Genomic DNA, 57,671 nt, shown 5'->3' with positions numbered 1-57,671 from the left:
ATTATTCAAAATCTAAATCATTAAAATTGGAGGGATGATTATGCAGAGTAAAAGACTTTGGACGAAGGACTTCCTTGGAACTTGTTTCAGTAGTCTATTTATCTTTTTAACATTTTACATGCTTATGACCACTTTACCGGTCTATGTCATTGATGGTCTGAAAGGAAAACCAGAAGAAATCGGTTTAGTCGCAACCGTTTTCCTGATTTCTTCTGTACTATGTCGCCCCTTTACAGGAAAATGGCTTGATGATTTAGGAAGAAAGAAAATATTATTTATTTCTCTTTCTCTATTTTTAGCCGCTACCGTTATGTACTTTGGTGTACAAAGTTTCTTTTTATTGCTTGCCCTTCGCTTTCTACATGGAATTGGATTCGGGATGGCAACGACAGCAACAGGTACGATCGTAACAGATGTTGCACCACCGCATCGTCGTGGTGAAGCACTTGCCTATTTCGGTGTATTTATGAGCCTGCCGATGGTAATCGGTCCTTTTTTAGGTTTAACAATTATTGCGCACTTCTCATTTACTGTTTTATTTATGATTAGCTCTATATTTTCATTATTTGCATTTTTACTTGGTTTACTCGTAAAGATTCCACATGAACAACCAGTAAAGAAACAAGATCACGAAAAAATGAAATGGAAAGATCTCATCGAACCATCATCGATTCCGATTGCTCTAACAGGTTTTATTCTAGCATTTTCATATAGTGGTATTTTATCCTTTATTCCCATTTACGCCAAAGAGCTTGGTTTAGAAGAAATGGCAAGTTACTTCTTTATTTTATACGCACTTGTTGTTGTACTATCTCGTCCATTTACTGGAAAGATGTTTGACCGTTTTGGTGAGAATATGCTTGTGTATCCTTCTATTATTATTTTCACAGTTGGAATGTTTATCTTAAGTCAAGCACAAACATCATTTTGGTTCCTTGGTGCAGGCATATTAATCGGTTTAGGGTACGGAACACTGATTCCAAGTTTCCAAACCATCGCCGTTTCATCTGCTCCAAATCATCGCCGCGGTTCTGCAACAGCTACGTATTTTTCATTCTTTGACAGCGGTATTGGGATTGGTTCTTCCGTTTTAGGTATTATAGCTGCAAGATCAAGTTATCATAATATGTATTTCATCGCTGCGATTGTCGTTGCCTTTACATTGCTTATTTATTACGTTTTACATGGTAGAAAACAGAAATTCAAAAGACAACGTACAGACGGACAAATGTCTGCTTAACATTCATAAGGAAAGTAAACTTCTCTGTTTACTTTCCTTATTTTGTATTTCACAAATAACAAGCGTATACTTATAATAGAAATGATAAGGAGGTACATCCATGAATGTAAAAAAATCTCCCCTCTTATTGCTTATTCTCACACTGTTATTTATCATAACAGGACTTGGATTTGCTTTTTTTAAACACAACAAAATAACGCCTTCTAAAGATACGGTAACAAAAGAAAATTGGTTACAAGACCCATACTTACGTTGGTCCTATACAAATATGAAAGAATTGGCCCTTATTCATGAAGTACATAATGACCCAAACAACGTTACGCACTTCCCTATCGCACTACAAAATTTAGATCGTTTCTCTATAAAACAAGAAATTGGGCGAGATATTCCTTTAAAAAAATTATTAGATGAAAATAAAACCGATGCATTTGTCGTTGTACATAATGGAAAGCTTGTTTACGAACGCTATTTCAATGGATACAATCCAAATACCCCACACGGAATGGCATCTTTAGCGAAAGTATTTACCGGTGCACTCATCCAATCTTTTATTGAAGAAAAGCGCATCGATGCAAACCAGACTGCCGAAACATATGTGAAAGAATTGCAAGGCACCCCATTTGGAAAAGCGACAATTCAGCAGTTAATGGACATGCAAGTGTCTGTTGAATATCCTACGCATGGATTCAGACAGCCCGGGCTAGAAAACCAAGATGCACAATTGTATTTAGCTAGCAATATGCTGCCGCGCCACTCAAATTATGATGGTCCGATGAATATTTATGATATGTTACGCGAGGCAAAAGAGACTGCCCCGCCCGGAACTACTTTTTCTTATAATAATGGATCTACTGAAACACTCGCATGGATTATACGAACAATCACTGGCAAGACTTTAGCTGAAAATGTAAGTGAACGTATTTGGTCAAAAATTGGTATGGAGCAAAATGCTTATTATGTTACCGATGAAACTGGAATTGAACAAGCAAGTGCTGGTTTAAATGCAACGGCAAGAGATATGGCAAAGTTTGGGGAATTGTTGTTACATAATGGACAATATCATGGTATGCAAGTTCTCTCCTCTTCTATTTCAGAAAATATCAAAAGCGTACGTAAAGGTGAATTAGCAATTGAGCAAGGGACATCCATTTCGTATCATAATCAATGGTGGATTCCTCATAACGAACATGGTGCCTTCGAGGTGCTTGGAAGCTATGGGCAACGCCTTTATATCGATCCAAAAACAAATATGGTCATTGTCCATTTTTCATCTAATGCTGCCCCAAGCAGTGATGTACATACAACATATTCCGATATGTATGTAGATATCGCTAAACATTTAGAAAAGCTTTCACATGAGTGAGAGCTTTTCTTTTTAAATATCTGAATTTTCAGTTTAATAAAGGTTATTGTACTCCATGTAGCGAATAGTTACAAAAAATATGAAGGAGGTTGATGAACTTGTTTCGCTCTTTTACAAATGGCTGCGTCGCTCTTGTGCAACGCTTTTTACCAGAACCGTTTATTTTATCCTGTTTGTTAACTGTTTTTGTCATTTTCTTTGGCATGTTTGCTACAGAGCAATCCCTCATTCAAATGATTGCTCATTGGGGTGATGGCATTTGGGGGCTATTATCCTTCGCGATGCAAATGGCCCTTGTACTTGTTACCGGCTCCGCTTTAGCAAATGCCCCGCTAATTCGAAAAGGTTTGATGAAAGCGGCTCAGTTACCAAGAACAAGCGGGCAAGGTATTATCGCTATCTCTATCGTTAGTTTGTTAGGAGCCTACATAAATTGGGGGTTTGGCATTGTTGTCTCCGTTTTATATGCTAAAGAAGTTGCCAAGCATATAAAAGAATTAGACTATCGTCTTGCAATCGCTTCCTCTTACTCTGGATTTCTCATCTGGCATGCTGGACTTTCTGCCTCTATTCCACTAACATTAGCGTCCGGAGGGGAGACGTTAATAAAAACAACGGCTGGTAGCCTAAAAGAAGCAATTCCCATTACCGAAACATTATTTTCACCATATGCTCTTGTTCCTATCATTGTCTTTTTTATTACAATGCCACTTATCAATAGAGCAATGCATCCAGATGCGAATCATACTGTTACTGTTGATCCAAATGTATTTCATGAAGAAGCAGCCGCTCAAGAAACAGAAGTTCGTACTTTTGCTGAGAAAATGGAAAACAGTATTTGGATTACGATTTGTATCGGTCTTTTAGGAATCATTTATATGATCCATTACTTTAGTACAAAAGGCTTTAATCTCACGCTCGATATCGTGATTTTTATATTATTAATCGCCGGCCTTATTTTTCATCGTACACCTATTCAATATATTCGTGCCTTTTCCGAATCAACAAAAAGCGCTTCCGGCATTTTATTACAGTTCCCGTTTTATGCTGGCATTATGGGAATGATGATGGGTGCAAATAGCGAAGGACTTTCACTTGGCGGAGCTATTTCAAATTTCTTTATTCAAATCTCTAACGAAACAACCTTCCCATTATTCACATTTTTAAGTGCAGGAATTGTCAATATCTTCGTTCCATCCGGAGGGGGGCAGTGGGCCGTACAAGCTCCGATTATGATTCCAGCTGGTGCAGAGCTCGGTGTTCCCGCTGCGAAAACGGCGATGGCCATCGCTTGGGGAGACGCTTGGACAAATTTAATCCAGCCATTTTGGGCATTACCAGCTTTAGCAATTGCAGGATTAGGTGCTCGCGATATGATGGGATTTTGTGTGATTCATTTACTCTACGCAGGAGCCATCATCGGTTTATGCTTACTTTTCATTTAAATGATCATACCAAAAAGCTAGTTTTTATACTAGCTTTTCTTCTTTCATTTCTATTTTTCTTAATACACGAGCTAGATAAAAAGTTGAAATTGTTAAGATAAACCATATCCAAAATACATTATATGGTGAAGTGCAATAGACATTAATCACTCATATGATACTTCATTTTCTACACAAGCAATCACTCTTCTCCATTGCACAATAGATAGTTGTAACGGTTCATATTTCAACACATTGGTTAAAGCACTTTCTATATATGCCGGATTTTCACTTAAAAAATCCCAACAGAGTACTTTTGGGAGATAATACGCTCGAAATGTTTCACTTTCTTTTATAAGCTGATCAACCTCCCGCTCACAAATTCCTCTTGCTAAATAATCGGTCCTTAATTCCTGATATACGTTTTGAGAATGCTCGCGATACTGTTTCAGTTGGAGCAAACACATTATATATGTGCGAAATACATCATCTTGCCGCTCACAACATTCCATAATTCTTTCCACTTCACTCATCGTTACTCACTTCCCTTACATCCCCAAAGTAAAATTAAAAATTCTCTTTCTGTAATATATTTTCTACAATCTTTACATTTTTAGAGTTCTTTAATAGTCTTTGTATAACTTTTATCAATTCTTCTTTCTCTAATGTTTGTAGCTTTTCTCTCATCACCTCTTCTCCAATACTTTGAATTTCATATACAACTGCTGCCATATGCTTACAATAGTTTTCATAAGGACACTCACAACTACTGCTTATAAAGTCTTCAAGATGAATCACTACCTCATAATCTCCGTAGTTCCCTCTTACAAGTGCAAATACTTTATCATTATGTACTTCTACATCTTCTACATATCCCTCTTCATAATATTCACACCCTCTATTAATAATGTGCTTAGGAATCCATTTTTTCATCTCGTTTATTAAAAAAGCGTACATAGAACTGTCCTTCCTTCCTTAAATTCCCTTTTGACTTCATTTTATATCATGTGGTATTCTATTACATGTCAAGTAGCAAGCCTATAAGACAACACAACTGACACCTAATCGGCAAAGGTGTCTCTTTTCATGTTTAGCCGAATGAATGGCCTCTTTCAAGGCATATTCAACTTTTAATACTACACACTCAACACCATTCCCTTGTATCAGGCTGCTTTCGCAGTCTTTTACTCTACATATCGTCATAATTTTTGAATAATTAATAGCATAAAGTGAAATTTTAATCAGTGGGGGTTCCTTCATCCCCACTGATTATGAGCCCTCAAATAGCAGGATAAAAAAGAGAGGCTAGCTCCCTTTTCGCGCCTTATAATAAACACCTTTTTCACTATGATGGCATTCATCATTGGCTAAAGTAATTTTCCCATCTAGTTTTAACTCATCTAATAGTCTTGATAAATAAAATTGGTGTAACATTTTTTTTGTAAATTTCCCCTCATGATTCGATTCGATATAGTCTTGAATATCTGCCAATGATATCGCTTTATCCTGTTCCATCATATATTCATATACTGCATTACGCAGTTTTACGTACTTTTCAAGTTTCACCGTATATTTGCAGCCCCTTTCTTCTTATTCTCTTATGATTGAATGGTTTTTTATAATAAAAAAACCTCTTCGATAAGAAGAAGTTACGTTTCATCTCTTCATCTTATCTTTCAGAACAAATATGTTCTGCTGGAATTAGCACCTGCATCGCGGTTGCTGGGTTTCTTTGGGCCAGTCCCTCCACCTCTCTGGATAAGAAAATATTCACTTTATCTCCAATGATACCCACTTCTCTTATAAATGTCAAATCATAAACATGCTTATGTTTTTTATAAATATCCCATACTACAAGTATACGCAAAAAGCAGGACTTGATAATGGCGAAACATGCGCGCAGATATGTTCTAGATTCCTTTTATTCTTTGCAAAGATGTGATGATACTGTTTACCTTTTAGAACAAAAATAGAAATAAACCGTAATCGGTGCTGGATTTTACGTATAATCTTGTCCAACTCTCTTAGTTCTCACGAATTTTCAAAGTAGAAGTGTTACTGCTCATCCATATCAAAAATCGAACCCTTCTTTACATTGTATACGGTAACACTAGTAGCGCTACTATGAAAAAATAGACTGAATTGAAAATCTCTAAAATCCCTACTTTTAAAATAGAAATTTTCTTACCATATAATAAAATGGCTCGAATTAAACTCGGAAGGAATAGAAGAGAAAAAAGCGGACTCCAAATACATAATAGAATTGGTAACATAATATGATATCCCCAAGATAGATTGCGATATAACAAATTATGTTTTTCCCGTATCATTGTCTTCACATAAAACGTACTTCCTAAAAAATAAAGAAAGGATACAGCCGCTATCCATAATGCAATCGTGTCAACAGTTTTCATTGAAAAATAATAACCAATTAGACTACCGATACAAAAAATGATTATAGCACAAATATCATTCGTTAATGCACGTTCCTTTTTTTGATGAGCAAAATATATATTCACTATAAAAAGAGGAATAAGGATACCAATAAACATAACAATTTTCCATTCATATAATAATGATATTATCCCAAATATGCCCGCAATCATAAAATATAATAAAGCGGCATATAGAAACTCCTTTTTTCGTCTCTGCTTCATATACATAAGAAATGGATAGGTTGCCAAATATATAAATAACCAAGCAAGAAATAAGGGAATATGATATATAGTAGGATTACCAAGTAATATGCTAAGTAAAAATGGAATAAGCAGCATTCCCCATGCACCATGCTGCTTTGGAATTACAAGCTTCATATGTTTTTTCATCTCCTCTTTGAAAACTTTTCTCATTCACTATTATATAAAAATCCCATACAAAAATTAGAATATATTCAATCAATTTCTTGACACTTTTGTGGATAAAAAAAATACTTCTTACCTTCGTAAGAAGTATGAAAGAGGCAAACGAATATGTAAGTCGCGACCCTACTCTATATGAGTATGCTGTAATGGTTTCACATATTCACTAACTATTCGTATTCAAAATGCCATATTTCTTTTTAAATCTCATTAAAATCTTAATCCATGCAGAGCTAAATAACATAAGAAAGATCACATTTGAAATGGCATGACTTATATCAAAATAAAAACTTGTCGCATAATATGAAAGAAGCGATTTCCACGTCACATCTTGTATAAAACCAAGAAGTCCCCAGGCATTCATAATCCAGCCAAAGAAAAAGCCTGCTAAAAAGCCGAAAATCACTCTTCCAAGCAACTTTTTCATCATCCATGTGTTACGAAAACAGCCAGCTATAAACCCGATCATTCCCCACGAAAACATTTGCCATGGTGTCCAAGGACCTTGTCCTAAAAAAATATTAGATACAATCGCTGCTGTTGCACCAATCATAAATCCTGCTTCGCTTCCAAACACAACCGCCGATACAATGATAACAAATGAAGTTGGTTGCACACTCGGTATAATAGAAAATGGGACACGACTAACAGCCGCTATAGCCGCTAAAACAGCTACCATCACAATTTCACGTGAAACAAACGCGCGCTTTTCAAAACGTATATAAAATGGCAACATCGCCAAAAAGAGCAATAAAAAGCTAGACAATATATAATGTTTGCTCATGATAAGCGATGTAAAAAGAAGTGTACTGACAATGACTAGAAAAAAACAGACTATAAAAGTAAAGTATCGTTTGGACACGCTTCGTACACATCCTCCCACGTTAATGCATAAGGCAACCTTTTCCGAATAAAACGGTTAATCGCTGTTGTATAAAAGAAGTTACCGCTAAAAAATTCTTTTGGTGCATCATTTATCATTACCTTTCCATCAAATAACATCATACACTGATCCACATATTTTGCAGCAAATTCAATATCGTGTGTTGCCATGACGATCGTTGTTCCTTCTCTTTGTAAAGCTTGAAACAACCGGCCTAATTTTTCTTTTTTTGCTGGATCTAACCCTTTTGTCGGCTCATCTAATAATAATAAACTAGGCTTTGATAATAGCGCGATACATAATGCAAGGAGTTGTTGTTCTCCACCGCTACAATCATGTGGATAACGTTCACAAATAGAACGAAGCCAAAACCGATCTAGCATATTTTCTGTCACTACATTTGCTTCTGCTCCATACAATTCACGGGCTCGCTCAAATATTTCTTCCCTCACTGTATCACAGGAAAAATGATAGTATGGATGTTGCGATACATATCCAATTTGTTGAAACCTTTCCTTCGAATGAAGTTTATGAATCGCTTCTCCATTCCAGCGTACTTTTCCTCTTCTTACTTTTTGTAAGCCTGCTAAAACAGTTAACAATGTCGATTTTCCCGTACCATTTTTTCCGACAAGTGCGATCCATTTTCCTCTTTCAATACATAGCGTTAAATCTTGTAAAACAAACGGACTATGTTTTTCATATTGAAACGATATATGATCTGCTTCTAATATAATATCTTCTTGTTTCGCTTGCTTTTTACTCTGCTTTTCTATCACCATTCCAGAGCGAAGATGCGACTGAGCCTCACGCACTGTAAAAGGAATACTCCCTACATTCCATTCTAAAAATAATCTTGGAATTTGCGGAATAAAGGGATGCATCTTTTCATGTTGCCACATATTCGCTACAACAGCTGCTGGTTTCCCGTCATACTTAATACGCCCATTTTCCATACATATAAGTCTTGATGCAAGAGGAATGACTTCATCTAAACGATGTTCACTCATCACAATCGTAATCCCAAGTTCTTCGTTAATCCGCTTTAAAAGACTTAAGAAATCTTTTGCGGCAATGGGATCTAACTGTGCTGTCGGCTCATCCAACAATAATAATTTAGGTTGCAAAACTAGAACAGCTGCTAAATTTACAAGTTGCTTTTGCCCTCCAGATAAAGTATGAACAGATTGATGTAGCAAGTCTTGAAAGCCTAAAAAGCTAATGAGCTCTGCAATTCTTTTTTGAATCATATGAGATGGAAGTCCAATATTTTCTAAAGAAAAAGCCATTTCTTGTATAACTGTATCCATAACAAGTTGATTTTCAGGATTTTGGAATACCATGCCAACCTCTTGTGCCGATAATATATCTGGTATTTCCTGCAAATGAACTCCCTCATAAAAAATATCGCCTCTTCGTTTTCCAATCGGGAGTAATTCTTTTTTGAAATGTTTTAAAAGCGTTGTCTTTCCGCATCCTGATTCGCCTGCTAATACAATAAATTCACCATGTGTAACAGATAAAGAAACGTCTGCTAAAGCTTCTACGTCTTCATCAGCATATATAAACGATACATTCTTCATTTCTGCATGCGCCACCATATCCATTCCCTCCCCTCCATCATAATAGGTAAACTAATAAACAAAATAAATAAAACAAATTGTATACCATCATATTGCTGAAACAGAATCGTTTCTACTCTCGGATAAATAAGCAGTTTACCAGCCCCATAAAAGCTAAATAAACAGCAAACAAGTAATACAATTATAAAATAGATGACTACAAACCAATCTTGCTTAGCCATTCGATATCGAATATATGTACTTCGCTTTGTAATCCCAAACCCTCGCGCCTGCATAGAATCTGCTGTTTGCAGCGCCTCTTCTAGCGAGCAAACAAGCAATACTTGCAAAAGCTTCATTCCGTTTTTCAGTCGCTCTGTAAGTGAACCTGAATCCAGTTGTACACCTTTTGTTTTTTGAACGAGAGTGATTTGTCGCAGCCTTCTTATAAACAACGGAACAAAGCGGACTGTAATCATCGTTAAAAGTGCAACTTTCGGAGAAATTCTCGAAAATAAATATAAAAATTTATGACTTGAAATCGTATCATTGTAAGAAGTAAATGTAAACATAATGGCACTTAAAGATAATCCCATGACAATGCCATACATACACGCTTCAAATGTAATGCGATTATCCCCTAAACGAAATAATGTCGTCGCTCCTCTATGCGTGAATAAAGCATTCAGCGCAATAATGAGCAGAAAAAAAAGAAGCGTACTTGGCAGCATTTTTCTTATTTTTTCACCATTGCCTTGCATGATGTTCAAAATGAGTAGCAAAATAATGGCGCTCATTAAAAAAAGAGGATGAAGACACACCATACAGAGTATCATCACCCCAATATAATAGATAAAATTTACAAAAGGATGTAAAGAAGAAAAAATAATTTTCATAACCCTTTACCCAATGCCCTTTCCTAATTTAACACATATACCCATTCAATTTTATCTCCTGGCTTCACTGTCACTGCACCAGCACTTCGGTTTGGAAAAGTTCCATTTACACGATATTTCCATCCGCTCGTACTCGCTACATCTTTTTCGTATAAATCATTAATACCTTTTACATAAATACTATTTCCAAATCCACTTGCATCTACATCTAATCCTGTACGTTGCAATACTTTATAAACGGTGTCTCCTTCTTGCACATCCACTTTAGTTGCACCTAGTAAATACCCTTCATGCCCTTTCACAGAAATTGTAACTTGTTGTTTCTGCTGTTGTGGATCTGTCTTAGGGTCATGCTTCGGAACGACTGGTTGCGGAGCTGACTGTTCCTGCTTTGGCGTTTCTTTTGGCTCATGAACAATTTCCGGCTCTTTGTTCGCTTCAGGCTGTTCTTGCTGTTTTGATTCGGCCTTTTCTTCATTTCCTTTTTGTTGTTCAAGTGGTTGTTCTTCAGAAGCTACTGTTTGTTCTTTTTGCTCTTCTTGTTTTACTTCAGGCTGTTCTTTTTGCTCTTTTTGTTTCTCACTTGATTGTTCTTCTGCTTGTTTTTTCTCTTCTAATTGCTCTTCATTTGATTGCGGTTGTTCCGGTTGTTTTTGCTCTTCTTGTTTCGGTTCATCCTGTTTTTCTGCTTGCTTTTCAACCTCTTTTTGTTCCGTCTGTTTAGAGGCAACTTGCTGCTTAGACTTTATTTCGTTTTGCCCACATCCTACAAGCAAACTAAATGATAAAACAAGCGTGAAAAACCATTTCATCATGTTCATGTTATTTTCACCTTCCCTAATAAAATTAGGAGCAAATCATTGCTCCTAAATTTTTGTTAAGCTGCTTTTCGTCTCCATAAAGCGTATGCAGAAGCAATACATATTACACCCATTCCGACCGGTATAGCGGCTTCACCAGTTGTTGCTCCTGTTTTTGGTAATTGACGAGTTTGTGTCGTTTTCTCATTATGATGGTCTACTTCTTCTTGTACAGCAACATGTAATGGTTCATCTTTCGGTTGTTGCATTTGTTCTCTCATCTCTTGTTCAACTACCGGTGCTTCTACCTCAGACTCTACAATTGGTTGATTTGGAATTTCAGCTTCCATTCGATCATTTGACCAATCATAAATAGAACCGTTCTGATCTAAAAATGCTTTATACTGAATCAACGCTAAAAGTGCTTGTTCAGTAGCCATGGTGTTGCCTTCTGCATCGCTTGGCAACCACTTAAATTCACCATTCTCTAGTTGATAAGAAAGAAGATTTTGCACTGCATTTCCATTCTTTTTCGTAAACTTAGATTCAGTTGGATTACTTCCTATCGCCGATAAACCTAATACAGCTTGTGCAACACTGTTAGCATTCTCTTGGCCATCTGCCTCAAATCCACCGTTTTCTAATTGCTTACTTGATAAATATTGTTCTGCCTTCGCAACAGCTTCTTTTACTTCTTGTTGATTTTGATAAGGTGCTAACGCAGCTAACACCATCCCTGTTACATCTATACTACTAGCATCTTCCTTACTACTTTCCACATTATATGTCCAACCACCATCTGTATGCTGTGCATGTAAGATTTCTTGCACTAAAGCAACACGGCTCCATTTCGCTCCTACTGGCACTTCATATTTTTTTGTATCAAGCGCAATTAACGCAAATGTATAGCCGGTAACAGAATTTAATGTATCCGATTGATAAAGAAGCGGTATCAAATTTTGCCCCGCTACGTTCGTTGGATCTGCATTCATCGCTGTCAATCCGATTACAGTTCTCGCAATATCTGTTGCCGAAAAACGATGTAAACGTTTCTCAACTTTTTTCGTAACCGACTGTACATAATTGATTTTGTCTTCCATTGGCACTGCCTGTCCTGAACGCGACAGTCCAACGGCCATCCAGTCCGTACCAATCCCATCTTGTAACATTCTTTCTGCTGTTTTAGAAATGGCCTCTTCTACTTTTTTCCTTACTTCATTGTTGTCTACATATTGATGCTCTTCTGCTTTTGTATTTTGTTCTATCTCTGGTTCTTTTGGTTTGTTGGCTTCATCGTTTACTTCTGTCCCTGTATTTTCTTGACTTGTTCCTTCTACGCCTTTATTTTCTCGACTATCTTGTTTTTGTTCATCTTGCTGATTTTGACCCGTTTTACAAGTTCCTATTTTGTCTACAGTTTGTTGCAACGTTTCTTGATTCATATTGTTCCAATCTACAACAAAACGGTATGCGACAACGTCTCCAGAAGTTAATTTATAACTATCTGCTCCTACCATTGCTGCCTTATCGTTCACATCATATGTCCAGCCACTTGTAGCACCGCCCATTAAACCATCGATACCTTTCACAAACATACCGTATTGTGAATTTTCAGCTACTACTTTATCCCCCATGACTTTTTGTAATAAGCTGTAAGCTGTTTCCCCATCTTCAATTGACACTTCTTTCGGACAAAGAATAATGCCTCTTTGCGATTCCCCAATAATCGCAAGCGTTGCTGTTTTTCCTTCCGCAAACGTAATATGTACTGTATTTGCAAATGACACAAATACGAGCGCGACTGACATTATCGATGTCAGCAGCCATTTTTTAAATATTGCCATTCTTAATTATTCCTCCCGTTACTTACTATTGACATAAAAAGGCCCCTTCAAGAGCATACAATCTCACTTTAAAGTGAAAAATCAATTACATACTCTCTACGTATATATAGCATTCCTATTTGTATAGAAAAACTATGTAGCTCATGAAGACGTGTAATAATATCCATTACTACAAATTCTTCTATTTTAAGGAATCGGTAAACGACGCACCCATATATTCATAAAATAATAAATTTCTGTATTATTTTACTATTGACATAAGATTTTGTCTATGTTTTATTAGATTTATTTTCTAAGATTAATAGATTATTTTTTATGTGAAAAACTTTTTATTCCATGCCTTCATAAAGCTGCTTTTCCGAAACAACCACACCATCTTCATCCGCATACACATATTGATTTGGAATCCAATCGATTACTCCAAAATGTAATGGAACTTCTGTCTCTCCCTTTCCTTCTTTTTTACTTCTTTTCGGCATCGTACCTAACGCCAAATTACCAATATTTATATTTTTTAATTCTTTGGAATCACGAACATAGCCATATACAATAATACCTGCTAATTGTCATTTTTCCGCTATACTCGCCAAATTACCTCCGAGTAATACACAATTTGTAGACGCACTATCATCCACAATGAGAACGGTCCCTGCTGGTACAGTTTTTAATGATTCTTTCACTAAAAGATTATCATCCTTTACTTTCACCGTAGCAATTTTTCCATGAAACTGTTTTTTCCATATGATTGAAAAGTTAGCTGACACACTTGTACCTCATTTTCAAAGGCATCACAAAGACCTGCTGTTTTCCATATGTTTCTCCCTTTCTTCTTTTACATGATATGTTACATATTCTTATATTTTTTTATTTCCCCTGTCTTACATTGCAAAATTTTGTATACTATACATAGAACTATATATAAGGAAGTGTACTATATGAGTAACAAAACAAATGCTTGTCGACTTCTTGACCAACATAAAATCCCGTACGATGTCCACGAGTACGAATGGGATGAAGAAAACTTAAACGCTAAGCATGTCGCAGAACAAATTGATTTACAACTAGAACAAGTTTTTAAAACATTAGTTCTTAGAGGAGACAAAACTGGGGTTCTTATGGCATGTGTTCCTGCCCATAAAGAACTGAATTTAAAAGCACTTGCGTCGGCAAGTCATAATAAAAAAGTGGAAATGGTCCACATGAAAGAAATATTAGGACTGACAGGCTATATTCGCGGAGGAGTTTCACCTTTAGGTGTGAAAAAGAATTATCCATTATATGTGGATGAATCCGCATTGAATTGGGATGTGATTAGTATTAGCGCCGGCAAAAGAGGATTACAAATTTTTCTATCTGGCAAAGATTTCATTCAAGTAAGAAATGCTATGATTGCTTCCATTGTAATATAAAAAAGGAATAGAAAGAAAACTTCCCCTCTCATGCATTGCAGATGGAACATTTAAAAATTATTTATTAATCTATCATCCGCAATCAGCGAAGGTTCGTCTTTGCTGATTTCTATTTTTATTCTACATATTGTTTACATAACATAGTTATGGTGAATATTTTCAAAGAAAAAAAAGAAGAAACTCCCGTTGTTTCTCCTTTTTTTATATATTCGGTACGTTATGAAAGTTTCGTTAACAATTGACTCAAGTCCTTTTTCGTTTTCGTTGTTAATGATTTCATTTTTGCTATGTCTATTTTTTGTTTCTCCGCTCCTACAATTAATGGATATATACTTTGGCCGATTGTTTTATAATCAGTTGGATGTGAAGCCTCTAACTCTTTTTCAACTACATCCCATTTTTCATTTATTTGTTTTCCCAGCTTATTTACGGTATCTAATTTGGGGTTTGCTGCTAAATGTTTATCCAAACTTTCAACAAGTTGAACAACTTCTTTTACATTTGTTTTGACAGTTACACCTTGCTTCGTACCTTTTGTTGTTTTCCCATTTGTCGTTTGATCTGCCGACTTTGTACTTGTCTCTTTTTCTGTCGTTTTTCCACTCGCCGTTTGATCATCTGTTTTTACACTTGCTTCTTTTCCTGTTGTTTGATCACTCACATTTGTTTCCTTAGTCTTTTGATCTTTCTCTGTCTTTTCATTAGAGGATGTGCTTGTTTCTGTATCTTTCGTTGTAGTCGTTGCATCCGCACTTGCTGTTTTCGCATCTTCTTGGACATTTGTTTGTTCTTGTTTCACTTGATCTTTTTCTGTGGAAGTACCGCTACAAGCTGTCATAGAAAGCATTGTGCCAATCGCTACCGATGCAATTGTTATCTTTTTCATTTTCATAAAAAAGCCCCCTACATTACTAATTTATCCTCTCCCTTTACGATTCTATTTCTTCATACAAATCCCTTTCTGTCCGAACTACTTTCTTCCCGACAGTTATCTTCATATTTTTATCGAATTGCACTATGCATTCCTTGTTGATATTTGTAGATTTTTTACTCATTTAAAAGAAAAGAAAAAAGATATTGTCATATTATCAATCGTATACTTATCAAAAAATCTGCTATTTTGACAATCTCTTTATTTGATAAATAAACATCAGAAAAATCAATTTATTCACTCTGCTGATTAAAGCTTCATTTTATCACATAACACTACCATTGTTTACATAATTATATTATTAATCACTATATATCATCATCAATAATTTCTCCTGTTATTCCTCACCCTATTTCCTTACTAAGTAAGGAAATAAAACGAATTCTATCTATTAGCTCTACATTCACGCTATTTGCAATGAGTCCTTGTTTCAGTGCTATTTTTGCCACTTATAATCCTTTCCCTTTTCATTAAGTAAAAAATAAATCCTCTGCATACATACAGAGGATTTATTTTTTACTTAATATTTGCTAAAATACGTTCCGCACCTAATTGTATACTTCGAGTAATAATTCCATTCATAATGGTAAATGCAATGAATAGAATGATAAACATCCCCCACATACCAACTTCAAAATAGAAAAATAATGCGCAAACTCCACCTACAATAACTAGATCCATTAAAATATTGGCAAGGAAGTTCCATAATGTTGTATATCTATTCTTAAATAATTTTTGCTCTGAGTCCCAATGTATATCCGCAGTTTGTGCATCCCAACGTACACCAATTATATTTGTGAACCACAAACCATTGGCACTAAGCAATATCCATAATAATGTAAAGAGTGGTGAAATACCGCCAAAAATCGTCAAAACAACTCCAAATACAGCTAATATTGTTATATTCACAAACCATGCTGTAAATACTTTTGCCAAAAAGACATCTGATGCTTTTACTGGTAAATAACGATTCACATACCATGAACTTCCGTCTCTAGAAAAAGAAGTTGTAGCAATAACATTACTCCCCATTAAAAATAACCCAGCACAAAAACCAGTGCCTAGCGCTAAACTAGACCACTCTGGATTTTTTACAAACTTCGAAATCCACGTTAAGTTTCCATCTTGTACGAAAATAATAAAGAAAAACATAATTGGCAGAACAAAGGTGTTCACGATACAATTGATAAAAAATTGTGGAGTTCTAAATAAAATTTTGAACTCTTTTTTTATATATGCTTTTATGTGTGAACTTTGTACAGTCGATTTTTTAAAATTTTCTGCCGAAATACGTTCTTTTTTTGCCGTACTGGTTGAAAGCCCGATAACTCCTTTTAAATATGTACGTTGTGCAACATAGAAAAACAACACGAAAAAGGAAAATGAAATCACTGCAAAAAGGAATACATAAACAATTCCTTGCCAAGATGCATTTTCTATTAATCCCATCGCTCCGAAATATGTTGTTGGAAAATAATTCGTGATTTGAACCAATAAGGAGGATTGATGCTCAGCAAAATAGTTGGCTACCATATCTTCTGACGCTACATTTTTGTTTCTCCATTGCATAAATATATTAATGCCTACAATTAATAATAAGGTTACTAATCCAATGAATATATTACCTCTATCTTTATTTTTCGCAACGTTTGTATATCGCATAAGCAATGTCATTAAAAGTGAAGCAAGTACAAGTGGAATGATTGGGAAAAAGATATAAATGATTAGAACGTATACATAATACGTAATAAATGCACCACTCTGTATTCCATAAACAATGAAAATAGGAAATAAAATAAATGATGCCATTACATATTGTGCAATTAATACAGTAATAAATTTTGCAGTAATAATTTGAGCTGGCTGTAAAGGTAATGGTAATAACGTTTCAACGTCATTATTATAATAAAATACAGTTAAAATATTCGTAATACTAATCACAAATACCCATATGCTCGCAACAGCCAATCCCATACCAAGCAGCAACGTTTCTTGCCCAAACGCTTTCATTTGTACATACATCCCATATGTAAGTGGTCCAATAAATATGAATCCCGCAAATAATAGCGCTACAAAGGAAAAGACATACGCCCATCGTTTCTTTTTATCTGTTATAATGTCAGCATAATTTAATTTCAACAGTACCTTTGTTAATGTCCAAATTTTATTCATTTCCTGTCATCTCCAAGAACATTTTTTCAAGGGACTCATTCGATTTAAAATGATCTCTCATTTCTGTTAAATTCCCTTGAAACTGTAAGCTCCCCTTATTAATAATCGCAACGCGGTCGCATAACTTCTCTGCTACTTCCAATACATGCGTAGAGAAGAATACTGTTTTTCCTTTATCGGCATGTTCTCTCATCATTTGTTTTAAAGTAAACGCTGATTTAGGATCTAATCCTGTCATCGGTTCATCCAAAATCCATACATCTGGATCATGAAGAAGAACACCAATAATAATGATTTTTTGTCTCATTCCATGCGAATAACTTTGAATTTGATCAGATAAAGCATTGTATAAATCAAATCTTTCTGCTAACGATTGAATCTTTTCTTGCCGAACGTTATGTGGCACCTCATACATATCCGCCATGAAATTTAAATATTCAATCCCTTTCAAGCGTAAAAACATATCGGGACTATCTGGAACATAACCGAAAGTTTTTTTCGCCTCCAACGGTTCTTGTGCCACATCTTTTCCATTAATTACAATTGTCCCTTTATCAATTGTATGAATACCTGTAATCATCTTAATCGTTGTTGATTTCCCTGCACCATTTGGACCTAAAAAACCAAAAATTTCTCCATCTGAAACTGTTAAGTTTAAGTCTTTTACTGCATATGAATTCTCATTATAACTTTTCGAAACATTCGAAATTTCAATCATACCATTCAATCCTTTCCTCTATTACAAGTATTACTAGTATTACTTGTAAGATGGTATATTTATTATATCATAGTTATATCTTGTAATTTTAATATTTTTTATTTTCACGCTTTCTTAACCATAAAAATAAATATATAAACCTAAACCAACAGTTAACACAGCTGCAAGTAGAAGATAAATCATCGTAAGTCTCCTAATATTCCCCTTCGTTTCTTTACTATAATGTTCATCCCCTTTCCTACCTATCATAACTGTTCCAATTACAGTTACTACTACAAATCCCAGCATAAGTATCACTAATTGTTTCATATTTTCTTTCCCCTCCTCCACAACTATTTTATGTTATTCTTTTTATTTATCATGCTTATATTGTATCATTTCCCCAAACTTTCAATCTTCTTTCTTTATCATCTATTATGTGAAATAAATCCAATTATTACTAATACTTAGTAAAAAATGTGATATATTTATAACATAAAGTTATATATCATCTAAAAGGAGGTTATACATGAAAACGACATGGATCAAATATCTTGGATTCCTTGGCTTCTTCGGCTTCCTAGGGTTCTTTTATTATAAAGGAATGTTTAGTATGTTTTGTTTCTTTTCCTTTTTTACAACTTATAGGAAGGTCAAACACGATGAACTCTTTGAACAAATTGTTAATAAAGCGTGTCGAAATGCGTTTATCGTTTCATTATTGGCAACGGCTATCATTCTATTTATAGAAATTCTACTCCCAAATTCACCTTTACAAGAACTCGATATCGCTATCGTTTTCGGCTTACTGATTCTCACATTCAGCTTCTCTATTTATGCTTACGATATACCAATGGATGAAATGGAAGATACACCATGGCGTTCATAACGAAAATAAAAGAAGCTCGAGCGAGGTTACATATGACACAAGAAGATCTAGCAAAGCGAGTTGGTGTGCGCCGAGAAACGATAAGCCATTTAGAGAAAGGCAAATATAATCCTTCTTTACAACTCGCACATGATATCGCCAAAACATTACAGACTACAATTGATGAAATATTTATATTTGACGAATAACTTCTTCATATACAAACGAAGAGGATGCTATACAACATCCTCTTCGTTTGTTTTTCTCATCCTTACTTCTCTAATAACAATTCTTTCATTCTATCCAATTGTTCATTTGTGAAACCTAAGCCGTTCTTAGCATAGTTTTCTATATTTCCATATTTATTATACATTTCATCAATCGCTGCTTGTAAGTATTCAGCACGAGCCTCAAACATTGCACCTAATATCGCTTTACTCTCTTCACTCTGTAAATTTGCGCCTAACAGTTCCATCATTTTTTGATTTAATTGTTCGCGAAATCCATTACTTAATAAATAATCTTCCATTACCGTTTTTTCTGGAACACCAAGCAGAAGTAATAGTAAAGCTGAACCAAAGCCAGTGCGATCTTTACCAGCTGTACAATGATTAACGAGCGGTAAGTTTTCCGGATTTTGCGCAAGTTGCAAAAACTTCACAAACGCTTCATTTCCAGTTACAAAGTCTTTATTCATTTTCACCAAATATTCACCTGGCTTTCCTAACTTCGATACATCGCCCACTTGGAAAAATTCATTTATATTTAAATCTTTTGCTAAGTCTTGCATAACTGGTAAGCATACTTGTCTAACACCTTGAATGCGAGGATTCGGCTTATGTTTCACTTCAAAATCTGTCCGGTAATCACAAATTAATCTCAAACCAGATTGTTGTAAATAATCTATATCAGTCTCTGTTAAACCAGCTAATTCTTCCGAACGAAATATTTTCCCCCACTTTACTCTGCGTCCATCTGTCGTTTCATATCCCCCTAAATCTCGGAAATTAAATGCTCCTTGAAGTGGTAACCTGCGTTCGGCCACTGTAACAGCCTGCCCATTACTCCCTACTAATCGAAAGTAGGGACGCGCATTGTCGCTTGGACTTTCAATTGTACATGATGATTGTCCCGATACTCTCAATAACAATTCACCATTTTCTTCAATTCCTTCTGAAACAGTATCCCAATATATACGAACTTCCTCCGGCCCCTCTTCCCATTGTATATGTAACATATTCTCTTCATTTCGCTCAACACTAGCATGTAACCCAGTTCTTTGCTGTTTCATTATTTCATCAACTCTTTCTGCGTATTGTTTATATATTATTGTATTACATAAATGCTATTTTTGTCCCAATTACCGTTCTTTCACAAACTAAACATTTTTTGTTATACACATTTAGCTTGTACTTCTGCATGAACAAAGTTGTCCTTGAATATATAGAATACTAGAAAACATTGTACAATTAAAGAAAAGAGGAGGTTCACCTTTGAATATCCAAACGCTGCAGCAACAACTGGAACTCATTCAACAAAATGATTACTCACAAATGCAACATTTCGATATAGATGAGTTGCTCCTAGGTATGATGCAGCATATCGGGACAACTGATAGCTATATTCGCAATCAATTAATATATGAGTCTTTTTCTCATTTTATCCAACATCACTTTCTGTCCCACGATCAATTAGAACTATTATTGACAACATGCCTTAGTGAAGAGTATTTATATTTCGAGATATCATCTCCACATACTGATGGGGTATTCACTCGTTCTTATACAGCGTTATTAATTGCTTTAATTATTCAATTTGATAATGTTCATACATTTCTATTGCCCGAAACCATACTAGAAATAAAAGAAAAACTTATTACATGTATGAATTTAGAATCAGACTTCCGAGGACATATCGAACAAAAGGGATGGGCTCATAGTATCGCACATATTTCAGACGCCTTTCATCAACTTGTTCAAAACCCTCACATATCCGGTCCGTGCTATGAAGAAATCATTCATTGCTTGTTAAATAAAATATTCATTCACTCGACTGTATATTACAATAATGAAGATGAAAGAATTGCTACTCCTCTTTTAGCTATGCTATATTGTGATTTTCCAAAGGAAGCGTTTTTCACCATCTTATATAAGAAAATGAAGCGACTACCTCAAATTCGAAAGCGCTTATCCCTTGATGAATATTGTATGCTATGCGCCAATATAAAAACTTTTTTACGCACATTACTTTTTCGAACAAGAGAAGATCCTCATCTTACCTCACTTTCTAACCGAGTCGATAAAATACTACGAGAATTTCCGCAGTATTATTGAAACATTACATACATGAAAACATAATTTGTTTATAATTTATATAAAATACAGCGTGCATAAGAAGCATGTATTTTACTTTTTCTTGATAAAACAGGACGACGAAAATGGTGTTCAATGAAAATATGTGGCAATCGAAACAAAGTTACGAAACATATGCATAACAAAAGAAAGTAAGGGAAAGTCTGTCACTCCCTTACTTTTTTTTTACTTACCTCCTCTACATTCTCTTTACAATCCAACTATTCACCCCTAAAAAATTTTAAATATGTGCTCTTTCCTACCGTCGTATTTTCCGTATGGATTACACACATATTTATCTAATAAACATTCACTTTCTGTTTTGTCCAGAAGGAATCTCATTTATTTTGTCTAAATATATATAGATTCACAAAATATTCATTCATCTTTGGAGGATTTTTTCATGGTTAAATATATTTCCATTTTAGGTTCAACTGGTTCAATCGGTACATCTGCATTGGATGTAATTGCTAACCATCCTGAACATTTTCAAATTATCGGCTTAACAGCCAATCATAATATTGAACTTCTTGAAAAACAAATCGAAGCATTTCATCCTCGCATTGTATGCGTTGGTACAAAAGAATTAGCAACTACGCTTCGTCAGCGAATCTCCGGCAACATAAAAATCACATATGGTCCTGATGGATTAATTGAAGTTGCAACACATCCTGATACAAACCTTGTTCTTACTTCTGTTGTTGGTATTTCAGGTCTTCTTCCTACAATTGAAGCATTAAAAGAAAAGAAAGATATTGCGATAGCTAACAAAGAAACATTAGTAGCTGCAGGTCATATTGTTACTGATCTTGCTAATCAAAATAATTGTCGCTTAATTCCTGTCGATAGTGAACACTCCGCTATTTTCCAATGTTTAAATGGAGAAAACAGTCAAGAAATTGAAAAGTTAATTATTACCGCTTCGGGAGGCGCGTTTCGAGAGAAAACACGGGAAGAAATGGCGATGCTAAAAGTCCAGGATGCCTTAAAACATCCCAATTGGTTAATGGGGGCAAAATTAACGATTGATTCAGCTACATTAATGAACAAAGGTTTTGAAGTTATGGAAGCACGTTGGCTCTTTAATATTCCTTATGAAAAAATGGATGTTCTCATTCATCCCGAAAGTATCATTCATTCCTTAGTTGAATTTGTAGATGGATCCGTCATGGCCCAACTTGGTGCGCCTGATATGAGAATACCTATTCAATATGCTTTTCATTATCCAACTAGATTACAATCGAACTATAAAAAACTAAATTTATTGGAAGTTGGTAACTTACATTTTGAAAAACCAGATTTCAAGAAATTCCCTTGCTTATATTATGCTTATGAAGCTGGAAAACTTGGCGGTACAGCCCCTACTGTCTTAAATGCAGCAAATGAAATCGCAAATGCTCGATACTTACAAAATGACATTTCATTCTTTGATATCGAAAAAACAATTTACTCTACACTTGAAGCTCACGATACGATTATCAATCCTTCTTTAGAAGCAGTATTAGCAGCAGATAATTGGGCACGTGAATATGCACAGCAATGCATAAAGAAAGCGAAATTTTAATAAGTAAGTTTCGCTTCATCCCTCATTAATTATTCATCTTCACCAATCGTGCTTGGATGAGCGACCTTACTCCTATCGAAATTTGTGGTAGACGTCTTATTATCTATAAAAGTAGAACACTTAATCATTCAAAATCTTATCCAAACCATTTCATACACATTATTCAAATAAATTTTCTTAAAGGAGAGACACATATGATTTCTAAATTAAATCCAGCTTCTATTGAAATGGCAGAAGCTATTCTTGCTATTCAAATTCCGGCTTATGAAATTGAGGCAAAGTATATAAACAGTCATGCCATTCCGCGTTTATATGACCGCGTTACCGATATTCAAAATTGTGAAGAAACCTTTTATGGCTATTTCTTAGCACACACATTAGTAGGTTTTATTTCATTTACAAACGAGGAATCTTTCGTCGATATCCATCGACTCGTCGTATCACCAAACCATTTTCATAGAGGAATTGCTACTGACTTATTACTTCATCTATTCCAACTCTTCCCTCATATACATACATATATTGTACAGACAGGCAAAGCAAACACGCCTGCCCTTTCTCTATATAAAAAGCACGGATTTATTGCAACACAGAATATTTTGTTACCGGATGGAACACCTCTTGTAAAGTTAAAAAAATCTAAAAAAAATGAATAGTTTGACTTAATTTCTTTTGTATGTTATTTTTTTAATTATAAAACCTTTTGCTGAATCCACTATGTGGAGCGGGGGACCCATTTTTGTAGCATTTGCTACTTGGGGCGAATCTTTTTAAGTAGGGAAACTCTCACTTCCCGAGTCCGACAGCTAACCTCGTAAGCGTAATGGGAGAGGGAAGGTGCTTTTTACTGATGTTACACAGCATTCCTCCTTAACTATAAATGATTTGGAATCGATGTCACAAGAAACCTATATTTATAGTAAAGGAGACTCGTACAATGTTACGTTTATCAGATCATGAAATAAAAATGATGGAACAGCGTGTTCGATTGGAACAACAACGTACGTATCAAGCAAATAAAATGGTTAACAACTTGCATCACAAATACTTTTTCCAGCACATTTTTCAGCCAAAAAGATAGAGTAACAATCAAAAAAAATATACAAGTAGAAAAAAGCTTTGCACCATATTGCAAAGCTTTTTTCTTTTCAAGATTAACCATATCCCCCCCTTTTTTTCGCTCGATATTTTTTCACTTTCGCAATCGTTCCGCATGCTCTCCCTTCTTTTCCTCCCGCATACATCCCGCACCAGCGCTTACTTCCATTGCGAGAATAATCATAAAAGACCCAGCGACAATCTGGACATGCTTTTAATCGACTCCACTTTCCTTCCTCAACTGCTACTAAAATAATGTGTAATAGGATTGTGTAAAAATTCTTTTCCCCTACTGGTTCATATGTAATCGCATCCATATTTTCTGTTATACACACACGAAATGGATATTTTTCAAGCCATTGTTGCAATGAGCCTTTTTCCTCAACTATAAAGCGAAGTTCATCTCGAAACTGTTTTAGTTCATCCACTGTCCCAAAAGAAATCTCTTCATCCCAATGCCTTTTCGTAAAACGAAGTACATCTTCTATCGTATGAAGCTCGTCCACTTCCTCCCTTGTATCGTTTGGAATTCTCCACGTATTTAAAAATCTCCTGACAATTTCTAATTGTTCTGGAGCTTCTTGACTTTGATTCAAATACACTCACCATCCTTCCAAAATTCACTTTTTTCTGACTTTGTGTATAATTATAGTATAAAACAGTTAACCATTAAAATGTTTTAATGGTTACATTTTCGGAGGAGACTTTATGAAAAACTTTTCAACACCCATACGCATTATACTGATTTCTTCATTCTTTATGTCATTTGGATACTTTGCAGTATACGCTTTTCTTGCCATTTATTTAACGAATTTCTTACATTTTTCTGCTTTGCAAGTTGGAACCATTTTAACAATTATTATTATTACTTCACGAATGATCCCTTTCCTTTCTGGCATTATTGCCGATAAGTTTGGTTACATGATTATGATGATTGCCGGCTTACTATTAAGGGGGGGTGGTTTTATTTTCCTAGGAATATTTTCAGAGTTTCATACGATTGTACTTTCTTCTTCGCTTATCGGGTTTGGAACTGCTCTTTATGAACCAGCAGCTCGCGCCGTATTCGGCTCACAACCCGCGTACCTGCGCAAAGATTTATTTACATACTTAAATCTCGCTTTTAACAGCGGCGCGATGCTTGGTCCAATTGCTGGTACTTTATTACTCGCATGGAACCCTTTATATCCATTTATACTTACTGGATTTATGATGTTATTATTGGCTATTATGTTTATTTTTCTTAAACCTCACTTCCAAGTTTCTACTGAAAATATACATCTTTTATCTGGTTTAAAAAACGTTTTCGAAAACAAACATTTTCTCTCCTTTTCATTCATTATGATTTTCTTTTACATTATGTTTACGCAGCTTACCGTTGCTCTTCCACTTTATATGACCCATATCAGTCATAGTATAAAGCTAGGTGGACTTGTTGTTACAGTAAATGCCATTACAGGTGTTTTATTTATGATTCTATTTCGAAAGGCATTTCATCGTTACAACACCCTTTCAATTGTAAAATGCGGCGTACTATTAATGGGACTTTCTTTTTTACTTATCCCTTTATTGTCCCATCCGTATTGGCTATTTAGCTGCGTGATTTTATTTACCATTGGTGAAACACTTGTATTACCCAACGCCGATATTACAATTGCAAATTATAGTAATGAATCTTATACAGCAACATATTTTGGCGTCTATCAACTTTCTCTTGCGATTGGCTTTATCGTTGGAAGCTATACCGGCACATTGTCTACATCACAAAATGAAGGAACCTATGCCCTTTGGATCATCTTTGGCACACTAGGTATAACAGGGTTTATGTTGCTTTCTCTTTTACAAAAGTTTGGACAAAAACAAGAAAAAGATTTCATTCAAGATATGTAAAACCACTCATTTTACCTATATAAAAAGTCATCATTTTGAAACAGTGCAAGCAAAATGATGACTTTCTCTTTTTTATCAAGCGAAACTTTCATTATTCATAACTTATCTTCGTTTCACTTAATTCCTTACTATGTAACACTAGCAAAATAATTACCGTTTCGCTCTAATAGGTACACAAATTTCACAAAGATGGTTATCAACCATCTTTTTCATGTATCGCTCAAAAACTGGTCTTGTATCTATTTCATAGTCGCTATTTAGCAAGTTAGAAAAGATTTCAATCCATGCTTTTTGAATCGCCTCTGCCGTATGCTCTACTTCATAAATCGCATATTTCCCGCCGGGTAATTCACTTTCCGCAACAAAATCGTCAATTGGTTCATTTTTTTCAATAACGATGCAAGCATCATAACGACAACTTTCAGGTGGCGTTATTTCTGGATTGTCATGCGAAATTCCTAATACAATCGCCGTTTCATCTAAATGTTTTTTCTCCGCAGCCCAATTTTTTAATTTCTCCATCGTTTGCACGTTACCAAACCCGTATGGACCAACTTGTCGCACATATGCAATTCGATATTTTGGTAAGTTCTCAATCTTACTATTCATATAACCCTTCTCCCTTTTAGACATATTTACTACAAATCAAAGATTATCATGATTTAAAAATTTAATCATCTTAATTTTTAAAATCTTTATACACCTAATATAATGAACTTCCCTAATTTACACATCACAATAAAAGCGTCGTTTTATCTATAAAACAATATTTTTTATTAAGATATAAAAACACCTTTTAGCCTAACTAAAAGGTGTTTTTCAGTGTTATTAATGAATATCATGTTTTTTGAAGTTACCGCCTTTTACTTCCGCTACATCGTATACCGTAACAAAAGCATCTTTGTCGATTTCATGAATAAGTTCCTTCATTTTACTTTCTTCTAAACGGTTAATCACACATGTGATTTCTTTAAATTGTTCCTTTGAATAACCGCCATATACTTCATTATAGGTTGCACTTCGTCCTAACCGTTCTCGAATTGTTTCTACCATTAAATCTGGCTCTTTCGTAATAATTTTAAATGTTTTCGATCCGCTTAAACCAACTTCAACAATGTGGATTACTTTAGATGCAATAAAATACGCAATGGCTGACAGAATCGCCCCTTGAAGGCCAAACACCGCTGAAACAAAGATAAAAACAAACATATTTAAAAACAAAATTAAATCACTTGTCCCAAACGGTAATTTACGAGACAATAATACAGCTAACATATCAATTCCATCTAATGCGCCGCCATTACGAAGAGCGAGCCCCATCCCAAATCCTATAATAATACCACCAACAACGGTAACTAGCAATGTATCTCCTTCAATAATCGTTGGAATTTCATGCATCAGGATCGTACCAATCGCAAGTGAAGCAATACCGATAATGGAAAAAATAGCAAAACTTTTACCGATTTGCTTATATCCTAACCAAACAAACGGAATATTAATGACTCCAATTAGCATCCCTAATGGTAACCCAAATAGTTGTGAGCTAACGATACTTAAACCTGTTACTCCCCCATCCGATACGTTATTTGGAATTAATACCGCTTCTAATCCGTATGCTGTGATGAATGCCCCAATAATAATCATCAATACTTTCAAACATATTTTTAGCTTCTTGGGCTTGTGTGTGTTGATTTGACTCATGTTGTTTCCTCGCTTCAAACTTATTTCTCTTTTGCTTATGTTGATTGAATCTGCTAGATTCTATTTTAACATATTATTAACAAACTACCTACCACCTACATTACCTTGAAAGGGAATGTTTCTAGTACATAGAAGCGTATTTACTTAACCAGTAACTACAAACGCCGCTTACAACAGAACATACGTTCAGAACAAAGTAACCACTTTACTTGACCTAAAAAACAAGCTGCCTATAAGCCAGTTTACCAACTTATAGGCAGCCACCCCTCTTATTTTTTTATAATCCCTAGCTCAAATTGAATATATTTCATTTAATTTGCTTATATATGTTTATTTTCAAATACAAAACCTTAGTTTAACTATACACAGCTTCTTTCTTGCTTAAACCAAGTGTCTTAGATGTTGATGTATGAATTTCTTGGAAAAGTTTTGGATTTTCTACTAATGAAATACCATAGGAAGGAATCATATGTTTTATTTTTTCTTCCCATTTTTCCATATATTGCGGGAAACATTTTTCTAACACTTCAAGCATAACATTAACAGCTGTAGAAGCACCTGGAGAAGCACCAAGTAATGCAGCGATTGATCCATCAGCAGCACTAACAACTTCCGTACCAAATTGAAGCGTTCCTTTTCCACCAGTTTCAGTATCTTTAATAACTTGCACACGTTGGCCTGCTACCACTACGTCCCAATCTTCCCCTTTCGCATTCGGAATAAATTCGCGCAACTCTTCAATACGCTTTTCGTTCGACAGCATCACTTGTTGAATCAAATATTTCGTCAATGCCATCTCTTTTACACCTGCAGCGAGCATAGTAAGTACGTTATTTGGTTTTACAGAACCTAATAAATCAAGATTTGAGCCCGTTTTTAAAAATTTTGGTGAAAATCCAGCAAACGGTCCAAACAACAATGTCTTTTTATTGTCAATATATCTTGTATCAAGATGCGGAACAGACATTGGTGGAGCACCAACTTTCGCTTTTCCGTATACTTTCGCATGATGTTTCTCAATCACTTTTGGATTGTTACATACCATAAATAGTCCACTTACTGGGAATCCGCCGATATGTTTTGATTCAGGAATTCCTGTTTTTTGTAGTAAAGGTAAACTTCCACCGCCAGCACCAATAAAGACGAACTTTGCAGTATGATATTCAATTTTACCATTGTTCATATCATGAACTTTTACTTCCCATAATCCATTTTTCATGCGTTTAATATTTTCAACACTATGTTTATAATTTAATTCAACATTCTTGTTTTGTAAGTGTTCAAATAACATGCGTGTCAAAGCACCAAAATTCACATCTGTTCCAGATTCCATTTTCGTTGCTGCGATCGGTTCATTTGATGTACGCCCCTCCATAATAAGCGGCATCCATTCCATTAATTTTTCAGGGTCATCTGAAAATTCCATTCCTTGAAATAGCGGAATATTTGATAGCGCTTTAAAACGTTTTTTCAAAAATGTTACATTTTTTTCCCCTTGTACTAAACTCATATGAGGTATCGGCATAATAAATTTCTGTGGATTACGAATCAGATTGCTATTCACAAGATAGGACCAAAACTGTCTAGAAAGCTGAAATTGCTCATTAATTTTGAGGGCTTTTTTAATATCTATAGATCCGTCAGGTTTTTCGGATGTATAGTTAAGCTCACAAAGTGCAGAATGGCCTGTACCCGCATTATTCCATTCATTCGAGCTTTCTTCCCCTGCGCCCTCAAGTTTTTCAAACATTTTAATTTCCCATTCAGGTGCTAACTCTTTCAGTAATGATCCTAAAGTTGCGCTCATGATTCCAGCGCCAATTAAAATAACGTCTGTTTTTTTCTGCATGTTGCTCATGATAATCTCTCCATCCCCTATATTGGCAAAAAAGAATCGGCATCTATGCTCAAATATAAAAAGCAATATGCCCCCTAGGCCCCACCTAGGAATATATCTTTTTTGTCTCAATTATAACCATCTCATACTCTATTATAATAATTAATAGACTAAAATATCTAGTATTATCTGATAATTATTTATAGACTAAAATATCTGGTATTATTTTATGATGATAATTCGTCAAACGCGAATACATTCTTCAGAAACTTAAAGTGAACAAAAAGAAGAGAAACTGAAAAGCTTCTCCTCTTTTTAAGATGCGTGATCTTTCTTTTTCATTAATGTTCTTTTTTTCATTGCTTTCGTTAAATATCCACCTTTAAAAGAACGAATTTCATAAGAAGACATGAACGCTTTCGGCGCAATTCTGTTCACAATTTCCAACAGCTCTTGTTCTCTTGAACGCTTCGCCACAATGTCTAATCGATAACGAACAGAATTAATTCCTTCCCCTTCAAACAATGTAACACCAAATCCCGCATTTCTTAATTCATCCACTAGTTCATTACAGCGATCTAACAAACTAACATGATACGTAATATAACCGATAGCTAATTTATTTTCTATATAACCACCTAATAAAAGACCGGCACTAAAACCAATTATATAGGCTACAATATTCATCCAATTTGATAAATCTTGAAATACAATCCCTAAACTTATAATATAGATTGCACCTTCGAGTAAACCAACACCAGCAGCGGATCTTGTTTGATTTTTTACAAGCAAAATCGTCCGGATTGTTAAAACAGGAACATAAATAATTTGAAGTACAAAAATCAGTAACGCTTGTAACATATATATCCACCTCTTTTCAAAAAGTCTTTTGTCATCATAACATACAAAAGCTCGAGAAAGCGATGGTTTTCCCTAACATTTTTTAAGAATTTTCTTACACGTCACATAGCGCTCTTTATGTAGTACCCTTTCTATTTTTTCTTGTTTTCTTCTTTCACTAATTGCATGTTTGCATAAGCTAAGTTTGCAATCATCAAAAAGTGACCTCCTAAAATTCCCGTTCCAAATGCCCACATTTCCATTTCATGTTCGATTTCATACATAATAATGGCTCCTAATATCGCAGCTGCAAAACGATTTAAAATGCCGATTCCAGGAACTCGTTTCTTCAATATAATATTTCGTCCTATTTTCTCAACTCGTCTAGCTAATAGCCAAAGACAATATGCACTTACTGCTAATCCAATCCCAAAGCCGGTTACTTGTTTGGAAAACGGAGTAATCGTTCCTATAAGTAGCAAACTACTAAAAATCATATACAATTGCAATCGATAAACGCGCAATGCCATTTGAATCAACAATATCCGCTCCTAGTTATCAATTTTATTTTTCTTTTGATTCAGAAAGAAAGCAGCAACCTAAACAGTTGCTGCTTGTTCTTGTTGTTGATCAATTTTCCGAATTTCAATGCGCTTAATTTGATAAGAATCTTTTTCAAGCACTTTAAATTCATAATTCTCTGCTTCCACACATTGTCCTTCTTCAATCTCATGATTTTGCATCATAATCCAACCGCCAATTGTATCTACATCTTCTTCCTCAATGTGTAGACCAAATAAATCTTTCACTTCTGAAATCAACACTTTTCCATCCACAATCTTATGATGTTCATTTACGTGTTGGATTGGCGGATCTTCATCTTCATCATATTCATCACGAATTTCCCCAACAATTTCCTCTAATATATCTTCAAGCGTTACAATTCCAGCTGTTCCTCCGTACTCATCATATAATACAGCCATCGGAATTCGCTTCTTCTGCATTTGTAGAAGTAAATCATGAATTGGAGTTGTTTCCATCACTTCAATAATTGGGCGCATATACGCACGAATGGATGATAAATCTTTCGTATCATTGTTCATATATCGAATAAAGAAATCTTTTACGTTAACCATACCGATAATATCATCTTTATCCTCTCCAAAGATTGGATAACGTGTATATCGCTCATTTTGGATAATTTTCATGTGTTCTTCTACTGAATCTTCAAGATAAAAGCCAACAATCTCTGTTCGTGGCACCATTATCTCTTTAGCAATGCGGTTATCGAATTCAAAAATGTTATTTACATATTTATATTCTGCTTGGTTAATTTCTCCACTTTCATAGCTCTCCGAAAGAATAAGACGTAATTCTTCTTCCGTATGTGCTACGTCATGTTCAGAAGCTGGTTTTAAGCCAAATAAGCCTGTTACAACACGAGCAGAGCTATTTAGCATCCAAATAAACGGATACATCACTTTATAAAATATCATTAAAGGTCCAGCAAATAATAAAGTGATCCTTTCAGCCTTTTGAATTGCCATTGTTTTCGGAGCTAGCTCTCCAACTACAACATGCAAATATGTCATAATCATAAACGCAAGACCAAAAGTTAACACATGTGAAATGGAAGGGTTTAAATTCCACTTTTCAAACAATGGACGCAATAATTTTTCTATCGTCGGTTCACCTAGCCAACCAAGTCCCATTGCTGTAACTGTAATCCCTAGTTGACAAGCAGATAAATATTCATCTAAATTCGTTGTTACTTTTTTTGCTGCTAGCGCACCGCGTTTGCCTTCCGCAACAAGCTGATCAATGCGACTTGAACGTACTTTTACAATCGCAAACTCCGCTGCTACGAAAAATCCAGTAAATGCGATTAAAATCGCAACCATGACTAAATTAAATATCTCCAATGAATCCCCTTAGTAAAAAACTAAGGTGTTCACCTCCTGTATACTATAATGTTTTCTCATTTACGTTTCTTTTCTTTAGAAAACATAGCGCTATACAGAAATTAAAGGGGATAGATACAATTTACACTATAAAAACATCATTAGTGTTTGCATCAAAGCTGTCGTTTGACCAGATAAAGATTTTGATATTTTTTCTCGTTGTGAATCAGTCAATCCATCTAACAGAGGTTTTAACTGTGTTAATTCTGTTTCTAATCGCTGGATATGTTCTGTCACTTCGTTCACCTGTTTCGAAACGTGTTCATTGATACCGAGCAGCTTTTTCTTCTCCTCGATCCTCTCTTTAATCTCACAAAGCGGCATATGCATTTCTTTGCATTTCTCAATAAATTGTAGTGTTTCAAATGCTGTCTCGTCGTAATAGCGATAATTGGATTGAGATCGCTCCGCTTTTAAGATACCTAGATTCGTATAATAATCAATCGTTCGTTTCGAAACATGAGCCAAGTGAGCCAACTGTCCGATTCGATACACCTTCCCAACGATCTTCCCCCCTCATTTATATTAAGAACATCATACAATACATAAACTGTACAGTCAAACGTGATGGTTTATTATTCACAATATATGCTAACATTTCATTCCAAATGTCACCTGTATTCTATGATTTCCTTCTATTTGTAAAGGTAGTATCTTTCTATTTATGTTACCATTAATTTATAAATATTCACACAATAGGGGGATCTCTATGGCATTGGACATGAAAGAAAACTGTCAAACATGCAACAATTCACTACAATTAGATTCGGAAGCTTATATTTGTACGTATGAATGTACATTTTGTGCTCCATGTACTGAAAACATGCATCATATTTGTCCAAATTGTGGAGGTGAATTAATACGTAGACCAAAGAAAAAGAAACATCTATTTAAAAATCCCTTTTAATGTATCACCAATTATAGTAGCTAAATATTCATAACCCTGCTCACTAAAATGCAATCCATCCCGTTCTTCATTCTCTAAAAATCTTTTATAATTGGATTCTTGTATCATAAGAGAATGTAAATCTAGAAAATGACTTTTTGTTTCTTTCGCTACTTCTTCCATCACCTTTGCATACTGCTTTAATACTTCATTTGTTCTCGCAAGTTGTCTTTCTTCATCGACTGGCGCAGGACTAATAAGAAGTACCTTTTCTGGAGAAATGCTTCGTACAATTTTTGTTACATTTTCTTTATATTCTTCCTTTGGCACTTGCTTATAAAATGCCGCATCATTTGTCCCAAAAAAGACCGTTACAAAGTCTGGGTTCAAAGATAAAACATCCTCTTCTATTCTTCTTAAAGCATCAAATGTATCATCACCAGGAACTCCGGCATTTACAACTTTCCACTCTGGAAATTGCTCTTGTAGGCGCGGTGTTAACCGACGCGCACCATTCCAAAATGTTTCATCGGCTGTAATGCTATCACCAAAACATACGAATGTATTCATTTTTCTCTCTCCTTATTATTACATACCTTACTTATTGTACCACCATCCATAACACCATTCCCAATCAATTGTTCAATGATTTCTGAAACATTCATTTTCCCCATTCCTACTTCACAAATAGATTTAGAATTACCATAATGAAACCACCTTATCTATGATTAGACAATTACGAGAAAAAACCTTTAGAAATCCTTGTATTATATAAAAAAAAATACGATTTGTTTTTATTGATAATACAGTAGCGAATATATTTTCATTCTTCTGCTTCTCATCATATGCTGTCACTTCGCTCAACTTCACAAATCCCCCTCTTCGCTTTTATATTTAAAAAATACGGGAATAATAAAAAAATACTTTGAACACATAGGAGGCATTGTATGAAACCTGATTTCTTGCAAGCAATTCAAAACGCTGTTGGTCATATTGAACACATTCATATCGAAGAAAGCGGAGCGGACAGCTTACTCATTCATCATGATGATCCGAATAAACTAACACAAGTTGCGAAAACATTAGAAAGTCAAAACTTCTATTCTGCAATAAGACATAATGGACAAACATCATTTATTGAAGTCGTCAACAAATGAAAAAAGTTCGGTCATATCCCGAACTTTTTTATCCTTACACTGAAATTTCAAACTCTCTTACATACACTGCTGTTCCTGCCACTTCAACATGTAATACATTATCTTTCTCTGTTCTCTGCACATACACTCGTACACGTCCATCTTTGTGTATCTCCTGCCCTTGTTCAACAATACATATCATTTCCTGTTCTTTATCTTCCTTCAAAAATGTAGCATAATAGGCTCCCATTACACCAGAAGCTGTTCCTGTTACTGGATCTTCAATTGTTCCAGCATACGGTGATAAAAAATGACGACCATGCATATGCGCTTCTTCATGATACGTTTCGAAACAAAACGGATGAATAGACGCGTTAGGTATTTCTACTAAAATAGATGGAAAGATCTTATTATTTGGTTTCATCTTTTCGCAGGCAACCAATGTTTTAATAGGTACTAATAATGTCCAAACCCCTGTACTTCCATATACAATTGGTAATGTTTCATCTATATCTTCTTCATGAAGACCGATGCTCCGTGCTACCTCTTCTTTAGAGCCATGAAATCCTTGAAACTGTGGTTCTACTTGTCGCATTCGAACATATACTTCTCCATTCCCATCTATTTCTACGCATACTGGTAAAATTCCAGCTTTCGTTTCGAGCAAAAGGCTACGGACTTCTTTCCATACTCCTCTTGTGTAAAGAGCATATATAGTAGCCACTGTTGCATGTCCACAAAGATTCATTTCATGACCTGGCGTGAAGTAACGAATCTTTATATCGGCAACATTTGAAGGGAATACAAAAGTGGTTTCGTTAAATCCTACTTTTTCCGCGATACGCTGCATCTCATAATCTGTTAATCCTTCTGCATCTAATACAATCCCTGCTGGATTTCCCATATTGGGTTTATGACTAAATGCCTCATAATGAAATACCTTTATTTTCTTCATTTTGTATCCCCTCATCTCACAGACTTTTTCATACAAAAATTAATAGAAATAAACAAAGGAGCTATTCGTCGTTGAGCAGAGCCTCTCATCTTACTCTAAATTTTCATAATACCACTTACATTCATCTAACCATGCTTAAACTAATCCATCGCTGGATTACTCATTTTTCCAGTTAAAAATAAGAATGTTGATTTTTTCCCTTCAAAAAGAATAGAAGTAATATAACCAATACTCACAAAGCACTCTATTCACAATCTCAGTAAAAAAACACCATATCAAATGTATACCCATTGGATTAAAATGCAAAATAAATAATTTTATTATATATTACAATATTAATGGATATGTATACAAATTGCCTATCATAACATTACTATATCCCACATTCTCCTTCTACACATGATAGATATAGAATAGCACCACACTAATGAATGGGTGAATTTGTCCACGCTCTATCATATGCTTGTCCTTTCCCAAAACAGAGAAACGCCCTCTAGCAGACACCAACACTCTTCAGATACATATTGAGGTAACATCTTGGAAACTCCCCCTATTCATTATACTGTTTCCTGCTCGTCTACATTCCTTGTTATTGTATGATTTCTAGATATGGATTAAGTCAAAGATTATTTTTTAATTATCTCAACGAATAAAACTCAATATCCTGTCAATACTGTTGATAACCTTTTCTAACTTACCCAAAAGTTGAGCAGCTAGCTTTTGCTAGCTGCTCTTTTTTGAGTTCAGAGATAAGCCATGCCTTATCTTACATACCTTTGTTCGTAAGACTCTCAATGCGATCAAGTATTTTTTCTAGCCTTTGTAAATTTTGTAATGATGTGCTTGAAACATATTTATCTATTGATGCAAATTGTACCCATTGCTCACCCTTCTACATCCATTCCTCTTTTTTACAAAATGAAATTTTTATTATTTATTTCTCAACACTCAACATATCACATCCAATCACCATTATTGGTAATATATGGTTAATATGTCAATTTTCTCTTATGCACTTTTTACAAAGAACCTGTACCCCATGGCAGGTCCTGTTTGTTGCTAAAATAGTGTTTTTGTTTCCTCTTAAAATAGGCGAAATCTCACATTTTTATCACATAATATAAAATACCTAAATATGTAACAAGGAGGTTTATAGCATATGCACCCATATCAGGATTCACATCTACATTATCCAATTCGAAATAACCATCCAAGTTCAAATATACAATATTTAATTCAACAAATGACTAGGTTCGAAAATCGTTTAGATCATCTCATTAAGCTAATTGAAGATAGCAATCAATTGTTACGATCCATTGAGCAGCAAAAACAAATTATTTCCAATGGTGGTGGGTCGGTTATTATACGAATGTAAATCACAATAAGTTATAAAATACAACATTATCTAAACTAAGAAGTATGATAACCATAACCTTTAGCCATAATTATAACTAAAGTTTTCTTGAATATAACATGACAAGGAGATATTTTATGGAAAATAACAAGAATGGAATACTCGCTTTAGTTGTTTTTGCTTTAGCTTTAGCTTTTTTTGTTGTTGGGATGATTTATTCATTGTGGGGAACATTTTGAAGCGGTAATACGAGCAAAGACACTTAAAACCTCAAACTGCCTCAAAGACCCTAGCTTGTTAAAGCATGCACCGATACTTATGGGACAGCCCCTTTTCGAAAGCACAGAAATATTTAAAATGGTTATAATCATTTTAAACAGTTGGGAAATTTGCATTAACCAATTATATTATCCAAAGCATTTTATCACTTATGATTTTCTCAACGTGTTTTAAAGACATATCAAAATTAATGTGCTGGCAGCTTTGTATCTTTCAATGTATATGTAGTATAGTTTGGACTAAATTTTTTCGATTACAAATGGTTCTTATTCACGTACACTACACACAGAGTACGGTGATTTAAACATACAAATTCCACGTGATCGTAACGGTGAATTTAAACAACAGACAGTGGCGCCCTATCAGCGCTCAAATGATACGCTAGAAGCAACCGTTATACATCTATTTCAAAAAGGAATTACGATGACAGAAATTGCACATTTCATTGAGAAAATGTACGTTCATTATTACACAACTCAAACCATTTCAAGTGTGACCAAAGCTGTATCAGAACAAGTAAAAGCTTTTAACCAACTGCCCTTACATACACGTTACGTGTATGTATATTTAGATGCGGCATACATTGCCGTGCGCCGTGAAATTGTGTCAAAGGAAGCCGTCTACATCACTATTGGCATTTATGAAGATGGTTCAAAAGAAGTACTTGCCTATACGATTGCACCAACCGAGTCAGCGCATAACTGGAAAGAGCTCTTAGAAGAACTAAACGAACGCGGTGTGGAAGATGTGCTTCTATTTATTTCAGATGGTTTAAAAGGTATGGTAGACACTATCTCAAGCGTATTTCCAAAAGCGAGATATCAAACTTGTTTAGTCCATGTAGCACGCAAGTTGTCGCACAAAGTTCTCGTAGAAAATCGTCAAGCGGTATGCGATGATTTCAAGACTGTTTATAAAGCAGATTGCCTAGAATCTGGTCGAGAAGCGCTTGATGCTTTCTGTTTAAAATGGCAAAAGGCCTATCCAAAAATGGTGAAATCACTTCAAATCAATCAGCATATGTTGACGTTTTACAGCTTCCCAAAGGAGATTTGGAGAAGTATTTATTCAACACATTGAATTGAATCTTTTAATAAACAAATCAAAAAATACTCAAAGTGTAAAAAACAGTTTCCAAATGAAGAGTCAATGGAACGCTTCCGATTCTCGCAATTTGAGCACTATAATCAACGCTTCGCCACGCGTTGCCACATCGGTTTTAATAAGGCACGTGCAGCATTAGTAGCGATGTTTGAGGAACTTGAAGCGTAAAATTTTACCTACAAATAAAGTTATTTTTGTACCAAAAGTGACGTTCTATCTGAAAAGGTTAAAAAGTCATTTACGCAAAAATATTGACGGTACCAGAAAAAGGAATAGACAAAAATGCAAACATTGTAATTTATTGCATTTAAAATATATTTAATATTCCTATTTACCTTTCTCTCTTTTTAGTAATTTTAATAATTATAAAAATTACTAAAGAGATAATCATATAAGTAATTAAATATTTATAACCAAAGGAACTAAAATCAAAAACTAAATTTTTGAAAGTGATAACACCTTCAAAAAATACTTGTAAAATTAAATATACTGTTATGGTTAATGGAATTGCTAACCTAAAATTTCTTGGAATTGATATCCAAAGTTTAAACAAAAAAGCTTGAAATTTATTCAAACAAAACCTCCAATTCACATGATGTAAAAAGTATTTATCTTATATAAAAATATCCAAAAATACATATTAATTACAATAAACCGATATTTTACTAGTTCGCACCCGGCTAAACTAACAAAGGAGAAACCCACTCAAAAAATCTCCACCTTTCCTCCATTGCATTCCGAAATTCAGCTGATGTTTAACTTTCGACAAGCCGAACAGACCAGAAACGGGGTTAAGTTTCTCAACTTGGACTAGCAATTATATCAGCCGAACCATCAGTTTTTCCGTTCTCAATATTATTATTTTTCTGTACGAATCAACGCTATGTGGGGTTTCGTCCCCACACGACGAGCCAGCACTCACATCCAAAAACAAAGGAGAACATTTTTCTGAACATTCCCGATGATACATCTTGTTAAATTTCCGGTTATTTCTATGTGAATTATATCAAATCAATGTATAGACAAAAAGACTTATATTCTTTTTCCAATAGTTTATCATTTTATTTGTAAAGTAAAATGAGAGTGGCAATTAAATATATGGGGCATTATTTAGATATTTCTAGTTCTATTGAAGATTCGTTAACTAGATCTATTCAACAAGTAGCTCCAACTTGGGTACCAGATTGGAAAATTAAAGGTGTCGTAAAAACAATTACATTCTATTTATCGATTTAAATACATTAGAAGGAGGTAGTTTATGAAATATCTATCTATCGTTTCAAAACTTGTATTTTTTATAATCATACTTGTTATTGTTATTGATCATTTTGAATTATATAAGTATTTCGGTTTATCACAAACAATAACAAAAACAATAAATCCTTTCGGAATTTGGATAATTATTATTGCTGGTGTTTTATTGATTATAGAATGGATGCAAAATAAACGATGAGTTTGTTTAATGTATGTAAAAAGAATGTTTTTATCTTTAACATCGGTATCAAGCTAAGCCCATACAACGTCAAATAGAGTAGTGGTTGTTTCCTTTTTTCTCTTATAGCTTAGTTTTTGTTGTTGCTCATCTGTAAGTCGGTGAACAATCACACGAGTTGGTACTTTATCCGTCATTCCTACATAAGCGTAAGATATTTCATATGTTTGACCTGGCTGAAGAGAATTCATTAAGACCTCCATATCCATCACTCCGTACCTTTTTTGATTCTTCCATCTTGAAAAGAATCAGGGTTGGGATTTTTTGATAAATACATGTGTTGGATTTAATACAAGAAATATAATAAGCCTTTTTATCTTGTATATGTTGCAAATCTTTCAAGTGAAAATACCCTAAATCTCGGATAGACAAATCATTCGCTGTTACAGTTGGGACACACAGAGAGCCATAGGTTCGATCATGTTGTTTACCTGGACCTGTATGGATATGTAGGAATTGTCCGCTTAATAGATCATATTCAAGTTGAATTTTCATTCCAGCAGTATGGCTACACCCTTCCGCCCCAGGATAAATGGATGAAAATATATCTGGAAGCTGAAATACAGTTGAATCTAAAATACGAATACGCTTGAAAACAGAGGTGTATGGAGCAGAAATTCAGTTTTTTCACGCTCTATTAACAAGGCAGTTATAGCATCCTGGTTTAGCGTTAAGAATGTGAATATATTCTACTTCTTTATTATCAAAAATTTCATCTATATTTTCTCTTAAATTTACACCTTCTGTAACCCTTGCTTCTACAATCATTGAGTCAGCATTGTAGCCGCGTATAGATAGATACCTATGATGTAACATAAGCGGAATTTCATTTACACCTAGCTTAGCGGTAGTTGCCCCCTTTCGTATAAATATAGGACCACTTGCTTTATAAGGCGAATTAACATTATGATATTGGTAGTTCAGTAAGATTACCTCTTCTCCTACCTCTGCATCCTTCAAACTTATCCTACAAGGATATCCAGGATTTTTATTTGCTATTATTTTGACTGCCCCGATACTTTTTAATTCTTCTTCATTCATTAGAAATAGGTTATGAAACTCCTTCTCTTGTAACGCAACGATTTGAAAGTTATTTCTCATATTCTATCCCTCCTTAATTAGTTGTTATAAAGCATTTCACTAATGATGCAACCACTAAAGTTCATAAAACTTGTTCAATACTCCTGCCCGTTGTCGAAGATTGAATTTTCGAAATATTAATAGTGAGTTTAACATAAAATTCCACAGGAATCTCTAAAAAATCATCCTTTTTAAAATAGAATGATTGCCCAATTATTTATTAATAGCGGTTAAAGTAAATCGTTTATCGGTTAAACCTAGTTTCTGAGCTGGCGTTGACCTTGTCTGTTTAGATACTTTAGTAGCCAAACAGAAGCTGTAGTACGTTCTAAAAATATATATTTTTTGTTTTGGGGAATAATGTATTTCTTAACTTGATAGCGATGTGGCTGTACCCCTGTATGGCCTTGATGAAAAGCATATTGATGAATCTAATATAAGAGAAACTTTAAGATATGAAAATTTAGAAGAATTTGTTGAAAAGCAAAAAGATAAACTTGATACGAATATAAGCAAGAGTGGTGATAAATTATCAGGGAACGAAAAACAAAGGTTGAATATAGCTAGGTTATTCTAAAAAACCCGGATGATAATATATTATTCCTTGAAGATGAAGAGATTGTATGCAAAGGCTCACATGAAAGAGTTAGTGAAATAAATAAAAGATATAAAGAGTTTATATCTACAGTAATGTAATAAGTAGTTCTAGTATGGAAAACCAATATGTATTTAAATAGAAACAGCATCAGACTGATAGTGTTTTTACGTGAATAAGTTTTGATCTTCCATACCCCTCACGCTCTTTTTTTCAGTACGAGTATTAGCATGTCTAATGTTCAAAGATTTGTTATATGTTCCTTATAATTCCCCGTTTAACTATAAGATATAATTAGAATATTCCGATTATTCTTAATTAAAAATACTGGTGATAAAGTATGAATGCTCAGTTTAAAAAAAGGATACTTGAGTTAATAGTCTTATTGATAATAAATAAAAGGGATAAATATGGATATGCATTAGTCAAAAAATATCGAGTAAAATTGTCATATCTGAAGGAACTGTTTATCCAATATTAAGAAGAAATGTAAAAAATATTTTACATTTTAGGTTTTATATTATACTATATAAATGTAAAATGTTTTTTACATTTATATAGTAGGAGGAGTGAAAATGTGGAGAATAATATTAAGTCATTAAGAAAGGTACAAAAAATATCTCAAGATGAATTAGCTAATTTGTGTAATGTTTCTAGACAAACAATTAATGCTATTGAAAATAATAAGTATGATCCTTCTTTAGTTTTAGCTTTTTCAATAGCTAATTATCTTAATGTAAAAGTGGATGAGTTATTTGTTTTTAATAAATAAAAAATTATAGTATAGAAAGGTTTGAATATACATGTTAAAAAAACCTGATGAAATGGAAATGTATCAAAATATGAAATCATCGAGACCTACTCTTATTTTTTATTCTTTATCTTTACTTATTTGGTCTTTATATGATTTTATTAAACATGGAAAATTGGGTATAGCATTTGGAATTTTAATTATTGGGAATGCAATATTTTGGTGGGGAAGATTTTATTATAATAGGAAGATGAAATAATAAAAAGTAACATTATCAGTGAAATGTTACTTAATAGTATAGTTATTAACATGAACACAATAAGTTTATTTTTAGTAATATTGGTTTTAGTTTTAATAATCAATCCGATGTTTTTTGCAATACCAAAGTGGTTCTTACGGACTTTTGGTGAATTGCTCTTTTGTGTACTACATTGATATAATAAAAGAAAAGGAGTAAACCATGATGTACCCTATCTCTTGGTTAAGTCCAGTATGGGACACTTATTTGTGATCTACGTCATCATAGACCATTAGCGCTATTACCGAATCGTTCACCTGAAACACTAGCGGAATGGTTGAAACAACCTCCTCACATTCAAGTCGTGAGTTGCGATGGTTTTACAAGTTTTCGTCAAGGAATTTCTGACGCAAGTTCTTCTATTCTTCAAGTATCTGATCGCTGGTATTTTATTAAAAATGCTAGGAAACATTTAGATACGTTCCTCTTGTCAGCCGTTCCTTCTACTATTACTTGGAATGAAACTTCATCTATTTCCATTGAAACAGCGTTAACAAAAACAGAAAAATAAAACTCATACGCCAGAAACGAAAGTGGGACTTGATTCAAGAAATAAAGAAAGCCCATCGCTCCGGGAAATCTATCAATTCCCTAACGAAAGAATATCATTTAAATTGAAGAATGATTAAAAAATACATGAAAATGATGACTCCACCTACTACCAATCGTTGGCGCATCAGTCCAGCCCAAGGGTGTCATGAATCTATTATGCGTCTTGAAAAAGAGGGAAAAACACTTAAAACGATTGATCCACTTATCCGTAAGAAGGGGTATAACGGTACCTTTTCGGCTGTGCGCACACTTGTTGAAGGGATAAGGTGCAAACAGAAACGTGCTAATCACCCATCTCCTACCTATCAAATAGCTAGAAAACGTCTTGCCAGATGGTTTTGGATTCATCCCAATCATCTGAACACCTCAGAAAGAAGAGATTTAGAGCGTTGCTTCGAAAAATATCCTAATCTCCAAACTGTTTATGAAGTCATACAAGAGTATCGTGAAATGGTAAAACAATCTGATTATGAAGGATTTTTGCAATGGCTAAGAAAACAACTTTCCCATAAAGAACAACCCTTTTATCCATATACCGTCATTTACGCAACGATTTACAAGTCGTTAAGCATGCCTTTCTTCTTCCCTATAGTAATGGCGTGTTAGAAGGACAGGTAAATCGCTTGAAATCAAACGAATGTTGTATGGACGAGCTGGTTTAGCTATATTGCAAAAGCGCATGTTATATAAACTCGGATTTATTATTTTGAAAGAATAAAATTTTATACGGTAACAACGTTATATGAGATTTCACCAAATCTGCGTAAGAACCACTTTCATTTTGCACTAAACAATCTATTATTTTGTTTAGTTATCAGTCAATTAAGTACCTTTCTTCACATTATAATGACCGTTACTCATTACATTTGCGATACTATATAAACTAAGACTATCAATGCAATGGAGGTTTACAATATGAAAAATATAATGGAATTCCTCAACAATCCATATACTAAATACCTATTAGCCATGATGTAGGTTGTTTTATAATAAAGTTAAAATATTTTTAAATCGTAAAAAGGAAATTGACTTTTTTAACAAAAGATCAATTTCCTTTTAATATTTTATCGCATCTTTTTTCAAAGCATTGTGACTTTATTTAAAAGCGACAATAAAATTTTTTTTGCAAATTATATAATTTATACTATACTCCTAGCAAATTTAAATTAGAAACTGTTTCTCTTCCTATTGAATCATAAATTATTTTTGTTTTTCTCACACCCTTCAAATCATAGCAGTTTCTCCCGTCGAGAACGATTGGAGTTTTCATTAATTCACTATATTTCGAAATATCAAACTCTTTAATTTCATACCATTCTGTGAAGATAAAACATATATCTGCATTCTTGATAGTATCTTCAATGGAGGTACTATAGGTTATTTCATCAGGATATATTTTCTTAAAATTCTCAATACCAACAAGATCCCATACATTAACATTTGCACCCTCTTTAAGCATTATTGGAATATTTGCTAGGGAAGGTGCTTCTCTTAAATCGTCAGTATCAGGTTTGAAGGTTAGTCCCAGTATTGCTACATTTAATCCTTTGAAACTATCAAAATATTTTCGAGATTTCATGAGAGCTTGACTATAATTTTGTGGTGGTAGAAATCTTACTGGTACATTATATGCCATCGCTTCATATGTAGCAGTTAATCCTGGACTTGAAACTAACATTTTCGAATTTTGTAACTCTATCAAAAATTCTTCATGACTTAAATGTTTAAACTCTCCTCTAAATTTGTTTCCATATTCTTTTTTTAAGTATGTCATGACTTTATCATTACCTGTAACAATTATCCTATCAAACTTCGATTCATTCAAAGCTTCATAAGCATTTTCGAAAATCGTTTTCGGATATAATAACAAATCATCCATATTTTTCATAAACGGCGTTTCTAGCCCCGAAAAATTAAAAATTATTTGGTTTAATTCAGTATTTATATCTTTAGTCAATAAACTAGTGATTGGATCACAAACAATTAAATTGTTTATATCTTTTTTTAATACATTAACTTTCTGATCAATATCAAAATAGTTTTGCACAACATATGCATCTTATGACTATTTATATCATACGATTGTATTTTTGAGGCCGATATTCCTAATCCAAATCCTACCTCTAGTATATTCCCTGCATTTTTAGTGACTATCTTTGCTAACATTCCCATGTAATCAGACTCCCAAGGCTGCATGACTGGAATGACCCAAGATTTCTAGATTTCCCTCTGGAGTATATATTGCTTCTGCAGAACTCCAATTTTCCTCTAGATTTGAAAATCCAATTTCAATTCTGCTTGTTACTGTTTCTTTAAATAAATCAGTACTTTTCATAAATACTCTCCTTTTATATATACTTATCTACTTTATTAGTAGTTAGTAGCTCTTTTTTATAATAATAGAAAACAAAAGCAAATAATGGGATATGAATAACAAGCATTAAGATGATTAAGTTTTCATAACCACCTATGTCTCCTGTTAAGCCATAAATTAAAAACATAATTAACGAAATGATACTTAAAACTGTTGAAAAGAAAGAGAGTACAGTTGCTCTAACATTTTCTTGTACCAATTCATTTATCGTAAAAAATAAAGGGGGCTCTAAAATATCAATTGTGACATAGATCAGATAATACCCTATGATTGCCAAAATGATATTAGAGGATATGATGAATATTCCTCCGACAAAAAATATTCCCATAACCAATGTTGCAATGGTATTTAATTTGAATTTCATGACTAAATTAACATTTAGAGAAATAATTACACTAATAATTGTACTACCTAGATAAATAGTTCCTATAGTCGAGTTAGATAATTCTAATTCTGCAAAACGACTTTGCGTAAACATGATGACAGAATTTGTACTCGAAGAGATAATCGCCATAAATAAAATTAAAAATTGTATATATGGAAGTTTCTTTACTACTCTATATCCTGATTGCAATTTATTTATCATAGAAGGATTTTTTGTAACTTTGACTTCTTGTACACTTTCTTTAAATCTCAAAACGGCCAAAGTAGCTACAATACCTGCAATTGATTGCATTAAAAAAGGTAAACTTAAATAAGATGCAGCTGCAAATCCACCAATAAAAGCTGATAAACCTAACGCAGTAGCCACTAACGCTTCTTTAATTCCAAATATTTTTACATAATGTTTTTCCACGCCTTTTTCTTTTAAATGTTCATACACCATAGCCTGATCTGCACCACTGCAAAAAGCTGAGCCTATACCATCAAGAATGAATGCAATGATGAAAAAATAGAAATAATTAGACATATCCAAGTATGTACTTATAAATAAGAGTAGGAATGAACAACTACTCATTAGTAAGCCCATACTGATTACATTCCTTTTCCTTAGTAAATCCGCTAAAATGCCACTTGGCACATTGCTTAAAATCCTGCTCGAAAAGTAGATGATTTGTAATATACTGAATTCAAATAAACTAATCCCCTTATCTAGGATAAATATTAAAAATATCGGTCTAGTAAATCTTAAATTTGAAAAAATCATGTACATAAAATAAGTAGATAAATCTTTTATATATTTGGAGTCCTTGATTAGACCCATATGGTAACCTCCATTACTACATAGTTTTAACAACCTATCATTAAATAAAAATTAACTAGTCGATTATACCTTTAATGCTATATAAAGAATGGTAGACAAAGATACTCTGTGAGAGTCTTAATCAGCTATATATGTTTTCAAACTAATTTAGTATATGATTTCCAAATGTTTAATGGATTAGTTTTGAATTATAAAAAAGGTTACGTATTAAATTACTTTCCAATTCATTGCGAATTCCGTAGATTTGATTTATCAGTAGCTTTACTCTGTGAAGAAGATACGATTTAACATTATATAGCTCGATCCCAATGTATATACAGAATTTTTTACCGCTGATTTTTTATTTTTTGAATCATATAAATATTCAATTTATTATTAATTATAACACCACCAATAATACACTTAATACAAAAAATTTCAATATTTTTATTTTTTGTATTTTATTGCCACTTTAATAATTATTAGCAAATTAATAATTAAAACCATTGCATTTGCACATGATTCCTGTTTGAACTTATTGATATATTAGATATTTCTGGATTTTAATCTGACTATTTTCTAAAACTAGGTTCATCTAATAATATTTTTCTAGGGCTTATCCACGCTTTCAAATCTGTTAACATCGTAAACAAACAATTTTTTCACTCTCTCTATTAATAATTTATCACTTAAAATTTGTAACTACTCAGCCCCTACCCAAAATCAATACAAAGAGAGGTAATTATATCAAAAATTACCTCTCAAGCTATGTTTCGAATAATTCTATTTTTCCTGTTTTCATTACTTGTTTTATGGATGCAAACAAGTTCTTTTTTTGCTTCTTTAGTGTACTTAAAAAGCTTCGTGCCAGTGCGAAATTTTGTGCACCTGTCTCACTCCGGAACGTACCCGAGACTTTTTGTTTAACCTTTACCATTCGTAAGTCCCGCTCAGCTAAATTATTGTCGAATGGAACGTTTGGATTTTCTACAAATAGTAATATGGAATCTTGACGCTTTGAGAGTCGATTTAATCATTTTTCTGCATCATGATTCGCTATTGTAGCATTTTCCCTATACCCTTTCTCAAGAATAGCAGTATAGGTATCCTCCATCCACGCGACAGCCATGGGATTCAGAGATGTGTTTTGACGTTCTCTTTCTTGTTTTGCCAAGATGAGTATTTCTGTCATCTCCTGTGTCCATGTTTGCTTTGTTTGTTCGTGAATCGCTTTTAAATCACGAAGTAAATGGGCATTGCATACAGCGTGTTCACAATGTTCATACACAAAATACGATGCCAAGCAATCATGAACGGCAATGCCTTGGAATTTCGGTAAGACATCGATTTCGTTTATCGCATCTGTGCCACGTTTTTCATAAACATACTGTAACGTAACGTGATCCGTGCTCAATGTATGTAACCATTGTGTTTTTCTGTTACTTCGTAACCCTGTTTCATCAAAATGGATAACAGGTGCTTGGATCAGCACGTTTCTAGCTTGCGTCTCAAAGGTTTTCGTTAAATACGTTCCAAATTTTCGATTCATATTCCAAAGCGTTCCTTCGCTAATAGACAGATTAAAAAAGTGATGAAAAAACTCTTTTGTTCGAGCAAAAGGAACAAGTTGATAGTACATCATATACATGACCATACTTTGTACATTTACACCGTATTGTACATGGTGTTGCACTTCTTCAGGAAATACAGATTTCGTTTTCGTACCGCACTTTCTACACTTTTTTACTTCCGTTTCATGTTGCGTCACTTCTAGTTGAATAGGTGGAATATCAAAAACTTGGCGTGTTTTCACTTGAATAACAAGCGCATGTTCTAACGATTTCCCACAACATTCACAAGTCGTCACATAATGTCTGATTACGTAATCCGGATTTGAAGAATAATGAAGTGTATGACCTTTATGACCAGCTTGACCACCTGTCTTACGATCTGTTATTTCACGTAAACTTTTCACTTTCGGTTTACGTAGTCCATCAGATGAAGGTGGTTTATGGCTATTTATAGAGTTTTTTTAGCGTGAAATTCAAGAGCCAAAACGCGATTCGAAACAACTTGAAGTTGCGCCTGAAGGGATTCAATTGTTTTTTTATGTGCTTTGAATAGACGGTATAATTCTTCAGGTCCTTGATTGTAAACTTCTAAAAATTGTTTGTAGTTCATACACTTCACCTCCCTTGATTTGATATTTAAAGTGTTAACTAGTAATCAAAGAATCAAACGTGGTATAGAGATTTATTTTCAAAAAATGCAAGGGAGGCTGAGTAGTTACTTATTTTTTAATTCTAAAGCTACCACCATAATAATAATTCTCCCCAAGTTTCATAACAGCTATATGTGATCCTGGCTTATAAATTGATGTAATAGGCGTTACAAATCTATCATAATTATGATCCGTACCAGAATCATAAATTGTTTTATATCTTTACATATTTACTACTTCTTTTTCATCTTCATTTAATTGATATATCTTTACAATACCTATATCTTTATCACCTGTATAAGGGGTCACACGACCGAAAACAGAAAATTGTACGTTAAGGAATATTTCCCCATAAAAAAGACGATTCTTTTCTATATTTGAACTGTACCCCGAATCATGGACACTAAAAAAAGCCCATGATTCGGGGTTTTTGTGTATCTTTATAAGCAAATCTCGTTATAATGGATACAACGATAGAAGTGAGGTACGGAACATGAGTAAAATGATTTTTAATGAACGACAAAGGAAACAACTAGAAAAGAATAAAAATGTGGTAAAAGTATCAGAACGTTCGATTCGCTATTGCCCAGATTTTAAAGTAAGAGCTGTGAAAGAAAATCAACAAGGAAAAGGACCCAATCAAATTTTCTTAGAAAATGGGTTCGATTTAGAGATGATCGGTGAAAAGAAACCAAACCAATGTTTAAAGCGTTGGAGAAAAACATATGAACAATTTGGGGAGGAAGGATGTTATACAGAGCGTCGCGGAAAAGGAAGTACGGGGCGCCCTTCTTCCAAACTACTCTCTTCTGCTGACAAGCTAAAGAAAACAGAAGAGAGTATTGCGTTTCTGGAGGCAGAACTGGAATTCTTAAAAAAGTTAGACGAACTCGAAAGGCAGGCGTTACAGAAGAAGCGATTTTAACACCTCATGAAGCCTATACACTCATTGAACAAACGATTCGTCGCTTCCGGTTTCCTCGTATGGTGCGTTATTTTTGTGAACTCGCGGGCGTGAGTCGTAATGGATATTACGCTTGGCTTCGCCAAACAAATCAGCATATGGAGAGAGAACGGAATGACGAAAAAGATTACGAACTGATTCAAGAAATTTTTTACCGAAAAGAGAAAAAATGCGGTGCTCGTTTTATCAAAATGGAATTAGAAAATACAAAGGGGATTTGTATGAATCTCAAGCGTATTTACCGTATGATGCACAAGGATCATCTCGTAACGAAGATTCGCCGGGCGAATCCTTATAAACAAATCGCAAAAGCGACACAAGAACATAAGACCTGTCCGAACCTGTTGAACCGCCAATTTCATCAGGGAGAACCGGAACAAAAGATGGTAACCGATATTACGTATTTATTTTATGGGAAAGGGAAAAAAGCATATTTATCGTGTGTAAAAGATTGTAAGACGCGAGAGATTTTAGCTTATCACGTCTCTCCCTCTTTACAAATGGAGATCGTCTATCACACCCTCGAAAAATTGAAAGTGAGATTAGGAGGCACCATTCATCCAGAAGCCCTGCTTCATTCTGATCAAGGTGTTCATTACACTCATCCGGAATACCAAAAGCGAGTAAAAGAAATGGGACTCAGACAATCTATGTCACGTAGAGGAACCTGCTTAGATAACGCTCCAATGGAATCTTTTTTCGGTCATATGAAGGATGAATGAAATGATAAGTGTTGTCAAACATTCCAATCTCTTCAAGAAGTAATAGACAAGTATATGCAAGAGTATAATCATGATCGTTATCAATGGACACTCAAAAAAATGGCTCCGGTACAATACCGGAACCATCTTTTAAGTGCTTGATTTTTAAAGGTCTTTTTATGAAACTGTCCATTTTATAGGGTACAGTTCAGAGCTGGGATTTCCTTCTTTCATATAAAGGAGTGAAATACAGTGTGCCACATCTATACGCCGGAAAACAGATTTGGATTCTTCCTAGCCATGGTCACATTCTTAAACTGTATAACGAAAATGGTAAATGGATTGACGAACACACGATATCGAATCAAAAAGGGAGTACAATTTATAAGCAAGAACACTATGAAGGGATGAATAATAAACTTCCAAAATCATTACCAAAATTACGTGAATTATTTCTCGAAACATTTCCGTCAGGTAACGATTATGTAGAGCTTCTACAACAAGAAGTAAAGACAAATCACGCTTATCGTTTTCAAAAGATTTGGGAATTAAGATATTACTATGAAGATACAATCATTGATGTGGTACTTCAACAAGCTGTTACATATCAACGAACAGTTGGAGCGATTAACAAAACAATTAAAAGAGCTACATTTGAGGGAAATTGGTACCATCTTTGAAGAAGAAGCTGAGAAAGCAACAAAAACAAAAATGAGCTATATTAGATTTCTCGCAAGGCTGATAGAAGCTGAAACACTATCCAAAACAGATCGATCCATAAATCGGAAAATATCGTTAGCAAAGTTCCCGCGCATCTCTACATTAGAAGAATTTGATTTCGCCTTTCAACCTTCTATTAATGATACCTATGTACGAGAACTCGCTAACTTAGGTTTCCTAGAGAAAAAAAAAACAACCACTACTCTATTTGACGTTGTATGGGCTTAGCTTGATAGCGATGGGGTATCCTCCCCAAAAAGCTGATTTACAACGAATAGAATAACCCCCCATTGATACAAAGATTTTCACCTTAACGTTATAAATTCGAAAAATCCCGATGCTACCTCTAAACAAAAAGTAAACAGCTAAAAATATATCGATTTTTTAACTATTTATTAAAAAAACTAATACTATCCCAAATTAATTATTCTAGAAAATGAATTTTGCAAATCAATATCATGAGTAACAACAATAATAGTTTTTCCTTCATTATGAAGCTTCTTTAACACTTCAATTACTTGATCACGATTCTCTCTATCAAGAGATCCTGTAGGCTCATCAGCCAAAATAATATCACATTTTTTCAATAAAATTCTAGCTAATGCAAGTCTTTGTTGTTCACCACCACTTAAAGTATAAACTTTAGTTTTTAAAGAACAAGATAACCCAACTTGTTTTAATGCATCTTCCATTAAAATCTTTTTCTCTTTTTTAGAGATCTTCTGAAATTCAAGTGCAACTTCTAAATTCACATCAACTGTTTCAGTATCCATTAAAGCATAATTTTGAAATATATAACCTAAATTATCTCTAAAAAATTTTTTTCTATTCTTATAAGGATTATTATCTCCTTGAATAATAACTTTACCATTATCCGGTTCATCTAATAACCCAATTATATTAAGTAATGTAGATTTCCCTGTACCACTTTTCCCCATAATCCCAACGAACTCATTATTATAAATACTAACATTAAAATCTTTAAAAATATATTGATCCCCATACTTTTTCATGATGTTCTCTAATTTAATTTCTATTTCTTTTTTCATGTACTCACCCCTCTTTTATAACTTGTACCATTTTCTTTTGTTCACTTTTCTTAATCAATAAATAGATAAATAAATTTTCTAAAAGAAGGATACAGAAAACAAGATATATAAAATCAAACTTCTCTAATATACATAAAATCAACATTGAAACAAACCAAACGAAATTAGTAAACATCAAATATAATTTATGTCTTTTAAAATAAGAATAACCATGTATTATCTTAATAGTATGTTTCAATTTATACTGTTCTAAATAATTTAATGTTGTAAACATACTTATAAACAAATAACCCAACAAAGCAACAAATAAAACAACTAAAAACTGATATGCTCTTTCTACATGTATTTGAATTATACCTTCAATACGATCGTAGGCATTATATAATACTGGATAAAATTCTTGTAATCCTAAATTTTCAATCTGATCCTTAATATTATTATATGGTATTTCTTTATCTAATAACTTTATAAAATAGCCATTTTTTCCAACAACTGTATCATACCATGCAGCTTCATTACCATTTGCATTAGTTAATATCATCGCAATACCATCATAAAAACGATTATTGGTATCTGACGCGATATCATTAGAAAAAGAAAAATACGATTGATTATTCTTTATCCAAATTATATTTATTACTATATCCTCTTTATCAGGAAGCTCTTTACCGGCATCTTTTAAAAAAGTATTTTTGACTTTATATTTTTGAAGATAATATTCTTCTTCAAAATATCTTCTTAATTCTTGCTCATCTTTTTTATACTTCTCTGGAACTAAAACCGTAAGTCTATCATCATCTTCTTTAATATCAATTAACTTATCATCTAACCCATATATTGGATTTAATTTCAAATAATTATTATTAATAAGTATTGTTTTTTCTTCATAAACAGAAACACCTTCAACTTCCATTCCCATCTGTTTTGCCCTGTAAGCATCAGAAAATCGAGCTAAGATTGCACCTCTGTCATTTGTATACTTAAATAATTTATATTTTTTATCAAACATTTCAAGAATAGCTTTAGGATCATCACCACTTGGTAAAGGAGCTTTAGTTGGCATAACTCCATATGATTTCATTTGTTCCCATTCGTTTGCGTTTTTATAATAATATCGATAGGAATCCGAAAAAGCACTATAAGAAACAAAAAGTAAATATAATATAATCACCGAAAAAATCACTTTTACCAAACTATTTACAATTTGTATTTGTTTTAAAGGCTTTTTGTTTTTTATACTTGCAGAAATTGAAATTTTTCCAACTCTTATAAAAAGAAGTGACATAATAAAACAAACTATCATTCCGATTATAAATTGATAAAACAAGTAATCAATAATTATCTTAAACCAATACAAACTAAACAATGAATTTTTCATTGTTATAAAAATCATAACAACTGTAGTAGAAATAATTAAAGCTAAAAAATACAATTTAAATATTTGTAGAAAATATCTTTTCCAAATATCTAAAGATCCATAACCATTTAACAATCTAATAGCAGAGTTTTTATACTCTAAAAAATAATAATAAATAATTATAAATAACGATAAAACATACAACAAGATAATAGGAATGATTTTTAACCAAGATGATGTATCAATAACAGAATTATACTCATAACTAAAATAATTAATTTTCATGCCTAAATCTCTCTGTAATCTATCTATAAAAAGATCAATTTTACTATTATCGTTTAAAGAAACTATATAATCTCCAGCCACTGACTTATCTTTTGGAAACATTTTTAATGGTTTAATACTAAAATTATTGTCTTCCTTATAAGAAAATATTTCTCCTGTTACACCCTTACCTTTTGATGTAGAAATATTAAATTCATCAGATTTATTATCTGGAAATACTCCATCTAACAGTAAGAAATTTTCAAAATAAGAATCTGTATCATGTGCAAAATAAACATATTCCACTGATTTTTTTTCCGAATAAACAGATTTGAATACATTTGCATTATAATCATCAGAAACCTTAAATAATAATGATAAAAACTTCTCTGAATCAATTTTTAAAGAATTTTCATTAATAGTCACAACAAAACTATCTTCTTTTCCTGCCTTTTTCATTGAATCTTCTTGTTTACTAGAAAGCAAATCAAAATATATAAAAGATGAAAAAGAAAAAACAACTATGTATAAAAGAAATAAAAATCTTTTCATATATACTCTCTTTCTTTAAATTAATGATAATTACTAAATCAATAAAAAAGGGAGCAAAAAGACATTATAAACCAAGAATTTTTATACTCCCTTTATCTGCTATTTAATTAAATTACAAATAAACTATTGAACATCATAATATGATCTATAAGTATTCAATTCCTTATAATATGATGTTAGAGCATTAGCTGGTTTCCCTGGATTTTTCCATCCACTATAATCATACTCCCCATTTGCCATAGCTGTTCCTTTATGTACTCGAGAGCTATGTTCATAATCAGAGAATTGAGCTAAATCTAGTCTCCAACCCATTTTTTGACCTTACACCATTTTCCACCATCTACATTAAGACATGTACCTGCCCCAAAACTTGCACGCTGTGTTTGTGCTTTTTGAGCTCCATTAAGAACAGGCTGTGCTCCAAATTCAACATTTGTAAAACCATGTTCAGTATAAATCATTTGTGGCCCAGTTGATGTGTTTTCCTCCGCCGCAAAACTTGTTGCAGGTGAAACTAACACAGCACCACATAATCCTAAAGATAAAATCCCCTTACATAAAACCATTACGCGACATAAAATCTCTCCATTCATAAAATATTTTACTAGTTTTAACTAGTATAAAACTAAAATTGACATATATTACAATTAAAGTAAAAAGTTTACTTTACAGAATAATAGATTAAAATAAAATTAACTTTAAAAATTCGAATAATAAATAACAAAAAATCCATATAATACGTTTAGAACTTCATAATTTTAAAATTTTGTAATAATTTGTAAGTAATTATAATATAACTAAAAAGAAAAGGAAACCCTTACATTTTTAGGGAAACCTCTATAAAAATTTCTAATGCGCTGTTTTTACCTTCTACTTCCGTTAACTTTTTCTCCTTATTAGCTAAATGCTCTTTTGTGGTAACCAATTCATTCGTAATTTCGTGTAGTTTTGAACGAGTGCTTGATTGAATTGATTTTGCAATTCCTGATTTTCTAATACTTTATCCAATTTCTTTTCTAATTCCGACTTTTCTTCTTTTGAAACAAATAAATCAAGTTCTCCATTTCGCTATGATCGAACTTAATCATAAGATCATTTTTGTCCCTGTATTTTTTCTTTAATTGCTTTTAATTCCTCTATATTTTTCTTAGAATACCTGCGGTGCCCTCCCTGACTTCGCTCTGTTTGTATATTAAATTCATTTGACCATACTTTTAATAAATCGGGAGCCACCCCTAAACAATCTGCAACAATTTTCGGTGTATACATTTTGCACTAAACATTACGCGTGAGTGATCTACTCCAACTCGAAACACAAACCATAATAAAATTAAAACGGAAAAAGAGAAAAGAATTCAAAATCAAAGAAGGAAAAACAAAGAAAGAACGCATGATTAACCTTACTTCCATTTTTGATGAAGTATACTCTTATGCTCAAACTCTAGATAATACCTGGTTATTTCCTTCTCGAAAAGGAGACAAACCCATTAGTAAGATCCAGGCTTATCGACAATTGCAAAAAGCCGGAGATGTTGCTATGTTGCAAAAAATACTTAATCACAGTACACCACAAATCACATTGACTTATATCGGAATCAATAAAGAAGCGAAAGATAGTGTACTAGATACATTTTGTATTTAATTCAATTTGTAATAAAGAAACTATATTTCCAACAATTTCTCACGTAATATCAATTCATTTTCAGTCATGTAACCTCTGTGTAATTCTTCTACAATCTTATCGCAATTAAAGCATAATACTTTTTCATCACCTAAATAACCAACTGGATAAGGAACACCTACATAGTCAAAATCACGTTTATCTGCTGAAATAACCATTCTTCCGATAATCATAATGATTGGTTCTACACCTTCTAGTTTAACAACTGAGCCAATAGGTAATAGTTTCATTTATTTGCTCTCCTTTTTCTTTTTATATCTGAATATAAATTCTAAAATAATTATAAAAGCAAATCCAATAGATAATTGAATGACTGTAAAAAGGATTTTTTCTTTTGAAGAAGCTTCAGGTAAATTCCATATTACTACAAGGGGAATAAGTACCCCAACAATGGGAATAATCCTTAACAATTTATTCATATTTTGAATTCCCCTATCACATAGGTAATATCATTTCTTGTTAAATTTACTATGTACCAATTCAAAAAACTTATTTGCACCAAGTGAAATTGCACCAATAATAAGAACCCCAATAATAAAATAAATCTTTTTAAATACACTGTAAGGAGATAAAATAGCAACTACAAGAAGTATTATAATTGCAACGAATGTGACTAATTTTCCAACTTTAAATGCTTGCATATCAGCTTTCCTCTTTCTTTGTTTTTTCAAATTTGATAAATCCTCCAAGGCCAAACTCTTCCCCAAAGTATCCCCCGGTTTCAGCTCCAAGCTTTACTTTATAACCGAATGTACCTAATCCTAATTCCCCTTTTGCTATTACATCATAGTCTCCTATAAATGGAACGAAATCTGGGATATGAAAAAGATTTAACTCTGTTTCATATTTGTTAGCAGTAAGTTCCGATGCAATTTTTAATGTATATTGATCCACACCTGTTGTAAAGTTTGCTTCGCCAAACTTTTGAGTAAGGGTTAACTCTTGCGGAGTAAACCTAATAGGTCCAATGGGCCCAATAAAAGTAGTAATTGGAACCTTTATTTTTGTTATTTTAAAGGAGTTTTCTAAAGCAGATCCCTCTACTTTTGCTCCAATAATATTTCCAGCCACTAAATCATCTTTAGCAGCATCAACAGAAAAAGGTACATTTACATCTATTTTTCCAGATAAAGCTTTCATGTTCCACTCGCTGTTATTACCAAGAGGCTCCTTACCATCAATCACAGAACCTCCTAAAACTCCTCCAACACGATCTCCATCTTTCCATTCTGCTTCACCTGTAAAATATTTAATGTTATCCTTATCATCTTTTTTAGTTCCTGCCTGTGCTATTTTATTAGCTTCACGAGTTTTCTTTTCTGTAATTTTTTGAATAGATATTGCCCATCCCATGTTCAACACTTGCGTATCAAATATGCCGCTAACGGCATTAAAACCTTTTCCACTTTGCACTTCCGCAAGGCCTTGCGCAATACTAGTTGCTAATTGAATTGCTGTACTATAGTTATTGCTAGATGTTTGATTAAATTCATATAGATGATCTAGCTTTTCTTGCAGTTTTTGCCTCATAGCAATAAAAAGATTCGCCATAGCTTCCATACCCGAGATTGGCATAGCTTGACTCATGGCCTCCATATTTACTTTCATTCGATCAATTTCTTGAATTTGTTCTCGTAACTCTTGTTCGATGACATCAGTTGAAGCTACCTTTGATTGAAATTGACTTGGAAAGGCATTATTTTGGCGGATTAGTTCTTCACATAATTAAATAATACCTTGCGCTAAAGGACGAAAGGTTTGTACAAAAAATGATTTTGCACTACTATATGTTTGTCCTTGTAAAACCGTATCGATTGCAAAAGCGTCAATCGACTGGATCGCTTGTTCCATACCTTGAATGGTAGCAGTACATACAGCATTCATACTTTGAGTTTGGTTTTGTACTTCTCCCAAATACATATTTAAACTCATGA

General features: G+C 33.6%; 58 protein-coding genes, 13 pseudogenes and 2 riboswitches (1 of these 73 running past the window's edge). Of the genes and pseudogenes, 28 read left to right on the top strand and 43 right to left on the bottom strand.

Annotation, left to right across the window (positions count from 1 at the left end):
- From MR056_RS15455 to MR056_RS15440, 4 genes are all read left to right on the top strand, one after another.
- On the top strand, positions 1–24 hold the 3' portion of the coding sequence (locus tag MR056_RS15455; protein WP_087095056.1) for a MarR family winged helix-turn-helix transcriptional regulator. The gene continues 396 nt to the left of window position 1, outside the view; the window shows 24 of its 420 coding nt (coding positions 397–420); its start codon lies beyond the left edge, outside the window; its stop codon occupies positions 22–24.
- A gap of 16 nt (positions 25–40) precedes the next feature.
- On the top strand, positions 41–1,240 hold the full coding sequence (locus MR056_RS15450; RefSeq protein ID WP_012094563.1) for an MFS transporter: 1,200 nt from the start codon (positions 41–43) through the stop codon (positions 1,238–1,240).
- 100 nt (positions 1,241–1,340) lie between these two features.
- Positions 1,341–2,603 carry a serine hydrolase domain-containing protein gene (locus MR056_RS15445; protein WP_048724402.1) on the top strand — a complete coding sequence of 421 codons (1,263 nt, stop codon included), beginning with the start codon at positions 1,341–1,343 and terminating at the stop codon, positions 2,601–2,603.
- Positions 2,604–2,701: 98 nt separating this feature from the next.
- The gene (locus MR056_RS15440) at positions 2,702–4,048 is read left to right on the top strand and encodes a short-chain fatty acid transporter (protein ID WP_087098879.1); all 1,347 of its coding nucleotides are present in this window, start codon (positions 2,702–2,704) and stop codon (positions 4,046–4,048) included.
- Between the two features lie 146 nt (positions 4,049–4,194).
- On the opposite strand, the gene MR056_RS15435 is transcribed toward MR056_RS15440, so the two are convergent.
- From MR056_RS15435 to rraA, 10 genes and pseudogenes are all read right to left on the bottom strand, one after another.
- Positions 4,195–4,560, bottom strand: coding sequence for a group-specific protein (locus MR056_RS15435; RefSeq protein WP_087098881.1), 366 nt, complete (start codon positions 4,558–4,560; stop codon positions 4,195–4,197).
- A gap of 34 nt (positions 4,561–4,594) precedes the next feature.
- The gene (locus MR056_RS15430) at positions 4,595–4,984 is read right to left on the bottom strand and encodes an SWIM zinc finger family protein (protein ID WP_012094567.1); all 390 of its coding nucleotides are present in this window, start codon (positions 4,982–4,984) and stop codon (positions 4,595–4,597) included.
- 348 nt (positions 4,985–5,332) lie between these two features.
- On the bottom strand, positions 5,333–5,593 hold the full coding sequence (locus tag MR056_RS15425; protein ID WP_012094568.1) for a hypothetical protein: 261 nt from the start codon (positions 5,591–5,593) through the stop codon (positions 5,333–5,335).
- A gap of 100 nt (positions 5,594–5,693) precedes the next feature.
- A riboswitch (SAM riboswitch) is annotated at positions 5,694–5,792 on the bottom strand.
- 325 nt (positions 5,793–6,117) lie between these two features.
- Positions 6,118–6,840, bottom strand: coding sequence for a YwiC-like family protein (locus MR056_RS15420; protein ID WP_087098883.1), 723 nt, complete (start codon positions 6,838–6,840; stop codon positions 6,118–6,120).
- A gap of 211 nt (positions 6,841–7,051) precedes the next feature.
- Positions 7,052–7,747, bottom strand: a complete 696-nt coding sequence (locus tag MR056_RS15415) for an ECF transporter S component (RefSeq protein WP_012094570.1) — start codon at positions 7,745–7,747, stop codon at positions 7,052–7,054.
- Positions 7,720–9,375 carry an ABC transporter ATP-binding protein gene (locus tag MR056_RS15410; RefSeq protein ID WP_140388428.1) on the bottom strand — a complete coding sequence of 552 codons (1,656 nt, stop codon included), beginning with the start codon at positions 9,373–9,375 and terminating at the stop codon, positions 7,720–7,722. Before MR056_RS15410 ends, MR056_RS15415 begins: the two co-directional genes overlap by 28 nt.
- Positions 9,348–10,226, bottom strand: coding sequence for an energy-coupling factor transporter transmembrane component T (locus tag MR056_RS15405; RefSeq protein ID WP_041809811.1), 879 nt, complete (start codon positions 10,224–10,226; stop codon positions 9,348–9,350). Before MR056_RS15405 ends, MR056_RS15410 begins: the two co-directional genes overlap by 28 nt.
- 23 nt (positions 10,227–10,249) lie before the next feature.
- On the bottom strand, positions 10,250–11,047 hold the full coding sequence (locus tag MR056_RS15400; RefSeq protein ID WP_048724412.1) for a DUF4430 domain-containing protein: 798 nt from the start codon (positions 11,045–11,047) through the stop codon (positions 10,250–10,252).
- Between the two features lie 56 nt (positions 11,048–11,103).
- Entirely contained in the window at positions 11,104–12,870 is a 1,767-nt protein-coding gene (locus tag MR056_RS15395; RefSeq protein ID WP_048724413.1) for a DUF4430 domain-containing protein, read from the bottom strand.
- Positions 12,871–13,199: 329 nt separating this feature from the next.
- Positions 13,200–13,684, bottom strand: a pseudogene (rraA, locus tag MR056_RS15390) (ribonuclease E activity regulator RraA).
- Between the two features lie 121 nt (positions 13,685–13,805).
- Here rraA and ybaK point away from each other — a divergent pair.
- Positions 13,806–14,279, top strand: coding sequence for a Cys-tRNA(Pro) deacylase (gene ybaK, locus MR056_RS15385; RefSeq protein ID WP_048724414.1), 474 nt, complete (start codon positions 13,806–13,808; stop codon positions 14,277–14,279).
- Positions 14,280–14,496: 217 nt separating this feature from the next.
- Here the strand turns inward: ybaK and MR056_RS15380 are convergent, their stop codons facing one another.
- From MR056_RS15380 to MR056_RS15365, 4 genes are all read right to left on the bottom strand, one after another.
- Positions 14,497–15,171 carry a hypothetical protein gene (locus tag MR056_RS15380; RefSeq protein ID WP_048724415.1) on the bottom strand — a complete coding sequence of 225 codons (675 nt, stop codon included), beginning with the start codon at positions 15,169–15,171 and terminating at the stop codon, positions 14,497–14,499.
- A 555-nt stretch (positions 15,172–15,726) separates the two neighbouring features.
- Positions 15,727–17,382, bottom strand: a complete 1,656-nt coding sequence (locus tag MR056_RS15375) for a putative ABC transporter permease subunit (protein WP_012094577.1) — start codon at positions 17,380–17,382, stop codon at positions 15,727–15,729.
- Entirely contained in the window at positions 17,375–18,100 is a 726-nt protein-coding gene (locus tag MR056_RS15370) for an ABC transporter ATP-binding protein (protein WP_087098914.1), read from the bottom strand. Before MR056_RS15370 ends, MR056_RS15375 begins: the two co-directional genes overlap by 8 nt.
- 114 nt (positions 18,101–18,214) lie before the next feature.
- The gene (locus tag MR056_RS15365; RefSeq protein ID WP_012094579.1) at positions 18,215–18,409 is read right to left on the bottom strand and encodes a hypothetical protein; all 195 of its coding nucleotides are present in this window, start codon (positions 18,407–18,409) and stop codon (positions 18,215–18,217) included.
- A gap of 199 nt (positions 18,410–18,608) precedes the next feature.
- Here MR056_RS15365 and MR056_RS15360 point away from each other — a divergent pair, with 199 nt between their 5' ends.
- Both MR056_RS15360 and MR056_RS15355 read left to right on the top strand, forming a co-directional pair.
- Entirely contained in the window at positions 18,609–18,968 is a 360-nt protein-coding gene (locus tag MR056_RS15360) for a DUF2178 domain-containing protein (protein ID WP_048724416.1), read from the top strand.
- Positions 18,956–19,156 carry a helix-turn-helix transcriptional regulator gene (locus MR056_RS15355; protein WP_012094581.1) on the top strand — a complete coding sequence of 67 codons (201 nt, stop codon included), beginning with the start codon at positions 18,956–18,958 and terminating at the stop codon, positions 19,154–19,156. Before MR056_RS15360 ends, MR056_RS15355 begins: the two co-directional genes overlap by 13 nt.
- Positions 19,157–19,218: 62 nt before the next feature.
- On the opposite strand, the gene MR056_RS15350 is transcribed toward MR056_RS15355, so the two are convergent.
- Entirely contained in the window at positions 19,219–20,238 is a 1,020-nt protein-coding gene (locus tag MR056_RS15350) for a tyrosine-protein phosphatase (RefSeq protein ID WP_012094582.1), read from the bottom strand.
- 202 nt (positions 20,239–20,440) lie between these two features.
- Here MR056_RS15350 and MR056_RS15345 point away from each other — a divergent pair, with 202 nt between their 5' ends.
- The 5 genes and pseudogenes from MR056_RS15345 to MR056_RS15325 all read left to right on the top strand — a co-directional run bounded on the left by MR056_RS15345 (position 20,441) and on the right by MR056_RS15325 (position 23,943).
- A complete protein-coding gene (locus tag MR056_RS15345) occupies positions 20,441–21,280 on the top strand; it encodes a DUF2785 domain-containing protein (RefSeq protein ID WP_012094583.1) in 840 nt (279 codons plus the stop codon).
- Positions 21,281–21,340: 60 nt separating this feature from the next.
- Positions 21,341–21,454 (top strand): annotated as a pseudogene (locus tag MR056_RS15340) (CGNR zinc finger domain-containing protein); the annotation flags it as partial.
- Between the two features lie 247 nt (positions 21,455–21,701).
- The gene (locus MR056_RS15335) at positions 21,702–22,862 is read left to right on the top strand and encodes a 1-deoxy-D-xylulose-5-phosphate reductoisomerase (protein ID WP_048724417.1); all 1,161 of its coding nucleotides are present in this window, start codon (positions 21,702–21,704) and stop codon (positions 22,860–22,862) included.
- 194 nt (positions 22,863–23,056) lie between these two features.
- A complete protein-coding gene (locus MR056_RS15330; RefSeq protein ID WP_087098888.1) occupies positions 23,057–23,518 on the top strand; it encodes a GNAT family N-acetyltransferase in 462 nt (153 codons plus the stop codon).
- Between the two features lie 38 nt (positions 23,519–23,556).
- A riboswitch (cyclic di-AMP (ydaO/yuaA leader) is annotated at positions 23,557–23,699 on the top strand.
- A 100-nt stretch (positions 23,700–23,799) separates the two neighbouring features.
- The gene (locus MR056_RS15325) at positions 23,800–23,943 is read left to right on the top strand and encodes a hypothetical protein (RefSeq protein WP_012094586.1); all 144 of its coding nucleotides are present in this window, start codon (positions 23,800–23,802) and stop codon (positions 23,941–23,943) included.
- Positions 23,944–24,016: 73 nt separating this feature from the next.
- On the opposite strand, the gene MR056_RS15320 is transcribed toward MR056_RS15325, so the two are convergent.
- Positions 24,017–24,556 carry a CGNR zinc finger domain-containing protein gene (locus tag MR056_RS15320; RefSeq protein WP_167527341.1) on the bottom strand — a complete coding sequence of 180 codons (540 nt, stop codon included), beginning with the start codon at positions 24,554–24,556 and terminating at the stop codon, positions 24,017–24,019.
- Between the two features lie 112 nt (positions 24,557–24,668).
- Between MR056_RS15320 and MR056_RS15315 the strand changes: the two genes are divergently transcribed.
- On the top strand, positions 24,669–25,850 hold the full coding sequence (locus tag MR056_RS15315; RefSeq protein WP_012094588.1) for an MDR family MFS transporter: 1,182 nt from the start codon (positions 24,669–24,671) through the stop codon (positions 25,848–25,850).
- 150 nt (positions 25,851–26,000) lie between these two features.
- Here MR056_RS15315 and MR056_RS15310 read toward each other — a convergent pair whose 3' ends face one another.
- The 7 genes from MR056_RS15310 to MR056_RS15280 all read right to left on the bottom strand — a co-directional run bounded on the left by MR056_RS15310 (position 26,001) and on the right by MR056_RS15280 (position 32,684).
- Complete coding sequence (locus MR056_RS15310; protein ID WP_012094589.1) at positions 26,001–26,459, bottom strand: AraC family transcriptional regulator; 459 nt, start codon at positions 26,457–26,459, stop codon at positions 26,001–26,003.
- Positions 26,460–26,678: 219 nt separating this feature from the next.
- Positions 26,679–27,551, bottom strand: a complete 873-nt coding sequence (locus tag MR056_RS15305; RefSeq protein WP_012094590.1) for a YitT family protein — start codon at positions 27,549–27,551, stop codon at positions 26,679–26,681.
- 355 nt (positions 27,552–27,906) lie between these two features.
- The gene (locus MR056_RS15300) at positions 27,907–29,409 is read right to left on the bottom strand and encodes a malate:quinone oxidoreductase (RefSeq protein ID WP_048724428.1); all 1,503 of its coding nucleotides are present in this window, start codon (positions 29,407–29,409) and stop codon (positions 27,907–27,909) included.
- Positions 29,410–29,703: 294 nt separating this feature from the next.
- Entirely contained in the window at positions 29,704–30,249 is a 546-nt protein-coding gene (locus MR056_RS15295; RefSeq protein ID WP_012094592.1) for a DUF2179 domain-containing protein, read from the bottom strand.
- 131 nt (positions 30,250–30,380) lie between these two features.
- Complete coding sequence (locus MR056_RS15290; protein WP_041809815.1) at positions 30,381–30,767, bottom strand: ATP synthase subunit I; 387 nt, start codon at positions 30,765–30,767, stop codon at positions 30,381–30,383.
- A gap of 60 nt (positions 30,768–30,827) precedes the next feature.
- Positions 30,828–32,150, bottom strand: coding sequence for a hemolysin family protein (locus MR056_RS15285; RefSeq protein ID WP_087098890.1), 1,323 nt, complete (start codon positions 32,148–32,150; stop codon positions 30,828–30,830).
- Positions 32,151–32,276: 126 nt separating this feature from the next.
- Positions 32,277–32,684, bottom strand: coding sequence for a MerR family transcriptional regulator (locus MR056_RS15280; protein WP_012094595.1), 408 nt, complete (start codon positions 32,682–32,684; stop codon positions 32,277–32,279).
- A 214-nt stretch (positions 32,685–32,898) separates the two neighbouring features.
- On the opposite strand from MR056_RS15280, the gene MR056_RS15275 reads away from it, so the two are divergent.
- A complete protein-coding gene (locus MR056_RS15275) occupies positions 32,899–33,096 on the top strand; it encodes a DUF1272 domain-containing protein (RefSeq protein ID WP_087098892.1) in 198 nt (65 codons plus the stop codon).
- On the opposite strand, the gene MR056_RS15270 is transcribed toward MR056_RS15275, so the two are convergent.
- The gene (locus MR056_RS15270) at positions 33,076–33,645 is read right to left on the bottom strand and encodes an SGNH/GDSL hydrolase family protein (RefSeq protein ID WP_012094597.1); all 570 of its coding nucleotides are present in this window, start codon (positions 33,643–33,645) and stop codon (positions 33,076–33,078) included. The two genes, MR056_RS15275 and MR056_RS15270, sit on opposite strands and share 21 nt — an antisense overlap.
- A gap of 377 nt (positions 33,646–34,022) precedes the next feature.
- On the opposite strand from MR056_RS15270, the gene MR056_RS15265 reads away from it, so the two are divergent.
- The gene (locus MR056_RS15265; protein WP_087095062.1) at positions 34,023–34,232 is read left to right on the top strand and encodes a hypothetical protein; all 210 of its coding nucleotides are present in this window, start codon (positions 34,023–34,025) and stop codon (positions 34,230–34,232) included.
- A 34-nt stretch (positions 34,233–34,266) separates the two neighbouring features.
- Here MR056_RS15265 and MR056_RS15260 read toward each other — a convergent pair whose 3' ends face one another.
- Positions 34,267–35,166, bottom strand: coding sequence for a PhzF family phenazine biosynthesis isomerase (locus MR056_RS15260; protein ID WP_087098893.1), 900 nt, complete (start codon positions 35,164–35,166; stop codon positions 34,267–34,269).
- A 1,159-nt stretch (positions 35,167–36,325) separates the two neighbouring features.
- Here MR056_RS15260 and MR056_RS15255 point away from each other — a divergent pair.
- From MR056_RS15255 to MR056_RS15245, 3 genes and pseudogenes are all read left to right on the top strand, one after another.
- Positions 36,326–36,541, top strand: a complete 216-nt coding sequence (locus MR056_RS15255) for a hypothetical protein (RefSeq protein ID WP_087095063.1) — start codon at positions 36,326–36,328, stop codon at positions 36,539–36,541.
- 358 nt (positions 36,542–36,899) lie between these two features.
- Positions 36,900–37,103, top strand: a pseudogene (locus tag MR056_RS15250) (DUF418 domain-containing protein); the annotation flags it as partial.
- A pseudogene (locus MR056_RS15245) lies at positions 37,058–38,071 on the top strand (IS256 family transposase); the annotation flags it as partial. The pseudogenes MR056_RS15250 and MR056_RS15245, both read left to right, overlap by 46 nt.
- Positions 38,072–38,234: 163 nt before the next feature.
- Here MR056_RS15245 and MR056_RS15240 read toward each other — a convergent pair.
- Complete coding sequence (locus MR056_RS15240) at positions 38,235–38,477, bottom strand: hypothetical protein (RefSeq protein ID WP_041809818.1); 243 nt, start codon at positions 38,475–38,477, stop codon at positions 38,235–38,237.
- Positions 38,478–38,986: 509 nt separating this feature from the next.
- Here MR056_RS15240 and MR056_RS15235 point away from each other — a divergent pair.
- Together MR056_RS15235 and MR056_RS15230 are read left to right on the top strand one after the other, a co-directional pair.
- Entirely contained in the window at positions 38,987–39,139 is a 153-nt protein-coding gene (locus tag MR056_RS15235; RefSeq protein ID WP_157671234.1) for a hypothetical protein, read from the top strand.
- Positions 39,140–39,161: 22 nt separating this feature from the next.
- Positions 39,162–39,356 carry a hypothetical protein gene (locus MR056_RS15230; protein WP_048724434.1) on the top strand — a complete coding sequence of 65 codons (195 nt, stop codon included), beginning with the start codon at positions 39,162–39,164 and terminating at the stop codon, positions 39,354–39,356.
- Between the two features lie 113 nt (positions 39,357–39,469).
- On the opposite strand, the pseudogene MR056_RS15225 reads toward MR056_RS15230, so the two are convergent.
- Together MR056_RS15225 and MR056_RS15220 are read right to left on the bottom strand one after the other, a co-directional pair.
- A pseudogene (locus tag MR056_RS15225) lies at positions 39,470–40,013 on the bottom strand (IS4 family transposase); the annotation flags it as partial.
- Positions 40,014–40,022: 9 nt separating this feature from the next.
- Positions 40,023–40,496, bottom strand: coding sequence for a DUF1203 domain-containing protein (locus tag MR056_RS15220; protein WP_012094601.1), 474 nt, complete (start codon positions 40,494–40,496; stop codon positions 40,023–40,025).
- Between the two features lie 914 nt (positions 40,497–41,410).
- Here MR056_RS15220 and MR056_RS15215 point away from each other — a divergent pair.
- The 4 genes and pseudogenes from MR056_RS15215 to MR056_RS15200 all read left to right on the top strand — a co-directional run.
- Positions 41,411–41,568, top strand: a pseudogene (locus MR056_RS15215) (helix-turn-helix transcriptional regulator); the annotation flags it as partial.
- A 79-nt stretch (positions 41,569–41,647) separates the two neighbouring features.
- The gene (locus tag MR056_RS15210; protein WP_012094602.1) at positions 41,648–41,842 is read left to right on the top strand and encodes a helix-turn-helix transcriptional regulator; all 195 of its coding nucleotides are present in this window, start codon (positions 41,648–41,650) and stop codon (positions 41,840–41,842) included.
- Positions 41,843–42,324: 482 nt separating this feature from the next.
- On the top strand, positions 42,325–42,630 hold the full coding sequence (locus MR056_RS15205) for a transposase (protein WP_242136585.1): 306 nt from the start codon (positions 42,325–42,327) through the stop codon (positions 42,628–42,630).
- A gap of 110 nt (positions 42,631–42,740) precedes the next feature.
- Complete coding sequence (locus MR056_RS15200; protein WP_242136582.1) at positions 42,741–43,277, top strand: transposase; 537 nt, start codon at positions 42,741–42,743, stop codon at positions 43,275–43,277.
- Between the two features lie 538 nt (positions 43,278–43,815).
- Here MR056_RS15200 and MR056_RS22455 read toward each other — a convergent pair.
- From MR056_RS22455 to MR056_RS15165, 6 genes and pseudogenes are all read right to left on the bottom strand, one after another.
- Positions 43,816–44,718, bottom strand: a complete 903-nt coding sequence (locus MR056_RS22455; RefSeq protein ID WP_012094606.1) for a UDP binding domain-containing protein — start codon at positions 44,716–44,718, stop codon at positions 43,816–43,818.
- 129 nt (positions 44,719–44,847) lie between these two features.
- Positions 44,848–45,006: a hypothetical protein gene (locus MR056_RS15190; RefSeq protein ID WP_157671235.1), complete on the bottom strand. Its 159-nt coding sequence runs from the start codon at positions 45,004–45,006 to the stop codon at positions 44,848–44,850.
- A gap of 13 nt (positions 45,007–45,019) precedes the next feature.
- Positions 45,020–46,249, bottom strand: coding sequence for an MFS transporter (locus MR056_RS15185; RefSeq protein ID WP_012094607.1), 1,230 nt, complete (start codon positions 46,247–46,249; stop codon positions 45,020–45,022).
- Between the two features lie 745 nt (positions 46,250–46,994).
- A pseudogene (gene tnpC / locus MR056_RS15175) lies at positions 46,995–48,203 on the bottom strand (IS66 family transposase).
- A gap of 44 nt (positions 48,204–48,247) precedes the next feature.
- Positions 48,248–48,409 (bottom strand): hypothetical protein, encoded by a 162-nt coding sequence (locus MR056_RS15170; protein ID WP_157671236.1) that lies wholly within the window; start codon positions 48,407–48,409, stop codon positions 48,248–48,250.
- A gap of 109 nt (positions 48,410–48,518) precedes the next feature.
- Positions 48,519–48,758 (bottom strand): annotated as a pseudogene (locus MR056_RS15165) (DUF5065 family protein); the annotation flags it as partial.
- A gap of 184 nt (positions 48,759–48,942) precedes the next feature.
- Here MR056_RS15165 and MR056_RS15160 point away from each other — a divergent pair.
- From MR056_RS15160 to MR056_RS15150, 3 genes and pseudogenes are all read left to right on the top strand, one after another.
- Positions 48,943–50,276 (top strand): annotated as a pseudogene (locus tag MR056_RS15160) (IS3 family transposase).
- 62 nt (positions 50,277–50,338) lie between these two features.
- Positions 50,339–50,794 (top strand): annotated as a pseudogene (locus MR056_RS15155) (hypothetical protein); the annotation flags it as partial.
- Positions 50,769–51,062 (top strand): ATP-binding protein, encoded by a 294-nt coding sequence (locus MR056_RS15150; protein ID WP_087098901.1) that lies wholly within the window; start codon positions 50,769–50,771, stop codon positions 51,060–51,062. The pseudogene MR056_RS15155 and the gene MR056_RS15150, both read left to right, overlap by 26 nt.
- 182 nt (positions 51,063–51,244) lie before the next feature.
- Here MR056_RS15150 and MR056_RS15145 read toward each other — a convergent pair whose 3' ends face one another.
- The 5 genes and pseudogenes from MR056_RS15145 to MR056_RS15125 form a co-directional block, all read right to left on the bottom strand.
- Complete coding sequence (locus MR056_RS15145; RefSeq protein WP_087098903.1) at positions 51,245–51,883, bottom strand: putative bacteriocin export ABC transporter; 639 nt, start codon at positions 51,881–51,883, stop codon at positions 51,245–51,247.
- A gap of 4 nt (positions 51,884–51,887) precedes the next feature.
- Positions 51,888–54,056, bottom strand: a complete 2,169-nt coding sequence (locus tag MR056_RS15140; RefSeq protein ID WP_087098905.1) for a DUF1430 domain-containing protein — start codon at positions 54,054–54,056, stop codon at positions 51,888–51,890.
- A 123-nt stretch (positions 54,057–54,179) separates the two neighbouring features.
- Positions 54,180–54,368, bottom strand: a complete 189-nt coding sequence (locus tag MR056_RS15135; RefSeq protein WP_087095071.1) for a lactococcin 972 family bacteriocin — start codon at positions 54,366–54,368, stop codon at positions 54,180–54,182.
- On the bottom strand, positions 54,353–54,649 hold the full coding sequence (locus MR056_RS15130) for a hypothetical protein (protein WP_012094614.1): 297 nt from the start codon (positions 54,647–54,649) through the stop codon (positions 54,353–54,355). The genes MR056_RS15135 and MR056_RS15130 overlap by 16 nt, the downstream gene beginning before the upstream one ends.
- Before the next feature lie 230 nt (positions 54,650–54,879).
- A pseudogene (locus MR056_RS15125) lies at positions 54,880–55,325 on the bottom strand (MerR family transcriptional regulator); the annotation flags it as partial.
- Between the two features lie 13 nt (positions 55,326–55,338).
- On the opposite strand from MR056_RS15125, the pseudogene MR056_RS15120 reads away from it, so the two are divergent.
- A pseudogene (locus tag MR056_RS15120) lies at positions 55,339–55,698 on the top strand (site-specific integrase); the annotation flags it as partial.
- Between the two features lie 20 nt (positions 55,699–55,718).
- On the opposite strand, the gene MR056_RS15115 reads toward MR056_RS15120, so the two are convergent.
- The 4 genes and pseudogenes from MR056_RS15115 to MR056_RS22450 form a co-directional block, all read right to left on the bottom strand.
- Positions 55,719–55,967 carry a DUF4176 domain-containing protein gene (locus tag MR056_RS15115; RefSeq protein ID WP_000771612.1) on the bottom strand — a complete coding sequence of 83 codons (249 nt, stop codon included), beginning with the start codon at positions 55,965–55,967 and terminating at the stop codon, positions 55,719–55,721.
- Positions 55,968–56,156 (bottom strand): hypothetical protein, encoded by a 189-nt coding sequence (locus MR056_RS15110; RefSeq protein WP_087098906.1) that lies wholly within the window; start codon positions 56,154–56,156, stop codon positions 55,968–55,970.
- Between the two features lie 30 nt (positions 56,157–56,186).
- Positions 56,187–56,378 carry a hypothetical protein gene (locus tag MR056_RS15105; RefSeq protein WP_041809839.1) on the bottom strand — a complete coding sequence of 64 codons (192 nt, stop codon included), beginning with the start codon at positions 56,376–56,378 and terminating at the stop codon, positions 56,187–56,189.
- Between the two features lie 652 nt (positions 56,379–57,030).
- Positions 57,031–57,669, bottom strand: a pseudogene (locus MR056_RS22450) (T7SS effector LXG polymorphic toxin); the annotation flags it as partial.
- Positions 57,670–57,671 lie beyond the last annotated feature (2 nt).

Source organism: Bacillus cereus group sp. BfR-BA-01360, from assembly GCF_022663595.1.
In the GTDB taxonomy this organism is placed as follows: Bacteria; Bacillota; Bacilli; order Bacillales; family Bacillaceae_G; genus Bacillus_A; species Bacillus_A cytotoxicus.
This window is presented reverse-complemented; position numbering and strand designations above follow the sequence as displayed.

Bases quoted from the DNA above. Each gene is read 5' to 3' on its own strand.
- MR056_RS15325 (WP_012094586.1), top strand. From the start codon at position 23,800: ATGTTACGTTTATCAGATCATGAAATAAAAATGATGGAACAGCGTGTT.
- MR056_RS15305 (WP_012094590.1), bottom strand. From the start codon at position 27,551: ATGAGTCAAATCAACACACACAAGCCCAAGAAGCTAAAAATATGTTTG.
- MR056_RS15200 (WP_242136582.1), top strand. From the start codon at position 42,741: ATGATTAAAAAATACATGAAAATGATGACTCCACCTACTACCAATCGT.
- MR056_RS15300 (WP_048724428.1), bottom strand. From the start codon at position 29,409: ATGAGCAACATGCAGAAAAAAACAGACGTTATTTTAATTGGCGCTGGA.
- MR056_RS15185 (WP_012094607.1), bottom strand. From the start codon at position 46,249: ATGGGTCTAATCAAGGACTCCAAATATATAAAAGATTTATCTACTTAT.
- MR056_RS15360 (WP_048724416.1), top strand. From the start codon at position 18,609: ATGAAAACGACATGGATCAAATATCTTGGATTCCTTGGCTTCTTCGGC.
- MR056_RS15395 (WP_048724413.1), bottom strand. From the start codon at position 12,870: ATGGCAATATTTAAAAAATGGCTGCTGACATCGATAATGTCAGTCGCG.
- MR056_RS15400 (WP_048724412.1), bottom strand. From the start codon at position 11,047: ATGAACATGATGAAATGGTTTTTCACGCTTGTTTTATCATTTAGTTTG.
- MR056_RS15135 (WP_087095071.1), bottom strand. From the start codon at position 54,368: ATGGGTTGGAGACTAGATTTAGCTCAATTCTCTGATTATGAACATAGC.
- MR056_RS15405 (WP_041809811.1), bottom strand. From the start codon at position 10,226: ATGAAAATTATTTTTTCTTCTTTACATCCTTTTGTAAATTTTATCTAT.
- MR056_RS15115 (WP_000771612.1), bottom strand. From the start codon at position 55,967: ATGAAACTATTACCTATTGGCTCAGTTGTTAAACTAGAAGGTGTAGAA.
- MR056_RS15380 (WP_048724415.1), bottom strand. From the start codon at position 15,171: ATGAAAATGAAAAAGATAACAATTGCATCGGTAGCGATTGGCACAATG.
- MR056_RS15295 (WP_012094592.1), bottom strand. From the start codon at position 30,249: ATGTTACAAGCGTTACTGATTTTTGTACTTCAAATTATTTATGTTCCT.
- MR056_RS15145 (WP_087098903.1), bottom strand. From the start codon at position 51,883: ATGAAAAAAGAAATAGAAATTAAATTAGAGAACATCATGAAAAAGTAT.
- MR056_RS15335 (WP_048724417.1), top strand. From the start codon at position 21,702: ATGGTTAAATATATTTCCATTTTAGGTTCAACTGGTTCAATCGGTACA.
- MR056_RS15435 (WP_087098881.1), bottom strand. From the start codon at position 4,560: ATGAGTGAAGTGGAAAGAATTATGGAATGTTGTGAGCGGCAAGATGAT.
- MR056_RS15315 (WP_012094588.1), top strand. From the start codon at position 24,669: ATGAAAAACTTTTCAACACCCATACGCATTATACTGATTTCTTCATTC.
- MR056_RS15350 (WP_012094582.1), bottom strand. From the start codon at position 20,238: ATGAAACAGCAAAGAACTGGGTTACATGCTAGTGTTGAGCGAAATGAA.
- MR056_RS15260 (WP_087098893.1), bottom strand. From the start codon at position 35,166: ATGAAGAAAATAAAGGTATTTCATTATGAGGCATTTAGTCATAAACCC.
- ybaK (WP_048724414.1), top strand. From the start codon at position 13,806: ATGAGTAACAAAACAAATGCTTGTCGACTTCTTGACCAACATAAAATC.
- MR056_RS15270 (WP_012094597.1), bottom strand. From the start codon at position 33,645: ATGAATACATTCGTATGTTTTGGTGATAGCATTACAGCCGATGAAACA.
- MR056_RS15375 (WP_012094577.1), bottom strand. From the start codon at position 17,382: ATGAATAAAATTTGGACATTAACAAAGGTACTGTTGAAATTAAATTAT.
- MR056_RS15255 (WP_087095063.1), top strand. From the start codon at position 36,326: ATGCACCCATATCAGGATTCACATCTACATTATCCAATTCGAAATAAC.
- MR056_RS15220 (WP_012094601.1), bottom strand. From the start codon at position 40,496: ATGAGAAATAACTTTCAAATCGTTGCGTTACAAGAGAAGGAGTTTCAT.
- MR056_RS15445 (WP_048724402.1), top strand. From the start codon at position 1,341: ATGAATGTAAAAAAATCTCCCCTCTTATTGCTTATTCTCACACTGTTA.
- MR056_RS15410 (WP_140388428.1), bottom strand. From the start codon at position 9,375: ATGGATATGGTGGCGCATGCAGAAATGAAGAATGTATCGTTTATATAT.
- MR056_RS15140 (WP_087098905.1), bottom strand. From the start codon at position 54,056: ATGAAAAGATTTTTATTTCTTTTATACATAGTTGTTTTTTCTTTTTCA.
- MR056_RS15105 (WP_041809839.1), bottom strand. From the start codon at position 56,378: ATGCAAGCATTTAAAGTTGGAAAATTAGTCACATTCGTTGCAATTATA.
- MR056_RS15330 (WP_087098888.1), top strand. From the start codon at position 23,057: ATGATTTCTAAATTAAATCCAGCTTCTATTGAAATGGCAGAAGCTATT.
- MR056_RS15430 (WP_012094567.1), bottom strand. From the start codon at position 4,984: ATGTACGCTTTTTTAATAAACGAGATGAAAAAATGGATTCCTAAGCAC.
- MR056_RS15275 (WP_087098892.1), top strand. From the start codon at position 32,899: ATGGCATTGGACATGAAAGAAAACTGTCAAACATGCAACAATTCACTA.
- MR056_RS15170 (WP_157671236.1), bottom strand. From the start codon at position 48,409: ATGAACTACAAACAATTTTTAGAAGTTTACAATCAAGGACCTGAAGAA.
- MR056_RS15130 (WP_012094614.1), bottom strand. From the start codon at position 54,649: ATGAATGGAGAGATTTTATGTCGCGTAATGGTTTTATGTAAGGGGATT.
- MR056_RS15450 (WP_012094563.1), top strand. From the start codon at position 41: ATGCAGAGTAAAAGACTTTGGACGAAGGACTTCCTTGGAACTTGTTTC.
- MR056_RS15420 (WP_087098883.1), bottom strand. From the start codon at position 6,840: ATGAAGCTTGTAATTCCAAAGCAGCATGGTGCATGGGGAATGCTGCTT.
- MR056_RS15310 (WP_012094589.1), bottom strand. From the start codon at position 26,459: ATGAATAGTAAGATTGAGAACTTACCAAAATATCGAATTGCATATGTG.
- MR056_RS15190 (WP_157671235.1), bottom strand. From the start codon at position 45,006: ATGAAAAGTACTGATTTATTTAAAGAAACAGTAACAAGCAGAATTGAA.
- MR056_RS15265 (WP_087095062.1), top strand. From the start codon at position 34,023: ATGAAACCTGATTTCTTGCAAGCAATTCAAAACGCTGTTGGTCATATT.
- MR056_RS15365 (WP_012094579.1), bottom strand. From the start codon at position 18,409: ATGAAACAATTAGTGATACTTATGCTGGGATTTGTAGTAGTAACTGTA.
- MR056_RS15355 (WP_012094581.1), top strand. From the start codon at position 18,956: ATGGCGTTCATAACGAAAATAAAAGAAGCTCGAGCGAGGTTACATATG.
- MR056_RS15110 (WP_087098906.1), bottom strand. From the start codon at position 56,156: ATGAATAAATTGTTAAGGATTATTCCCATTGTTGGGGTACTTATTCCC.
- MR056_RS15370 (WP_087098914.1), bottom strand. From the start codon at position 18,100: ATGATTGAAATTTCGAATGTTTCGAAAAGTTATAATGAGAATTCATAT.
- MR056_RS15230 (WP_048724434.1), top strand. From the start codon at position 39,162: ATGAAATATCTATCTATCGTTTCAAAACTTGTATTTTTTATAATCATA.